Raw genomic sequence first — 55,639 nt, forward strand, 5'->3', positions numbered from 1 at the left:
CCGCTGGCCTTGTCCCGCCGGGTCTGGCGACGGCGGCCGACGCACCACCCACGTCGGTGGCGGCGGATCGGCAAGAGCAGCCGGTCGCGACGCGCGACGGAATCGCGATCTCCTACGTCAGTTTCCGGCTGCCATTGCCTGCCAACGCCCCCGCGCATCCGGAGGCGTGCGATCGCACCGGCTACCTGCGGTATCGGCCGGTCGGTGGTCCGGAGAACTCGCGTGATGCCGACGCGGTAGTCGTGCAGCAGCAGGGATTAGCCGGTGGCGCAGTCAATTCCGAGGGCGTCGCGGGCAACACCGTACGCTCGGCGAAGACCCTTGGTCGCACCATCGAGTTCTGGTCGCTGGCCCGCCGCGGTGCCTGCTTGGATGAGACAGCGGGCTTCGACTACGCCTTACAGACCGGGAACTACCTGGACGCGGTCGACTATTACTTCAACGGCAAGCCCATCGACGGGCGCACCTTCCCCGGCTTCAAGGCCTCGCAGGACCTGCCGATTCTCGATTCGATCGGCGTCGAGCGGGTGATCAGGGACCAGTACGAGATCATGTTGCACGAGATCCCGGATCAGGCCGAGCGGCAACGCAAATACGTCTGCACCGGTATTTCGATGGGCGGGATGGTCACCGGGTTCTTCTCGGACTGGGACTTCGACGGCAACCCGGCCACCCAGGCCGACGCGGGCTACAACCAGTGCGCCGCGTTCGCCGCGCAGGACTCGATGGTCTCGTCGGATCCGGCCGCTATTCAGAACACACCGTTCTTCCACGACCTCACCGACGCGCTGATGGGTCCGACGAACAACGTGCTGAAGGCCGGTTTCGACAGCGGCGTGCTGCCGATGCGCACGCTCGGTCCCGTTCCGGTGATCGGCACCAAGGCGATGATGCTCTACCGTCTCGCCGGGCTCGCCGCGCATCTCGCGCCGGATGCGGAGAGCCAGTTGCTCGCTCATCTGCACGATCCCGAGGTTGAGGCGACGCTCACCACCATGTTCGGCCAGAGTTGGGCGGCGGTGGCGACCGGCGGCGGGGACGGCGAAGGCACCATTCGCGACTACCGGTTCACCAACGCGGCACTGCTCGGCACGTTCATCGACAACAACTCCGGCAATTTCGCGCTGCTGCAGCAGGGTGTCGGTGCCCTCTCCGGTGGCCCGGTGGCGGAGAAGACGTTCCCGAATGGTGGTGGGGCTACCCAGATTCCGGTGTTGGGGAACTACCTGCGGATCAGTGCGGGCCCGCAGACGCGCGTCGCCCCGACCGACCGGAACGCGCTCTACACCTGGCGCAACTACAACGACGTCGTCGGCGTGCCGTGGACCGCGCCGAACCGGGAGACCTCCGACATCAACGAGGTGGCCCGGCAATTGGGCACCGGCGCGCCAACGGCCTACTGGGAGACCTACTTTCCGTTGCGCATGATCATCGATCTCGGTGCGGGAATGACCGGAGCGCGCAGCGGTGACATGGTGAACCTGCGCTACCGCAACATGAGTCGCACCAAGCCGAACTTCATCGCGTACGCGGGCGACAGCGTTGTGCAGTACGGTGTCGGTACCTGGGTGCCGACGGGAGCCACCGCACAGGTGGAAACTTTGCCGGGCTACACGCACATCGACACGATCGGCGCGGCCGCGGTGCAGAACAACGGTAAGCCCGACTACAGCGGTCAATACCTGGCCGAATTCATCAGAGGGCTCACCTGATTCGTCAGTGCCTGCGTGCCGGACCACGTGGGCGGTGACGCCGGGCGGCCTCGACCCTCATCAGGCCGCCCGGTGTACGTCCTGGACGGTGGGCGAGGGCAGCGCCGCCGTCCAGGACGTCACCATTGCGCGGCGCGCGGCGTGGGCATGACCGCGCGCCGACGGATCAACTGAGCACGTCACGCAGCCGGGTGACGAAAGTCGCTGGGTCCTCGACGAATCCGGTGTGACCACCCGGGAACAGGGTGGGTTCGATGCCGAGTTCGGCGGCCAGCGCGCGCGTCGTGTGGTCGCAGAACTGGTTCGTCGAGTCGGCACCGATGCCCGCCACCACCCGGATCGGTGTCGTGCGCAATACCGCGAGATCCGGCTGCCACCAACCGGTTCCCTCGATCTCGTGCAGGTACCAGAAGCGTTCGCTGGCCAGGTCTGCCGGAGCGGGATCGCCGCCGAACATCTGCTGGAATACCGGCTCGGGCATCTGGATGTTGGCGTTGGCCATGAACTTCCGCCAGGCGCCGATTCGGTCGCCGCCGGCGTAGGTGGCGACGAGATCGGTTGTCTGGATACGCAATTCGTCGACGTTGTCGAGCAGGAGGTTCAGCGGGGGTTCGTGCGCGATCGCGGTGCTGACGAGTTCTGGATAAGCCTGGACCAGGGCAAGTGTGGTGACCGCGCCGCCGCTGGAACCGAGGACTACCGCCGGGCCCACATCGAGGTGGGTGAGTATCCGGGCCAGGTCGTCGGCTCGCAGTTCCGGCGTGGAGTCCTGTTCGGGGTCGTCGAGCACGCTGCTCTGGTGCCCGCGCGGATCCATGGTGAGCACGGTGTGATCGGTGGCGAGCAGTTCGGCCGCAGGGGCGAAGGCGGCGGCGTTCATCGGGGCGCCGACCATCGCGATGAGCGGACCGCTGCCGCGCAGCTCGTAGTACAGGTGGGCGCCGGGGACATCGAGGGTGTGCGAGGTGACGGACGAGGTCTGGGTCATGAGTACTCCTCTGAGGATCGTGCTGGGTGCTCATGACTGTCGACGGTGCCTGCGTCGGAAACTCATCGGCTGACAGTGGAATTGCTTCCGCTGCGGCAGGGTATCCGCGCGGCGGGCGAGAAATAAACAAGGACAAGGAGGTGAACCCACTCCTTGTCCCCTTCAACATATATCGCACCGGGGGCCTTGCCGCAAGACCCCGGTCGTGTCGCACAATGGTCCGCCGAAGCCAGTACCTGCGGAAATCGTGAGGGACATGCGCTGCGAAAGTGTGCGGGTTCGACGAGAACCCTCGGTGGGATTCGTGGTTACCGGCAGCGGGCGCGGCAGTGCGGGCGTCGTCGGGCTGACCGGTGGTCGAAGGGTAACCCTGTTGAATGGAGAGCTTTCTTGATTGACGTGATCATTGTCGGCGGCGGACCGACCGGCTTGATGCTGGCCGGTGAGCTGCGGCTGCGCGGCGTGCAGGCTCTCGTGCTGGAGAAGGATGCGGAGCCGACCAAGATCGTCCGGGCGTTGGGCATGCACGCGCGCACCATCGAGATCATGGACCAGCGCGGCCTGCTGGACCGGTTCCTCGCGCTCGGCACGCAGCACCCGCTGAACGGTTTCTTCGCGGGCATCCGCAAGCCCATCCCCGAGCCGCTGGACACCTCGCATCCATACGTCCTCAGCATCCCGCAGCCCACTACCGATCGCCTGCTGGCCGAGCACGCCACCGAACTCGGTGTCGAGATCCGGCGCGGCAGCGAACTGGTCGGGCTGAGCCAGGACGAGCACGGGGTGACCGCTGAACTGGTCGACGGCTCGCGACTGCGCTCGCGCTATCTCGTCGGTTGCGATGGTGGGCGCAGTACGGTGCGCAAGCTGCTCGGCGTCGACTTCCCAGGCGAGCCGACCAGGGTCGATACGCTGCTCGGTGAGGTGGAGCTGACCGCGTCGATGGAGACGATCAACGCCGTGAACGCGGAGGTCCGCAAGACTCAGCTGCGGTTCGGTGCGATGCCGCTCGGCGGCGGGGTATTCCGGGTCGTCGCGCCTGCTGCTTCGGTCGCCGAAGATCGTTCTATCCCACCGACTTTGGACGAGCTGAAACAGCAGATGCTGGCGACCGCGGGCACTGACTTCGGCGCGCACTCGCCGCACTGGCTGTCCCGTTTCGGGGACGCCACCCGGCAGGCCGAGCGCTACCGGGTCGGCCGGGTGCTGCTGGCCGGCGACGCGGCGCACATCCATCCGCCGATGGGTGGGCAGGGACTCAACCTCGGCATCCAGGACTCGTTCAACCTCGGCTGGAAACTGGCCGCCGAGATCGACGGCTGGGCACCCGAAGGTCTGCTCGACAGCTACCAGGCCGAACGACATCCGGTGGCCGCCGACGTGCTGGACAACACCCGCGCGCAGATGGAGTTGACGTCACTCGAGCCGGGACCACAGGCAGCCCGCAGGCTCGTGGCGAAACTGATGGACTTCGGTGTCGTGAGCCAATATTTGACCGAGATGATCATCGGGGTCGGCGTCCGCTACGACTTCGGCGAAGGCCATGAACTGCTCGGTCGGCGGTTGCGGGATATCGGGTTGAAGCGGGGACGGCTGTTCGAGTTGATGCATGAAGGGCGCGGGCTACTGCTCGATCAAACCGGGCGGCTTTCAGTGGCGGGCTGGGCGGATCGAGTCGACCACATCGTCGATGTCAGTGAGGAACTGGACGCGCCCGCAGTGCTATTGCGGCCGGACGGTTACGTGGCGTGGGTCGGTGAAGATCAGCAGGAGCTGCTCGGTCAGCTGCCCAAGTGGTTCGGGGCTGCGGTCAGCTGAGCGGGCGACGAAGGCGTGGTTTGGCGGGAGGCGCTGCCGTGACTCCCGCCAACAACCGCATCGGCACAGACGACACTGTCGAATTCTGGTCTGGCTAACCGACGGGATACCAGCCGTCGAGCACGCCCGCGGCACCGGCGGCGAGCAGCTCAAATCTCGTCGGCCCGCCGTGTCGCCGACAGAGCCTCGTAGGCCCGATCGCTCGATGGCGCACACTCTCTCGGCTAACTGTCGGTGCTCGGGAGGCTGATCGGATCGGAGTCGGGCGGGATGTTCTGGGCCCCACGCAGATGCGGGCTCGGTGGCACGGGACGGCGAGGTTCGCGGACATCGGCCGAATCTCCGCCCGGTCCGTCGGGGGGTACTGCGGTCAATGCGATCGATCGCATCGACAGGGGTACGCCCCTCGGCGGCGCGCAGATAACTTCCCCCGGATGTATCTGCCAGGCCGCCTTTCCTGGTTCGCATTGCATCTGCTCTTCGCGACCATCGGGGTGCACACGCAGGTAGTGGGGGCTGAGACCATCGGGTTCGGGGGCGTAGTCGCCCGGTTCTTGATTGTGCGTCATGGCGGCATTGTGGCAGGGGTTGTCGTTCGGCTGAAGAACATTCGCTCCTGGCCGCGCTTGGCACGCGTTGGCCAGTGTTCCACAGCGACATCGGATCAGTTGGGCGACAAGGCATTTCCACTGCGGGTCATGCCGCAGCAGGCGCTCGGGTGCGGTGCCAACGGGGCTTGCCATCCATCAGCCCGCCAGAGACCGCGCCGTTCCATCGCCCCGGCTGGGCTGATCACGAAATGTGTGCCTGATCCCTCGGCTCGGCGGCGTTGCTGGCGAGGCAGTTCCTCGTGATCGGTGCACACGATCTGCTAGCTCGGGCGGTTTGCCCGGAAGCGTGATCGGTTGGCCGAGGGGAGAATTGGCTCGGCCAACCGATCACGGCTCAGCCCGAGGCCGACAGCGACATTGGTGCTCGAGGTACCCAATGATGGTGCGTGTCAGCGGGAGTGGCACGTGTCGTCCGCGCGGCCGCATACCGGAGCGCACGAGTCCCATTGCCGTCGACTAGCACCGGCACGTCCTCCTGTACGGGCAAACAGCCCAAGGTGATTCGCTCGGCGGCCAGAGACGCGAGCGGTGTCAGCGCAGGACGAGCAGAGGCTGGTCGCGGGTGGTGTGTAGCTGCCAGAGTTCCTCGGCCACCGCGTCCGGTTCGTGCCTTGCGCCGGGACCGATCGGGCCGACGACGGTGACCTGCGCGGCGTGCACGCCGTCGCCAGCGAGGGTGTCGTGCAGCATGCGGGTGTAGGCCGACTCGGCCGCGTAGGCGATGCCCGACACCGCGCGGTCGCGGTGCGGTTCGACGGCGGCGCCGCCGGTGGTGAACAGCAAGGTGCCGTGTCCCTGATGGCGCATGTCCGGCACCACCGCGCGGACAACCGTCGCTGCGGCAACGACGTTCAGTGCCAGCGCGCTTTGGATGTCCGACGGTGTGGTGTCGAGGACGGGCTTGATCCAGTCGAGGCTCGGCCGTGGGCTGAACAGCACCACTTCGATCGGGCCGAGCCGCTCGCATAGTGCGCCGAGTGCGTCGGTGAGTGCCTTCTCGTCGGTGACGTCCGCGGATTCGGTTGCCGTCGTGATGCTTTCGGAATTCAATCCGTCCGCGATCTCGGCCAGGTTTGCGGCGCTGCGTGCGATCAACCCAACCGGATGCCCTTCGCGGCCGAACCTTCGGGCGGCCGCGGCGCCCAGGCCGGGTCCGGCGCCGACCACGATGAACGCGCCGCTCATTTCGCCCCCAGATCCACGCTGACGGTCAGTGCCTCGTTCGCATCGATCTCGTCGCGCATCCGTTCCAGGCGGGCGCGCGTTCCGGCGAGTGCGTCGGAGCCGAGCAGCAGCCGTCGCGGTGGTACTGCGGAGTCCACTGCCGTGGCGATTGCCGCGGCGGCGCGAGCTGGGTCTCCGGGCTGGTGACCGGAGACGGCCAGCGTGGACTCGCGGCGTTTGCCTGCCGTCTGCTCGTAGTCGTCCAGGCGAATCGGCGACTGCCGCATCGATTCTCCCGCCCACTGGGTTCGCAGACCGCCCGGCTCAGCGATCGTCACCGCGATGCCCAGCGGTGCGAGTTCCGCGGCGAGGGACTCCGACAGGCCCTCCAGCGCGAACTTCGTAGCGTGGTAGTGACCCGTCGCGGGGAAAGCGGCCAGGCCGCCGAAGGAGGAGATGTTGACGATGCGCCCCGAGCGGCGGGCTCGCATGCCGGGCAGTGCGGCCTTGAGGACCGTCACCACGCCGTGCACGTTGGTGTCATACAGTGCGCGGACTGCGGTGTCCTCGCCTTCTTCGATGGCGGCGAGGTAGCCGTATCCGGCGTTGTTGACCAGGACGTCGATGCGTCCGAAGGCTTGTTCGCAGTCGCGGACCGCTGCGGTCACCGACGCGGGGTCGGTGACGTCGAGCTGCAGTGCCAGCGCGCGATCGCCGTACTCGGCGGCGAGATCGGTTACGGCAGTGCGGTTTCGGGCAGTGACAGCTACTCGGTCACCTCGTTCTAGTGCGTGTGTCGCCAGGGCGCGGCCAAGACCTTTGGAGCATCCGGAGACGAGCCATACCTTCGCTGTGTTCGTGTCGTTCGGCATGTCTCCATGAAAGTTGCGAGCCGCAGAAGGTGCCATTCCCGCTCGAGGGTGGCTCTCGCAGGGTCAGTTTCGTGGGTGGCGCGGCAGGTAACGTTCATTCGGATGGCACGTGACGACAATGAGCTCGGTTCCTTCCTGCGCAGCCGGAGGGAGAAGATCGACGCCACCTCCGCCGGGGTCGTCGATCACACGCGACGGCGGGTGAAGGGGCTGCGTCGTGAGGAGCTAGCGCTGCTCGCCGGACTCAGCCCTTCGTACTACATCCGGCTCGAGCAAGGCCGCGACCGGAATCCGTCGCGCGAGATCCTGCAAGCGCTGGCCCGTGCGCTGCGCTTGGACGATACCGAGCGGTCCTATCTGTGGTCGTTGGCGATACCGTCGCTGGATCCGGCGGAAAACGACGTGGTCCACACTGTGCGGCCCGGGGTGCTGCAGCTCCTGAAACGGTGGGCCGACCTGCCCGCGTTCATCGTCGGCCCGAGCCGTGACGTCCTGGCGGGCACCGCACTCGCCGCCCGGGTCAACCCCGCTTGGAGTCCGGGGCACAACCTGATCGAGTTCACGTTCCTCGATCCGCGTGCGCGCACGGTGTATCCCGAGTGGGATGAGATCGCGCTGCAGGCTGTCGCCGGTCTGCGCGCCACCGCCGTTGCGCGCCGCGGCGAACTCGACGGCTTCGTGGCGGACCTGCGCGAGCGCAGCGAAACGTTTCGGGCACTGTGGGATTCGCACGACGTATACGAGCGCACGATGGGCGCGAAACAACTGCGCGTCGACGGTGTCGGCATCCTTCGCCTCGCATTCGAGACCTTTGCGCTCACCGGTCCGGAGGGGCACGTCCTGTACGTGTACTTCCCCGAGCCCGGCAGTGCGGCGGACGAGGAACTGCGCGGTCTCGTCTGAGAAGATTCGACCACCTTGCCAAACCTAATACTCCTAGGTTATAAACTAGGCATCCTAGTTTGATGGAGGTGTGCACATGATGGCACGAGCCGGGTTGTCCGCCGAGCGGGTCACCCGCGCCGCGGCCGATCTCGCCGACGAGATCGGCTTCGACAACGTCACGATGTCGGCGTTGGCCAAGAAGTTCGGCGTCAAAGACGCCAGTCTCTACTCACACGTCAAGAACCTCCAGGAACTCCGGGCGCGAGTCGCCATGCTCGCCGCGACCGAGAAGACCGACCTGCTCGCGAGCGCCGTCGCCGGACGAGCGGGCCGCGACGCACTCGCCGCCTTCGCGAACACGTGGCGCGAGTACGCGCTGCAGTACCCGGGCCGCTACACCGCGACCCAAACCCCGGTGCCGCCCGGCGTGATCGAGCCGGACCCGGGCGCGATGCGCGGCATCGAACTCACCTACCGCATGCTGCGCGCCTACGGCCTGACCGAACCCGACCTCACCGACGCAGTCCGGTTGCTACGCAGCACCTTTCATGGCTATGCCGCCCTGGAGGCAACCGGCGGCTTCGCCCATTCCCGCGACACCAACGCCTCGTGGGAACGCATCATCGACGCACTGCACGTCACCCTCGAACAGTGGCCGTCCACTGACACCTAAGGAACACCAATGAGATCCGACACCCTGAAGGTCCCCGGCGCCACCCTCTACTACGAGGTCCGCGGCACCGGCCCCGTGCTACTGCTCCTCCCAGGCAGCGGCGGCGACGCAGCCGTCTTCGACCCGATCGCCGACACCCTGGCCGACCACTTCACCGTCGTCACCCTCGACCCTCGCGGCTACTCCCGCAGCACCCTCGACTCCGCCGAGCCCGTCGACCAGCAAGTAGCGGTGCAACGCGACGACGCCCACCGCCTCCTCGAAACCCTCACCCCCACAGGCGAAGACGCCTACGTCTTCGGCGGAAGCGGCGGCGCGGTAGTAGCCCTCGACCTACTCACCCACCACCCCGAACGCCTCCGCCTCGTCATCGCCCACGAAGCCCCTTGCTTCGCCGTGCTCCCCGACGCCGCCGAACAAAAGACCTTCATCGACGAGGTCTACACCCTCTTCCGCACCGAGGGCATAGCGGCCGCAGGCGCCCGCTTCCTAGAAGGCATCGGCGGCACCATGAAACCCATGCCCGCCCCCGCCGATTTACCGCCCCGCACAGCCGAAATGATCCACCGCCTACACGCCAACGCCGCCCTCATGATGGCCCACGAACTCCGCCCCATCACCTCCTACCTCCCCAACGAACCCACCCTCGCCTCCCTGACCGACCGCCTGATCCTCGCCGCAGGCCGAGAAACCCGAGGCCACCTCCCCCACCGCCCAGCCGCCACCCTCGCCACCCACCTCAACATCCCCCTCACCGAATTCCCCGGCGGCCACAGCGGTTTCACCGAATCCCCCACCGAATTCGCCAACCAACTACTCGACTTACTCCTGGCGGCGAAGGTGCCCTAGCGGCCCAACCTCCACCGCGCCAGTAGGATGCCCAAGAAGATCCGAACCTCTCCGGCTCCTGCTGCACGGCGCTATCTCGGCTCCTGCTCAGGGTCGGCGGATGGGTCCTTGCGGGTGCCGTCAGGGTTCCGCGGTACCTCGTCGTCGTGCCAATCGTCACCGAAACGGCCCGACAGGTGGATGCGCTGGTCCTCGGGAACCGCGTTCCGGCGAGCGTTCCACTCGTCAGCCATTGCCAGCGTTGCGGCTTTTTCTTCTTCGGTCAGCGGCGGTAGTCCGAGCTCCTCGCGTGTAGTAATCTTTCGCCCTTTATAGTATTCAGCCATTCGGCAATCCTTTCTCTAAGGTATTTCGCGCAGTACTATAATAGTTCGGCTGGGATCCGTAGGGTCAGGGCGGTTTCGCACGACATCGAATCTTGATTCCGGCCTGAACAGCACTTCAAGTTCTTCGGGTTTTCGAGCGAATTGTTCGACGGACTTTCCGTGTGCCGACTCGATCTGAAATTCGACCGAGCGATCGAATGCCGCTTCCGGAGTTCGCGAGCTAGAGGTGAAGCTGGGCTCGATCCATACGCCACCTTCTTTGTATTTTGCAATGTCATCAGCACTGAGGTTGACGCGGCGTGTGACGAGCCCTTGATAGTCGGGAAGTTTATCCAGCGCTTTGGTAATCTCTTCTATTCGGAGTTGCTGGGCTCTGCTGATATTGCCGGGCTCGTGCCGGAGCATGTAGTTGAGCGATTCAGCCTCGGGGCCGGTGTAGCCCCAGAGTGCGGCCCGGTCGGTGTCATCGAGCAGTTCGGCTGGCGTGGGGTCGCGTTTAGGTTTGAGTCGCCCGTTCGGGGCGAGGTCTTCTAGGCGTTCACATTCGCGTTTGGCTCGCACTAGATCCTGGTCGAACTTCACCCCAGCGCTGATTTTACGGTTGGTGCGCCACGTCTCGATGATGGCGCGCATCGGCCGGGCGTAGCGGGCGCAGATGGCGGCGGCCCCGGCCAGACCGATAGCGGCACCTGCACCGAAGGTGATGAACGAGGATGCGACCGAGATTGCGGCGGTGATCGCCAGTTCTTGGATGAGGGCGTCGCGCACCATCTCCAACTGCTGTTTGAGCAGGTCGCGTAGTTCGTCTAGCGCGATGCGGTGATCGCGGCAGGACTGCGCCAGATCCGCCATGGCCGTCAGCGTGGCTTCGGCCGATGCTTTCAGGGCGCGCAGATCCTCATCGATGAACGCAACCTCGGGGGCGATCACGTCTTGGAATGCGACAGCTCCGGCTTCGAGGATCGCGGGAAATGCTGCCGCACCTTGGGAATTGCGGGCGCCGTCCCAGGTCAGCGCGGCGTTGGAGATGGTGGTGGCGTTGCCGTCCGGGACCGTGAGGCCGATTTTCTCAACGAGGCCGAGCCCTTCGTCTACCAAGCCCTGCCCGGGGCCCCCCGCGCTTGGCAGCGGCACCCGACACACGAGTACCGGGTACATCGGGGTCGGTGGTTTGATCGGCGCGGGTCCGGCGTCGATGGTCGCGCCGTGTTCATCGAGGGCACGCTGGTAACCCATCTCGTTGAGCACGATGGCGTAGGTGTGTGCGGCCGTCGCGACCTTCTCGACCATTTTGAGAATGTCGGTGGCGCGCTGGTCGTAGGACTTGGCCCAGTCCAGGGCATCGGAGTAGCTGCCCGCCATGTGGTTGGCTTTTTCCAGCTCGGGCCAGCGTGCGTCGACGTCGGACCACCAGGCCGCCGCACCTGCGGCCAATTTGGTCGCGGTGTCGTAGTAGACGGTTGTGTCGACGTCCAAGATGGTGCCGGTCACTGTGCTCCCTGACCGCTGCGGCCGAGCATCGCGAGGTTGGCGGCGGTTCCGTTCTCATAAGACGCGTGCGCGGCTGCTGCGGCGGCGCGCATCTTCTCGAGTCCATCGGTCATCAACGCGGCGGCGGCGACCCATTCCGCGTGTGCGGTGGCGTGAGCGTCGGCGGCGGCACCGGTCCAGCTGGATTGCATCGTGGCGATCCGGGTGTCCAACTCGGTCAAGGCGTCGGCCACGAACGCATTGAGCGCGGCGACCTTGGCGGTGACGGTGTCCAGGTGCGCGAGGTCGACTCGGTATTGGTCGGTCATGGTGCGTTGTCCCCCAACGGGTCTCGGTTCGAAACGAGTATGGAGCCGGCGAGGTCAGGGCAAGTCGAGGGAGCTGACCGCTGCGGCGTTGCTGGTGTCGGTGGCGGCGCTGCGATCGACCACCACGCCCAGCAAGTCGGCCATATCTGCCAGAGCCTCGAAAACCCCCAGGGCACCGCGATGGACCTCGTCCCACGCGGTGGCGTACGCCGTCGCGGCGCTGCCGCGCCAGGTCGTCTCGAGCGCGTTGACGTCGGCCGATGCCGAACGCAGACCGCTGATGAGGTTCTGTGCGGTGGTCTGTACGTAACGTCCCGCCTCGCTGACGTGCTCTGGAACCAGGTTGAACGTAGTGGGTGCCGCGGTGGCGGCGTTGTCGGTCACGGGATGCTCCTCGGGGTTCGGGTGCGATCTTGCAATGTTGGACGCGCCCGGAGGGATTACGGTTCCATCTGAATCTATCGTTCTGAATCTATCGGTTCCCGATCGATGCCGACCTCGGGCCGCTCAGGAACAGCGGTTATCACGCCCTCTGGGTGACGGTCCGGAAGCGAGATGGACGATCATGTTTCAAAATCGTCGATCGCGAATTACACTGTCTCGCAACGGCCCCCACAACCCCGACCCTTTGTGGGTCTCCACGGCCGCAGGCTGCAATGATCCACGCGGTCGACGTGCGGATCATTGGAACCTGCGGATCTATACGGGAGCAGCCGGTGGGCTGTCGGAATAGTGCCCGACCTGGGACGATCGGCCTACTCGGGGCGATCTCGGCCCCATTGCCGTTGACTCATAAACCATTGGTCGCCGACCCGGCGCTCAGTAGTCATCGCGCGTGCGAGTTGTCGCGCTCACGCAGAGGTGGCGGCCCCTGCCGGACTGATGTCAATTAACCTGTGCCGGAACCTTTTCCGGCCGACGCTTCCACTCTGGGATCGACAGATAAGTCGCCGCTCGCAGTGCCCACTCCACCGGTCCGTATCGGTGATTGCGCAACCACCAGTTGCTCAGCGCCAGTTGGCCGGCATAGGTGAGTAGGGCGATGGCGATGACGCCGGCCGGTGGGATCTTGTCGGCCAGGGCGAATCCGTAGCCGGTGTAGATCACCATGAGCACGATGGATTGTCCGATGTAGTTGGATGCCGCCATTCGCCCGGCCGGGGCCAACCGGCCGATCAGGTGTGCGGTGCGCGGCGACTGGGTGAGGCAGATGATGCCTGCGATGTAGGCGAAGGTCATCAGTGGATTGACGAGTTGCTGGACGCCGGGCCAGATCGTTGGCGGCGTTATCCATTCCATGGTGCCCGCGAAGGTCACCGCCGACACCGGCAGGCCGATCGTCAGTCCGCCGACGAACACCCGAGGGGCCCAGCGCCGCAACGTTTCCCGGTCGGTGAGGAGTTCTCGTTTTCCGGCCGCCATGCCCATCAGGAACATGCCGAAGGCTGTCACGCCCTGGGTGAACCAGATCAGGGCGAGGAAGATGGGGGCCAGCCACATCTGGTTGGCGAACGTGTCACCGAAGGTGCCGGTGTATCCGTCGTGGACTCGCGGCACGTCGAAGAGGTCGGCCAGCGCAGAGATTCCGTCGCCGCCGTCGCTCGGCAGGAACGCCCAGCCGCACCACAACACGTAGAGCACCACACCGGTGATGACGGCGGTGCGCGGCTTCAGCTTCTTCAACGGGATCAGGATCAAGCACAGGAACGCGTAGAGGGTGAGGATGTCGCCGATCCACAGCAAGAACACGTGCGCGAGCCCGATCACCAGCAGCGCCAGGCAACGCCGCAACAGCCGCGTATTGGCCGACGCACCCGCGCGCTGCGCCGCCGCGATCTGCAACGTGAACGAGTAGCCGAACAGGAACGCGAACAGCAGATAGAACCGGCCTTCGAACAAGGCGTTGACCACCGCGCTCATCAAGTGGTCGACGGGGCCGTCGAAGCGCAGTTGCGGATGGTCACTTGTGCCGCTGTAGGACCACCATGTGGTCGCGAACATGACGTTGGTGACGAGAATGCCGAACAGCGCGAACCCGCGCAGAATGTCGACCTCTGCGATCCGTCGACCCGAAGTGGTGCCGGGGAGAACCGATTTGGTCATGGTGTCGAAAGTAGCCGCCGGCATCCGGGCTGCGCGTCCGTCGCCGGGCTGACCGACGCCCTGACCTTGGGCCACCGCGACTGCGACCTGAGGCGTATTGACATCGGCCGTTCGGCGGTCACGTCAGGTCGGCGACCTCGAGATAGATCTGCCGCTCGACCGCGATCTCGGCCAGAAATCCTTGTCCGCCACCGGCGGTCGCCGGGAACGCCGCGACCGCCAGTTCCCCCGCACGCAACCGCGCGCCGGTGAACTCGCGCTGTCCGAGGATGATCGGTTGCGCCTGCGCGAAACTCGACCCGGCGATCTCGTCGGCCAATGGCTCACCGAGCAGGTCTGTCACGGTTCCAGGAATCAGCCGGGCCGCGACGATCTGATCGAAACTGGGTTGGCGGTTGATGTGATGTGCCAGGTACATCCGATCGGGCCGCCCGAAGCACAGGTGGGTGAGCAGGCCGCGGCCGCGCACGCGATCCGGATCGAGTTCGGCGAAGTGCACAACGTCGCGCACGGTGGCGCGCACCTCGGTGGCAATCGCAATGCCACCACGCTCGCGCCTACCGCGAATCAGCGTGCCGTGAAACGACCTGCGTCGCCGCACCCGCCCCGGATCCAGTTCCGCGACAGGGAAATCCTCGGGATCGAAGGTGTGAATATCGGTGTAACCGATCCGCCGATCCGCGCCGAGAGCCCGCTTGCCCCGCTCATCGAACTCGACGGCAAGCAACACCTGGAAGTTGTAGGGCGCCTGGAACATCGGCCGATACGACAGATAGCAGTCGACGCCGGTCCCGAAAACCACCATGCCATGCAACCCTGCACCCCCTGCCAAACCGGGCTGATGATGGTGTCCAGGTGCACGAATATGAATCGCACTCATCGCGAGCTCCTTTTCTTGCCACCCATCACAGTGCCAAGAACCGACCTCCCTGCCACGAGTGCCGGACTACTCGAATCCCCAGGTACCGGCTACCCGGAGAGCGCAGCGACCTTCCTGAAAGCCCGCCGACGGCCCTGGCCGCAGCGGACTTCGCGGCCAGGGCCTGACGTTCGGCCTCCCCCAGATCTTCGGGTCCGGTGAGGTGGCGGGCGATCGTGCCGGAGATATCGGTCCGCACCGGTGGGCGCGATGTCAAAGGCGTCGTGCGCATCGGTGCGGACCGGCTACCCCCGGGCGACCTCAGCGGTGTGCGCAGGGACGTAACGCTCGCCCGTCACTTGCTCGCTCAGCGGGGCCAACACGGCCAGCGCCTCGGCGTCCAGGGTGAGCTCCAACGCGGCCGCGTTCTGCTCCAGCCGGGCCGGGCTGCGCGTGCCCGGAATGGTCGCCACCGCCACCCCGAGCCGCTCGGCCTGGGCGTACACCCAGGCCAGCGCCACCTGGGCCGGGGTGGCACCCAGCCGGTCGGCCACCGCGCGCACGGTCTGCGCGATCTTCTCGTTGGCCTCGCCCGCCGCGCCGGCGAAGCGCGGGTTGGTGCGCCGGAAGTCCTTCTCGCTCAACGTGGAACGGTCCAGGGCACCAGTCAGGAACCCACGCCCCAGCGGCGAGTACGGCACCAGCCCGACCCCCAGCTCGGCCATCACCGGGGTGACCGCCTCGACGTCGCGAGTCCACAGCGAGTATTCGCTCTGCACCGCGGTGATCGGGTGCACCGCGTGCGCCCGGCGCAGCAGCTCGCCGTCGACCTCGGACAGGCCCAGGTGGCGGACCTTGCCCGCCTCGACCAGTTCGGCCATCGCCCCGACGGTTTCCTCGATCTCCACGTCCTGGGGCGGGCGGTGGGCGTAGTACAGGTCGATCACCTCGACACCCAGTCGCAGCAGCGAGGCGTCGCAGGAGCGCAGCACGTAGTCCCGGGCACCGCGGATGCGGCGGGCCTGGTCGCCGGCGCTGCGGTCGATGCCGAACTTGGTGGCCAGCTGCACCTGGTCCCGGCGACCGTGGATGGCCCGGCCCACCAGCACCTCGTTGTGCCCGGTGCCGTAGGCGTCGGCGGTGTCGAGGAACGTGATGCCCAGCTCCAGGGCCCGGGCGATGGTGGCCAGGCCGCCGTCCCAGTCGGCGGCGCCGTAGCTCTCGCTCATCCCCATGCACCCCAGGCCCATCGCGCTGACAGTGAGACCGGGCGAGCCGAGCGTGGTTCGGGTGATCATGCGCGGATACTCCTCCTGCCCGGCGGCCCGGGCGGTACCTCGAAGAACTGACGAACGCCTCCGACACTAGGACTTGGAGTGCACTCCAAGTCAAGCCAACCGATTACTGTCACGGTGCCGCACCGTAGTGCCCGGGCCGAGCGCTCACGTCAGCATCCAACCGCCCCGACATGAGTGGATCCGCCACCCGTGTCCCGCCTGACGGACGTGTTGATGCCCAGGCACCGAATCCTGAACGCCGCCAACATCGAACGCGGCCGACCTGACCTCCGTCGCGCTGCTCAGCACAGCATGCTAGGCCTTCGACCTCACCCGGCTCGCCGCGCCGGTAAGCGACGCACCCACCGACCACCCACCGACCACCCGCCGACGCGGCCGGGACATGGCGGCGGGAAAGTGCGAGTAAGCCCGCCATCATGTCCCGCTCGAGCGGTAGATGTGGGGGGTGAGACGCGGGCCGGCGATGGTGTGCCACTCGATGTCGGGCCGCGCGATCAAGTCGAGAGCGATCGGATCAGGACGGCGTGCTCGCACTGCCTCGAATCGTCACCAAGCGAGTCCGGGAGCATCGGGTCACGTACGGCAGGTGGATATCCGCACGCTCCGTCAGAGCGGGGTGCGTGTTCAACAGGTCGCTCACGGCGTTCAGCACTTGCTGCCGGGCTGGTGGTTCCAGCGTCAGGATGTAGCTGCGTGACGCAACGAGATCCAGTAGCCCGGATCGGGTCATCGGGCATATCCATTCGAAATCTTGCCGCTCGATCGGCTCGAAAGGCGGTCCGACATAAGGGGTTTCACTGTTCATGTCCAGCTCGGTGCTCTGCCGCATGATTCGGCCCAGCTCAGCGACCCAGGGTTCGCGTTCGTCGCGGATGTTCCATACGAGCCCGAGCTGACCACCGTCTCGCAGCACGCGATTCAGTTCGGGAATGGCCGCGTCCACGTCCACCCAGTGCCAGGCCTGTGCGACGACGACGGCATCCACCGAGTCGTCATCGACAGGAATGCTCTCTGCCCGGCCCGGCAGGATCGGAACCTCCGGCAGTGCGCGCACGAATTCCGCACGCATACCGTCGGACGGTTCCACCGCCACCACATCGCAGTCGAGCTCGAGCAACCCGCGCGTCAGCTGGCCGCTGCCGGCCCCCAGGTCGAGCACCTTCCGCGCTGCGGACGGAACCAGCCACCGTATTGCTTCCCGCGGATAGGACGGTCGCGACTTCGCGTATACCGCCGCCCCCGCCCCGAACGAACTTGCCTGATCTCGACTCGACTGCCCACCCATTCTCCGGATCCTAGCCGGACGTCCCGACGCGCCGCGGTCCGGAAAGCAGTAAGGCTGTTCAGGATTGGTGACTCAGTGGGGTGCGGCCATCGCCTTCAAATCCGGTAGATTGCCGATCCGCTGACTCGCCGGTCGACCCGGCGCGCTCGTCTGCGGTGACCCGGTGGCCCGCAGACGAGCGCGTACCTCGGCGGGTGTCCTCCGCTGACCGGCCACAGTGCTAATCCCTTGATAACTGGCGACGGTGCCGGTGACGATCGGTGAGGCACTGGATGTCCCGCTGAACACGTCGGTGTACCAGAGGTCTTCGTCGGAACCACCTTGGAGGTCGCCATAGCCGGTGCTGGTGACTTCCCGCCCCCAGGCTTGCGCGTCGACACGAGAACCGAAGTTGGAGAAGTCGAGTCGGGACCGTCCGGGTCCGTAGTCGCGGCCGTGGAAGCCGGACGGTGGTGCGCCGGCGCCGACGATGATCGCCCCGGAGTCGGCCGCGCCACCGCGGAACGGATTGCGCCACGAGGTCGGGAAGTCCCCGGGACGGGTGTCATACAGGGCGGCGTCCAGGTCTTCGGCACCGTTCCCGCCCGCTTCGACCACGATCACACCGCGCCCGACTGCGTAGCGGATCGCGGCGAGGTCGTCGGGCCACCATTCGATGGCGATGTACCCTGCCTGGTCCGCGCGGCCCGCGTAGTTGAATCGTGGTCCGGGACGGTGCAGTTCGAGCAAGATGACATCGCCTGCAGTGAGTGCGTCGGCCGCAGTGCGGATGGCCGCGGCCGATCCGGGGCCGAAGATCGAGACGGCCCGCAGGAGCGCGTCGGGGGCGATGCCGGTGATGCCGAAGGTGTTCACGTCGCCGCTGATCTCCCCGGCGACCGCGGTGCCGTGGTCGCGCCAACCCAGATCAGGTGCGGGGTTGCCGCCGATCACTCCGCCCTGATTCGCGAGCAGGTCCTCGTGGGTGAACCGCCACGCGCCTTCGACATCGATGACGCGCACACCTTGGCCGCGTCCGCCGGGCACAGTCCAGGCCCAGCGGGCGTCGATGCCTTGCGGTGCCGCATCCAGATAACCTTGGCGCGCTTCGAAATTCGGGGTGACCGGTGGCGCGTCGGCCGCCACGGAATAGGCGATGCCGTCCGGGGCGATCGGCGGTTCGGCGGGCGGTTTGAGATAAGCACCGTCGACCGCGTCGTCTTCGCGCAGCCGTGCCGCGATGTCGGCGAGCCCCTCGGTGACCCCGCGGACGGAGAAGTACCGCAGATACTGCGCGGCCACAGCTTCGTGCGGTGTCCCCGCGACGCGACCGTGCAGACGGTTGACCGGTCCGAAGATCCGAGCGAGCCGACCACCAGCGGGAAGCAGCGCGGTCAACCGTGCCTCGGTGCTGAGACTGTCGTCGAGTGCGCTAGGGGTGAGCGTGGTGTCCGCGCCGTGAGTGACCACGATCAGCTCCGCCTGCGACTGGAACGCGGACTGCTGGGGTGCCATGGTTTCCAGTGAACCTGGTGCGCCGACCGTGCACTAGCGGAATGCGTTACGCAGCGGACGCATTCCGGCATCGCAGGCAGATCAGCGATCGAGCCGCACCGCACGCATCCGCGAAACCCCGGGCAACTCCACCACCCGGTGGCGCACCGCCGCGACGCTGAGCACCTCCATGGTCCCGATCAGGATGAGGAACAGGCCGACCACCAGGCCGAGCACGTCCACCGAGTCGAACGGCAGCACCCCGACCAGGATGCCGAGCATCATGGTCGCCAGGCCGAACACTTCCTGCGTGCCGCCGCTCGCGAGGTTGTCCGACCAGACCGCGACCGTGGCGTGACAGATCCCGCGCACCGCCCAGGCCAGCCCGATCCAGAACGAGAGCAGCAGTGCCGAATTGCCGCCGCTGAAACACAGCACGGCAAGCAGCATCGAGGTCAGGCCGCTGGCGAAGACGAGCACGCGCAGCGCGGGCGCGAACTTCGCGCCGAACGCGATGACCATCTGTAATCCGCCGTTGAGCAGCAGGTACAGACCGAACAGCAGCTCCGCGTTCGGCAGCGACTTGTGTGGCCACACCGCTAGGACCACACCCACGATCATCGAGCAGGCACCGGCCACCAGTATTGCCTGCCGGGCACCCCCGGCCAGTGGTTCCGTACGCCCTTCGAGCTCGGTTTCGGGCATAGCTACATGATATGGCGGGCTCGCGCGGATAGCCGCGTGTTTGCTTCACTCGGTGCGCCTAGTGGGACACCGGTACAGAACGCCAGATTGTGAGCGCACTACCGGGATCCGCCATGAGTCACGGCCGGTCTGGTCACCGAGAGTCGGTGAGTGTTGCCATGTCGTTGCCATAAGCGCCGTAGTCAGGTTTCCGGCGGTCAGCAGAAAATTTCTGAAACTCAGCACGGTTCCGATGTCGAGAACGTAGCGCCGGCTCCGTCCCAGGGATATCAGCGGCCACCGACCGCGACAAGGGACCACCGCCCAGCTGGGCGGACCACGAAACCGAGAGGCATTACCGTGCAACAGAACCAGATCGCCGAAGTCCTCAACCGCCCGCTCAGCCAGGAACTGCTGGCCCGCGACCTGACCCGCCTGGCCTACGTCGCCAAGGACGGCACGCCCCGCAGTATCCCGATCGGGTTCACCTGGAACGGTGCCGAGGTCGTCCTGTGCACCTCGAAGAACGCCCCGAAACTGCATGCCCTGCGCGAGAATCCGATGGTGGCCCTGACGATCGACACCGAGGTGCATCCGCCGAAGATCCTGCTCATCCGAGGCCGGGTCGAGCTGGACGTGGTCGACGGCATCCCGGCGGAATATCTCCAGATGAACGGCTCCTACGAGATGACCGCCGAGCAGCGGGTCGGGTGGGAGGCGGAGGTGCGTTCGCTCTACGACGGCATGGTCCGGATCGTCGTCACGCCGACCTGGGCGAAGCTGATCGACTTCGACACGACCCTGCCCAGCCCGGTCGAGGAGCTGATCCAGCAGCGAGCGGAACGCACCCGCGCCTGACAGCTGTGTGCTCGTGCATGTCGAGAACCCGTGCGCGACTTCGTCCCCGGAACAGAACACGGCCACAATGGGCCGAATCACATCAAGGAGAACATGATGGCCAAGTACTTGCTGCTCAAGCACTACCGTGGCGCGCCCGCCTCGGTCAACAACGCGCCGATGGAGCAGTGGACGCCCGAGGAGATCACGGCCCATATCCAGTACATGCGCGACTTCGCCACTCGACTCGAGGCCACCGGCGAATTCGTCGACGAACGCGCACTGTCCCCGGAGGGCACCTTCGTCCGTTACGACGGCGAGGGACGGCCACCGGTCACCGACGGCCCGTTCGCCGAGACCAAGGACCTGATCGCCGGCTGGATGGTGATCGACGTCGACACCTACGAGCGGGCGATCGAACTGGCCGGTGAGTTGTCCGCGGCACCGGGCGCGGGCGGCAAGCCGATCCACGAGTGGCTCGAACTGCGCCCGCTCTACGGCGAAACGCCCACGGTCACCGAGTGATGGACGAACTGCTGCTGCGGGAGCTGACTCCCGCGGTGATCGGCGTCCTCGTGCATCGCGGCGTCGACTTCGCGACCGCCGAGGACGCCGTGCAGGAAGCACTCATCCAGGCCGCGACGACCTGGCCGGACCAGCAGCCCGCCGACCCGAAGGGCTGGCTGGTCACGGTCGCCTGGCGCAAATTCCTCGACGCGCACCGCTCCGAGGCGGCGCGTCGCGACCGGGAACTGCGGATCGAAGCCGAGCCGCCGCCCGGACCGGCCGAAACATCAGACGACACACTGCAGCTGTATTTCCTGTGCTCGCACCCGTCGCTGACACCGGCGTCGGCCGTCGCGCTCACGTTGCGCGCGGTCGGCGGCCTGACCACACGTCAGATCGCGCAGGCCTATCTGGTGCCCGAGGCGACCATGGCGCAACGGATCAGCCGGGCCAAGCGGACCGTCTCGGACGTCCGGCTCAACCAACCCGGTGACGTCGCCACGGTGCTGCGCGTGCTCTACCTGGTGTTCAACGAGGGCTACTCCGGCGATATCGACCTCGCCGGTGAGGCGATCCGGCTCACCCGCCAACTCGCCGCCAAGACCATGCACGAGGAGGTCGCAGGTCTGCTCGCACTCATGTTGCTGCATCACGCGCGTCGCCCGGCCCGAACCGCCGCCGACGGCAGCCTCGTCCCACTCGCTGAACAGGACCGCAGCCTGTGGAACACCCGCCTGATCGCCGAGGGTGTCGACGTCCTCCAGGCGGCCCTCGCCCGTGACCGACTCGGCGAATTCCAGGCCCAGGCCGCCATCGCCGCCCTGCACGCCGACGCGCAGACCGCCGAGGAGACCGATTGGGTGCAGATCGTCGAGTGGTACGACGAACTGGTGCGCCTCACCAATAGTCCAGTGGCCCAACTCAATCGGGCCGTCGCGGTCGGTGAGGCCGACGGCCCGCGAGCAGGCTTGGCCGCACTCGCGGGACTCGATCCGGCTCTGCCCAGGTACTCTGCCGTCGCGGCATACCTACACGAACGCGACGGCGACCCGATCACCGCAGCACGGCTCTACAACGAAGCCGCCCGCTCGGCATCGAGCCTCCCCGAACGCGAGCACCTCACCCGACAGGCCGCCCGGCTCAACGCACAATTGCACCGTTGAAACCAACCGATCGCGCTCACCCATGATCAGAAAGGTCGGCGACCATGTTCTGGAAATACGTGGTGTGGATCTGCAAAATCATCGGCTACTGGATCGGCGCATTCATCGCCGGAGCCTCATCCGGTGTGGGCGATCTAGGTCCCGCGCCCAAGCGGCCCCGCCGACAACGCACCGACCCCAACGACAAGACGTCTCGCTCGCAAGGAAGGCGCGAATGACCATCGAGCGCCCGTTCGGGCTGGCCAACCCTGTTGGTCGCCTGGTTCGGGTTCGTCCTCCTGGTCGGCTTCGGCCGGGACTCAACATCCGAATCGCCTTCGTCGCCACTGCTGCGACGATCGGCACGTCATTGCTCATCGGCTTCCGCCGAATCCACTCGTACGGCATTTCAGCAGCGAGACTTGAAAAGCCGGGCCTGATCAGCCGCGGCTGATTTCCGGCGTATCAGGGTCCCGTTTCACGGGCGCCGAAATCTATGCGCCGAGAACCGGATTCCAGCCGGGCTGCGGTCGCTCGGGCGTTTGGTCCGCGGTGAATCGGCTTGCGCGGCATCGTGAGTGGAGCAGCATCAGTGCATGTCCGGACCGACAATCGGGTGGACTTCCAGCGTGCATGCGGTGATGGTGGCTGCGATGGGTTGCGGGGTGGGTGCGTTCGGTGGGGTGACGCGTAGGCGGGTGTAGGTCGGGCAGGAATCGCCGTTGGCGTCGACCGCCATTCCCTCGACGATGGCTGCGGCGGGCGCGGTGGTCATGATGACGACGGGTGGAGCGTCGCGGTCGGGTGGGAGTCCGCCGAGGTAGCCGCGGGGTGTGTGGTCGGCGCGGATGACGGGGCCGCCCTCGTCGGCCACGATCTCGGGGTAGCCCGAGATCTCGCACGCCGGGGTGCCGTTGGCCAGGCCGACGGTGATCTGCACGCCGCGGTGGGTCGAACCGGGTGATACCTCGGTGGCGCTGAGTACGAGTTGCCCAGCGGCACACGGCGAAACCTGCTTGCTGCCGACGCTCGGGGGTTCATCGGAGGTGGCCGGGTTGCTCCCGCAGCCGGCGGCTGCCAGTAGCGCGATACCGACGATGATCGGTGCGTATCGCGTGGTCCGTTTCGACAGCGGAATCACGTCCTTTCGTCGTCGGAGCAGACCATCCCCGCCGTTGCACCATCTGTGCGCCGTGCACTCCGACAAGGATATGGTCGCAGGCCGGGCGGCGCGTGTCTCGCCAAAGCGTGTGTCGTGTCGCTGAACAGCCTTGCGGCCGTTCATCTTTCAACTAACTCCCTGGGTGGCCGTGGAAGGTCAGAAACACTCCACGGACCGAGGAACCATCCGGCAGTCGCCATTTCGCGGTGACATGACCCGCCCCGGCCTCGTCGGAGGACTCATCACCGGGGCGCAGAATCCGATTGATCCGGACGATCGCCGTACTGCCCGGCACCCGCGCGCCGACCATGATGTCGGTGCCCGACGACCCGTCTTCCGCCGTCACCGGCTCCGATCCGAGTGCGGGAACCGCGATCTCCGGGGTCGTCACGGCTACCGACTCGTCCACCGTCGCGCTGTCATGCTGCGCCTGCGGCACTGCCGTGCCACCGAGCAACGCCAGCAGCTGCGCCACCACCACCGGATCGCGCGTCCCGTCATAAAGCCACCGCTGCCCGAGCACACCGTGCATCGACGTGCCGATCAGCGCGTCCTCAGCTCCGTCGAGCGGTGCCCCACGATACGCGAACGGCACCTGATAGGTGACCGGCTCCGCACCCGAACTATCCGTCACCGCAACGAACTCGATCCCGACCTCCCCATCCGGATCATCGAGCCGAAACCCACCGACCCGATCCAGCACAGGCCGAACACCTCCGCGATACCACGACCTGGTCGGCAACCACGAGGACAACAACTCGACCTTCGTGGGAACCATTGTGGTCTCATGGATTACCGCCATGCCCGAATTCTCCCTCTGTCACGCCAAGACGCCGCGCATCGCAGTCTATGGGATCCCGACCGTGACGTTGCCGGGGTCACTCGAAGCAGCGCGTGGTCACCTTCAGCGTGAAAATGTTGCCCGTGCCGTTGGTCTCGACCAGGTAGGTGCCTACTCCAAGAAACGGTGCGGTCATGCGCTCTCCCCTCAATGGCCGTCCAGCAAGACGGTGCGTTCCAGCCCTGTTCGGCGCACCAGTTCAGCCATTTGCCGACCGCGTCGCGTCGCGCGTTCCACGTATTGACCGCCGCTGCACCCCCAGAGAGATTCGAGAGCGGCGCTGATCTCGTCGTCGCTCACCGAATCCAGCGCGCGACTGGGGCCAGGCAGCCCGTCGCGTGTGCGGCCGTCGACCGCATCGACGGTCTTGACGATCGCGTTGCGCTGCAGCGGGATTGCCGCAGGACGGTTCGGATAAAACCCCGGATAATAGGGTGCTATCTGGGGTAAAGCGTTCAGGCGGTCAGGTCCTGACGAACGCTGATGCCGTCGAGGAAGATCGAGGTCATGATGGCGCTGGCCTGTTCGCCGCCGACCATTGCGGCCATGGCGATGCCCGCCTCCAAGAGTGGGCGGGACACCGCCAGCATCGTGTCGATTGTCAGGTCATTCCGCAACACACCGGATTCGATGCCGCGCCGCAGCACCTCGCGCATCGGGGTGGTCAATCGGCGTTCCACCTCGTCGGTCCGGCGGCACGCGGCGAGTTCATCGTGAACCAGGGTCGCGTACTTGCCATTGGCGATGAACGCGCGAGCGAGCCGGGCAATGGCTTCTCGAACGGAGACCTGGTCCAGCCCCGCTTCCTCCACACGGACGAACAGATCATCGAGCGCGGCGTCGAACATGGCCGCGTACAGCGCCTCGCGGTTCGGGAAGTACCGGTACAGCGTCGTTCGGCCGACATCGGCCGCCTCGGCGAACTCGGCCATGCTCGCCGCATCGCCCCGTGCAGCCCGCACCGCCGCAGCACGTTCCACGATCATGGTCGCCACCTGGTCACGTAACGCGGGCCGCCTGGTCATTACGTGAGTCTATCCAGAACCGTCACGGACTGTTAGTGTCTGTTTATGGAACAATAGTGTTCCATAAACAGACAGGGGGATGCCATGAGTGAAGCGGTGCTCGTCACGGGTTGTTCATCGGGTATCGGTCGAGCGACCGCACTCGCACTGGTCCGAGCGGGGCTGCCGACTTGGGCTTCGGCGCGGCGGATCGAGACTCTCGGCGAACTCGAGGCCGCGGGATGCCGGACCGTCCAACTCGATGTCACCGACGAGAAATCTCGGATCCGGGCCGTCCGGGCGGTCGAGGCCGAGCACGGCGCGGTCGGTGCGCTGGTGAACAACGCCGGATATGCGCAGATGGGCCCGGTGGAAGAGGTATCGCTGGATAGCCTCCGGCGACAGTTCGAGACCAATGTCTTCGGCCTGGTTCACCTGTGCCAGCTGGTATTGCCCGGGATGCGCGTGCAGCAACACGGGACGATCGTGAACATCGGTTCCTCGGCCGGATTGATCGCCTCGCCGTTGTCCGGCGCGTACTGCATGACGAAGTATGCACTGGAAGCGCTGTCGGACAGTCTTCGACTCGAGGTCGCCAGGTTCGGTGTGCGGGTCGTTCTGGTCGAGCCCGGACCGATCCGAAGCGAATTCGCCGCGACCGGTATGCGGACGATGCCCGAGACCGACGGCCCATACGACACCTACAAAGCCAACCTGGCAGCGTACATGGACCGCACCACGCACACCGGCACCCAGGGAATTCCGAAGGCGCGCACGGTGGCGGCCGTTGTGGCCCAGGCAATTACCGGTCGGCGCCCCAAGTCCCGCTACCCGATCGGATACCAAACCCGTCTGATGCCTCGCCTCCGTCACATCGTCGGTGACCGGGTCTGGGACGCCGCCACCACCAGAGCTATTCCACCGCAATAAGTCCCAAAGGACCAAGGCCTGGAGCCCGTCGGTGGCCCCTGATGGACAATGACCCAACATCGGTCAGAACACGGGACGCGGAGCGGCCGGTAGCCGGTCGGTCCGACCTGGGCGAGTTCGGCGTCGATGTCGACTTCTATCGCGCCGATGAAGTTGATGTTCTCGCTGTGCGCCGGGGAGATGTGGGCCAGGACATCGTCGTCGATGCGGCGGCCCTCACGGCGCATCTGGTCGACCGCGAGCCCGTAATACTTTGTGGTCCAGGCGATCACGGCGTTCGTGGCGATGGTCAGGCACCAGGCTTGCTCGCTCTGTCCCTCCAGTTTCCGGGCCCGGATGGTGCCTTCGTGGGCGTAGACCCGGTCTAGACACAGTGCGTGCAGGGATTCGCCCTTGTTGAGCTGGCGGGCGATGCGGCGGCGATAGTCAGGATCGGACAGGTAGCGGGCGGCGTAGATCGTGCGGCGCATCGCCCCGTGCTCCTTGAGCGCCGCGGCCAGCGCGTTCTGCTGGTCGGAGGCGGATAGCTTGCCGACGAGCAGGGAGGCGGTGGCGGGAACCGCTACGCCCCGGTGTGACTGTCCAGTTTGGTGACTCCGGCTGGCTTGCGGCGGGTTTCGGCGAGGAGTTCGTCGAGTTGGGCTTCGGCGCGTTCGGCTCGGGCGAGGGTTTGGGTGCGGGCTTGGTCCAGGGCCTCGATGCGGTGTGCGGCTTCGGTGCGGGCCTTGTCGATGGTGGCGGCGGCTTCGGCGCGGGCGGCGGCGATGTCGGTCGTGGCGGTGCGGCGGATTTCGGCGAGTTCGGTGCGGGTGGTGTCGAGTTCGGCGCGGACCCGGCGCCATTCCTCGCGGGCCTCGTTGGCGGCTTCGATGCGTTCCATCGCTGCCTGCTCGGCGCGTTCGGTGGCGCGTTCGGCGTCGGCGGCGCGTTGGACGGCGAGGTCGCGTTCGGACTGGGCGGCGGCGACCTGGGCGGCGGATTCGCGTTGTGCGTGCGCAATTTCGGTGGCGACGCGGCGTTCGGCACGTTCGATCTGTTCGGCGGCCTCCTTGCGGATCCGTTCGATTTCCTCGGCGGCTTCGCGGCGAGCCGTGCGCACGTCGGCCTCTGCCTCGCTGCGGGCGGCGAAGACATCGTCGGCGGCTTGGCGGGTGGCGCGTTCGACTTCGCGTAGCGCGTCATCGCGGGTGCTGTTCGCGTCGGCGACGGAGGCTTCCGCGCTTTCGGCCGCACTGGCGGCGTCATCGGCGGCGGCCTCGGCGAGCGCACGCTGTTCTTCGGCCTCGCGCCGGGCCTGTTCGGCGGCAACAGTGGCCATTTCGGCTTCGGCGATGCGCCGGGCGGCGTCGGCTTGAACGGCCTGGACCTGCGCCTCGGCGACGGACGGGTCGCCCAGGGTGGACAGTTCGGCGACGGCGGCGTTGAGGGTGTTGCCCAGTTGGTCTGCCAGTCCGCGGAATTGGGTGAGCAGCTCATCTGCCCGGAGGCGGGCGACGGTGACCGGACCTTGCTGCGTCACAGTGACGTTAGCGAGGGGTACCTCTGACTCCTGTTGTTGCCGTTGACGTTCCCGCCACGCGCGCCATCGCGTGTGGTCTGGGTGATCACAGTATTCAGAGGGGCGGCCAGGTCCCCCGCCGCGCGTGATCGGTCGGGAGCAGCCCGGGTAGTTGCAGACGTTGGACACCGGAGAATCGTAGCGTTGGTTTCGTCACTATTGACGTATTCATACGAAACGAAAAGCAGCGTGTCGCAAGCAGACTCGTTTCGGCATCTCGTTTTCTGACCGCCGATAAGTGAACATTATCGGCGGTCAGACCTGGTTGGCGTTCCAGGGAATCCCCCAATCTGGTTGGTTCTATTACGTTTACGTTTGGTCACCGCTAACGAAACGAAACGTCTACGAAACCCTCTGAAAACTGTGCACCCCTGGACGCCCGTACCATTCGCCAATTCCTGCGCCTCGTATGCCAAGCGGTACTGACTTTGAGGCCAGACGAGCCGGCAGCCGCGGTCGGTGAGGCTGTCGCCGACGAAGTGGACCAAGGCGCCGAGGCCGACGGAAGTGGGGCCTGCTCACGCCGGCCCGAAGCCGGCCCAACACCCTGAACCGGCGGCGCATATCGCCACCGCCGAGTTCGACCTGAATCGGTGCGACGATCATCCACGGAATTCTGATATCCGTTGAGGGTGACCAACTCCCCCAGGCGTTCCGACAGCGGACTGTTCGAAGGAACCGCATGGCACTATGCCCGCTATCGACCGGATTACCCGCAGTCGTTCTTCGGCGATCTCGTCGAGCGATTCCACCTCGACAGCACCGGCAGGCTCCTCGATCTGGGCTGCGGCACAGGTCAGTTGGCCATACCGTTGGCACTCCACGTCGCCGAGGTGGTCGGCATGGATCCCGAACCCGAGATGCTCGTCGAGGCTGCCCGATGCGCCCGAGCTGCGGAAGTCACCAATGTGGTCTGGGAACAAGGCGGTTCGACCGATCTGTCCGGTGCGCTCGGGCAATTCCGAATCGTCACCATGGGCCGCTCATTCCACTGGATGGATCGCGAACGTGTCCTCGATGCCCTCGACGCCATAGTCGAGCCGAACGGCGCCATCGTGCTAGCCAACGACAGTTGCCTGGTCCGACCGACCACCGCCTGGCAACAGTCCGTCGAGGACATCCAACGCCGCCATCTGTCGCCCGAACTGGTGCCGGCGGATCCCTTGCCGGGTCGCCTCAACCGCGCCGTTGATCACAACACGCACCAGGAGGTGCTCGCACGTTCGCTCTTCTCGCACGTGGATCGATCAGTCTATGAATTCGACCGCCCCTGGACAATTGAACAGGTGATCGGGTACCTCTACTCGACCTCCCTGCCCCTTCGCCGGCTACTCGGCGACCGCCGCGCCGAGTTCGAGCACGAGGTCACCGAAACCCTGCGGGCAATCGAGCCGGACCGACTCATCGAACCGGTGAAACTGGAAGTCCTCACCGCAACCAGGCAATAGCTTCGCGGCAACGCCGGGATAGCATTCGCGGATCATGGCGCCGCGAGTGCGTTCAGGCACCGCTTCCGTATCTTCGGAAGCCGTCGGATCAACTTCTCTGCCTCTTTCGCCCACTGGCGCAGCTCGTCATCGACCACCTCAGCAGCATTCAGCACATCCAGTACTTCGACGCAACGCTGCTGGATCGATGCCAGCTGGTCGGCGATAGTGTCTTCCGGACGCCAGAAGTTCTCCGTGACCTTGTATTTATGCAGTCCGAACCAGATGCGGCCGGTGGTCGTGCCGGTCGGCAGGGTCGAAAGGTTCTCGGGGAGGGCGTCGCGCTGCCTCGGCGGCGACGACAGCCAGTCGGGCGTTGGTAATCCCTTCGCTCTCATCTCTCTGTCCACTGCCTGCCGGACCTCGCGCACGGAGTGGACGAAGTACTGGATGTCTCCGGTTGGATCTGGGACAGGATTGACGTAGGGAACGGCCACGGCGATCGTGCCCGACATCAGCCGGCGGTTAGTGGCGTCGTAGACGATCACAACCTGTATGAGGTACAGATTCACCTCCGGCAGCTTGTGTTCCCGCACCAAGCTCCCGTGACCGAGCCGCACGATGAACCGGTCGACCTCGTTCGCGTCCAGCGCGTGTGACACGTCGACGCAGATCGGCGCGTCGTCCAGGTGGTCCGGTTCAGGTAGCGACAGGTCATACGTCGCCGACCACGGCAACGGCCGAAGTAGGCGGATGTGCGGCATCGGATCCATGTCCATGGAAGTTGCCCGGAGCACCGTGATCTCGAGCCTCTTGAGGATCGCTGCTCGGCCGCCCCGGTTGTGAACCTTGATATCCAGCGAAGGAAGTTTCATGTCGTCGCTCATGAGAATCGATGCATCGACGAGTTCGACCGATGACCGGAGCGGGCGGCGCAGGTAAATGGTTACGGCGGCACCTATCAGTGCCGTGGTGACCCCACCTGCAAGGGAAACGACAGCGGCCAGCATACGTCCACAGTGCCAGACGACCACCGGATCGGGATGTGCAACGAACGGATCGACGAAACTGTCTGCGGCGCAAGCGAACCCTCTGTATCAAGGGCGGCAAGCATGAGGAAGTTGGAGCAGAGCAGTCAGGGCACCGTCGTGGTCGTAGGTGTCCGATTGCCCTACCACATTAGGGCCGGTGATCGTCATCTCGAGGTGGTAATCCCCGGGCACCGCCGTCGCGTTGGTAGCAACAATGAATCCGGTGGTTAAAACTGCACCTGCGAGGGCCAACAGACCGCACGAACGAGCAAGGACCTACCTTTTCATACTTCGCACTCCTGCTTGGCAAATCCCCTCCCCAAGAGGGCTTTTCGCAAACTATCATGGGCCAAACATTGGCGACTAGCCCCAGTTGCCCCAGTTGCCCGGCAGTCCGGGAACATCCGCGAGAAAAATCACGGTAACTGCTGAGCCGAGACAACACACCGAAGCGCCCGCTCTCGCTCTGCCACGTCACCTGAGAACCACATCTCACGCGATCCGACGGATTCCCAAGAACTGTCCGAGGTGTGCGGGGTTCTGGCGATGGGGGCCGTCGCTGAAATTCTGTTGAGCACCAACGGGTCTGCGCCTATCGTGCAGACGCTGGGCCCGTTCGAGAAGTTGACCGAAGGGCGCCGACGTGGGATCGCTGCCGATCTCTCCGCTCGGATCGACCAGGCCAGGCAAAGTCCTTCACTCCCCGCAGTCGATGACTTACCGATGGAAAGCGAGCGTCCGCGAGTGAATGCCGAACCTGAAATCCGCACGGCCGCCGGAGTTGTGCGCGGCAGGTGGGAGAACGCCGTCGCGGTGTTCCGAGGTATCCCCTACGCCGAGCCGCCGTTCGGCGCGCGACGGTTCGCCGCTCCCGTTCCGGCGCAACCGTGGGACGGGGTCCGCGACGCACTGGTGTTCGGGCAGTCGGTTCCGCAAGCACGCGTGATTTCTGGCGACGGCGACTGCTTGACCCTCAACGTCTGGTCCCCTGCCCTCGGTGCCGCCGCGCTGCCGGTGATGGTGTGGATCCATGGGGGCCGGTACGTGGAAGGCACTTCCAATAGCCCGCATACCGACGGAACGATTCTCGCCGCATCCGGTGTGGTGGTGGTCAGCATGAACTATCGCGTCGGTGTCGAAGGCTTTGCCGCTATCGCCGGGGCACCGCACAACCGCGGCATTCTCGATCAGGTCGCCGCGCTGCGGTGGGTGCAGGACAATGTTGCCGCGTTCGGTGGCGATCCAGGCAATGTGACCGTGTTCGGCCAGTCCGCCGGCGGCGGTTGCACTGCCGCGCTGCTCACTATGCCGTTGGCCGCCGGACTGTTTCGGCGTGCGATAGCCCAGAGCTGTCCCGGCACTTTCTTCTCGCCGAGGCTTTCCGCCGCGATCTCGGCAATGATCGCCGCGGAGCTCGGTGCCCAAGCGACCGTTGCCGAGCTCGCCCGTTTCTCCCCGGACGCACTCATCAAGGCAGCCGATGCCGTCCTGCAGAAGATGCCGGACTTCGTCGAATCCTGGGGCCCCACCGCGCTGACCCCGACACCGTTCTCCCCCATCGTCGACGGCGATGTCCTCTCGCACGCGCCATGGCAGGCACTCGCCAACGGTGCCGCCCGAGATATCGACCTACTCGTGGGGCACACCCGTGACGAATACCGGCTGATCAATCCCCTGCTCGGCACCGAGATAACCGATGCGCAGGTGAACACCACGCTCGAACGTTTCGCACCCACCTCGGACACCACTTACCGCGACCTTTACCCCGAGGCCACCAACGGTGAACTGTTCGAAATCATCAACTGCGACTGGCTGTTTCGAATGCCGGACCTGCATCTCGCCAACGCCCAGCACACCGGCGGCGGCCGAGTCTGGAACTACGAACTCTGCTGGAGCTACAACCGGGACCAGGGCGCCTCACACAGCCTCGACATGCTGCTCGTATTCGGCACGCTCGACCTGGACGACGTCCGCAACCATCCGTCAGCATTCCCGAACGCCGCCGCCGAGGCCGTGCACGTCGCCCACCACATGCGGACCGACTGGCTGAAGTTCGCCACCACGGGCGACCCAGGCTGGGCCCCCTACGATCCCGACGCCCGATCAACCCGCGTCTACACCGCCGAGCCGACCACCCAGCCCTACCCCGAGGAACGCTCGCGCCGCATCTGGTCCACCCACCAGTTCGACACCCTGGACCTACCCGACTGATCCGCGCACCGGCTGCGGAGCACGCGGACCGACATATCGCGCGGACGGACGGATAACCTTCGCCGTGTCGGCCTGTTCGAGAATGTTGGCGGTCCACCCGACGACACGGCTCGTCGCGAAGGTCGGGGTGAACATCGAACGCGGTATCCCGCACAGTTCCATCACGACCCCGGCATAGAACTCGACATTCGCATAGAGATCCCGGCCGGGCTTGAGTTCGGCGAGCACCTCGGTGACCCGTCGTTCCACCGTGGTCGCGAACTCCACCAGCTCGCCGCCGAGTCCGATGCCGATGGCGCGCAACAGCACCGAGCGAGGATCCGCGGTCCGATACACGGCATGACCGAAGCCCATGACCCGGTGACCGTTGGCGACTTTGTCGCGGACCCAGCCGTCGATGCGATCCGCACTGCCGATCTCGTCCAGCCCGTCCAGCGCGCGGTCCGGCGCACCACCGTGCAGCGGTCCGGAGAACGCGCCGATCGCCGCGACGACCGCCGACGCGACATCGGCACCGGTGGAGGCCACGACCCGCGCGGTGAAGGTGGACGGATTGAACCCGTGATCGATCGTCGCGATCAGGTACTGCTCGATCGCCCGACTGGCCTGTGGTCCCGGCAGTTCTCCGGACAACATGTACAGCCAGTTCGCTGCCGTCGACAAATCCGCCTGCGGGACAACCGGTTCCAGCCCGCGGCGGAGCCGGTGCAGCGCGGCCAGGATCGTCGGCGTCACCGCGCAGATCAACAGCGCGTCGGCCTTACGTGACGCGGGGTCGCTGTCCCACACCGGCTGCAGATCGCGCACCGCGGCCAGCATCGACAGGGCTGTCCGCAAGCCGAACAACGGTTCCCCGCTGGCCGCGATCGTCGGCAACACCGGGAGCAGTTCCGGTGGCAGTTGGCGTGCTCGCGCCACCTCGCCGGTGAACTCGATCAACTCCGCTTGGTCGGGCAAACGGCCCTCGAACAGCAGAAACCACACCTCTTCGAAGGTGCAGGCGGATGCCAGGTCGATCGCCGAGTACTGGCGATAGTGATAGAAGCCTTCCTGCCCGCGGACATCACCCAGGCGGGTATCGGCTGCCACCACATTGCGTAGCCCGGCAGGGACATTGATCAGTTCGTCGAGTTCGGCACCGTTGACAGTCATCGTTCAGACCTCCTTGACTGAACTGTGCGATCACGGTCAACTAGAGTCAATATTGATCAAGTCAATATGAGTGCGGAGAGGCAGGTCATGGACGCGAAAGGTGACGCACGCCACCTCACCACCGCCGAGGTGGCGAGTCGTCTCGAGATCAAGCCCGAAACCGTTTACGCCTACGTCAGCCGGGGACTGTTGACCAAGATCCCGGCCGCGGGCCGCCGGGGCAGTCTGTTCCGGGAGGACGAGGTGGCTCGGCTGGCGCACGGGCGGCGGCACGGTGGCGAGCGCCGAGGGGCGATGGCGGACATCGTCACCGCGATCTCGCGTATCGAGGACGACCGGTTGTCCTATCGCGGCCACAACGTCGAGGACCTGACGCAGCCGATCGAATCCGTGGCCGGCCTGCTGTGGACCGGCGAGTTGGACTCGCCAGCACAGCAATTCACCGCTCCCGCCGAGATCCTCACCACCTGTCGTGCTGCGGTCGGCGCGCTCGCCGACAGTGTTCGACTGACCGATCGGATGCGCGTCGCGGTGACCGTTGCCAGCGCGAGCGATCAGCTGCGTTTCGACCTGTCCCCGCAGGGGGTGCTGCGAACGGCCCGCATCCTGCTCGCGGTCGAGGTCGACTGCCTCGGCACGACACAACTCGACTCCGGAACGCTGGCCCAACGGTTAGGGCCCAGCCTCACCGACCACCCCTTGCCCGCAGGCCTGCTCGACTCGACCTTGACCCTGCTGGCCGACCACGGCCTGGCGATCTCCACCATGGCCGCCCGGGTCGCGGCCAGCGCGCGAGTCCATCCCTACGGCGTCGTCTCCGCCGGCCTCGGCGCCCTCGACAGCCAATACCACGGCGCGGCAAGCACTGTCGCGTACCGTTTCCTCGACGATGCCATCGCCGACCCGCTCGGTGCCGCATCCGAACGGCTACGCCTCGGCGGCGGACTCCCCGGTTTCGGACACCTGATCTACCGCATCACCGACCCGCGCGCCGAACTGCTGCTCACCTTGCTCCGATCCGTCCCCGCCGCCGCACCGGCCCTGACCGCCATCGACACCATCACCGCCCAACTCGGCGCACCCCACACCGCAGTACCGAACATCGACCTCGCCCTGGCCGTACTCATGCACGCGTACCGCATGCGCCCCGATGCCGGGGAGGCGATCTTCGCCATCGCCCGCACCATCGGCTGGATCGCGCACACTCTCGAGGAGTACACCGAACCCCCGATGCGCTTCCGCCCCAACCGAACCCCGGTCCAATAGGTTTTCAGCGCGCGAATTCGGCCTTCAGCAACTCGGGTGAGGTCACGAAACCGCGCCGCATGTAGGCATTGATCGCCTTGGTGCTGGAGTTGACGGTCAGCGGCTTCAATCCCAGTTGATCAGCAAGGGTCACGACAGCGTCGATCAGCTGGCTGCCGAGCCCGCTGTCTCGGCGGTCGGGCACCACGTACATGCTCTGCACGTCACCCGAAAGGCGTTGCGGAGTACCGACGGTCGGTACGCGCTGGTAGATCGCCAACCACGCCATCCCGATAACCGTTCCGTCTTCGACCAACACCAGACAGCGGTGCGACGATCTGTTGGCCTGCGCCCAAGCGACGAACGACTGTATGAACTCCTCCTGCGTAGCCGCCGGAGTTCCGCGGACTTCTTGGAACCACTGCCAACGAAGTTGGGCGACGCCAACCAGGTCATCATCCTGCGCCGGATGGATCATGGTGGTACTCATTCGCGAATTCTGGCATAGGACAGCAGATTACAAACAGCGATAGCGACGTGGTAGTTACGAAGACCGGTAGAACTGGTGGGTATGAGTGACCGCGTCAAGGTGTGGTGTCTGCGGCACGCGGAATCGGAGAATGTCATCGCAGGTGTCGCGGGAGCTGTACCGGCGGCGGCGCTGACCACGCGCGGGCAGCGCGAAGCTATGGCTGCCGCCCGGGTACTGGACGGAGAACCGATCCGCCGGATCTACTGCAGTACCGCTGTGCGCGCACAGCAGACAGCTGCGGCACTTGCTGCAAGTAGGGGTCTCGATATCGTGACGTCGGCCGAACTGGCCGAGGTCGCCATCGGCCGACACGAAGGGACCACCGATCCCGCGGTGCGGCGACGAACAGCCGAAGTGTTGCGGGCATGGATCATTGAGCGTGATCTGGGCCAGCGAGTTGCCGACGGCGAGTCGGGACGGCAGGTGCTTACCCGCATGGACGCCACCTTCCGGCGGATCGCGGCCGCCGACTCCGGGGAAACCGTTGTCGTTGTCGGCCACGTCGCCAGCCTCACCCTGACCGTCGCATCGCTGTGTACGCTCGGCCCCCGTGTCTGGGGAACACCGCTGCCACACGCCGAGCCGTTTCTGGTGGAATGGGACGGAATTACCTGGCACTGCCCGAGATGGCCGACCTTGTCGTAGCGAGCTCGCCGATCGGCCGGGGATCACCGCAGGACTCGCTGACCAACTGGCAACTCGGGTGTTCGCGGACGAGGAGTTGGTGCGTCTGCGGGGGTTCCCGGCCGATCGGCCGCGAGGAGTTGTTCCGGTTCTTTACGTGAAACTTCGCTACACGCGTAAGCCAGGAGACGAGGCGGCCCCAAGTTCAATCCGGGACCGCCTCGCGCTCGTCGGGACCAGGCTTACCAGTTCAGCTACTCGTCGTCAGCAGCTTCACGTTCAGCCCTCAAATGGTCTTCCAGCTTCTCATCAAGAGCAGTGCGTCGCGCGGTCATGCCGGCAGCGACATCCGCACCGAAAGCATCAGCAATCTGCTGCTCGGTTATTTGCGGGATGAGAATATTGCCGTCGGTCTGAGTAACCGGCATCAACGTGTTAACGACACCGTTCCAGGTCAGGCGAAGGTCCGAAAGACTTAGCCGATCGCCTGCCATCTGCAGGGCGTTGATCAACGCGTCCATGGAGTCCACACCCGGCGCCCAGATAATGATCGGTTCTGGCCTCATTCCGGTGATCTGCACGCCACACATCCAAGCGGCAGGAACGTCGTCATGCATCTGAAGCGGCGCTCCAACCTCTACCGACACCGGCCCTCGTTCGCTACCCAGCTCGCGAGTCGCGATAGCCTGACCGATATCCCTGCTCATACCTAGATTCGTCAAATCGAGTTCCCCTCCTCACCGTGGACAAGAATTCTGTTGCGCCTCTGCCTCTTTTCCGGCTAGGGGCAAAGACGCAGACGCACCGCACGTTCTCCTTAAGCAATCCTTGTACCAGTCGTTCGCATTCCTGAAACACACCTGCCTTTCGTATTGCTGACCGGCCCCAGGATAGTTCCGATTGCACTCGTCGATAGTTTGTTGGTACATGTCATCGCAGTAATTTGCCAGTGCAGAACCGGCCCCAGCAGAAGTCACGGCCAACGCCATGAACACGCCGACAACTACCCTGCGAGTACGCTGCATCATAGTCCCTCCCGAGAATGTGCAAGAGTCCGTTCAACTCTTACGGTTGTGGCGACTCCCTCACGCCAGCACTGGTTTTCATGCGTCACCCCCGAGTTCGCGACGCCCCCGAACCGTCATGGACAGTCGATTACTTGGACGCGCTGGTCCCGCCATCGGTTCCGCCCCAATTCGATTTACATGTCATATATCCGTCGAGAGCCTGACTCGGGTCGGCCGGGGATCATCGCACATCGACCAAACCAATTCCGTGGACTCGCTGACCAACTGGGCAACGCGGTCGTCGTAGAGGTGTCTGTCCAGGATGACCCATGTCTGCGGGACACCTCGTCCGATAGCGAACCCCGCGCAACGCACTGTGGCTCTGAGATCATCAGCCAGTCGGGGGTGGTTTTCGTAGCGAGCCAGGTCGTCCGCGAACCGGGTAGCCGAGCCGAAGGATTCGCGGCGGCGCACTACCGGGGTGTTGGGTGGTATGCCGACGCGCGGGGAGATGGGTGATGCGGTGAATTGGACTGGGGCAGCGGGAGAATGGCATCGGTCTAGGGATAGGAGCTGATCAATGGAAGAGCGCGCCGCTGTCGTCGCGATGCCGGAGTCGGTGCGGACCGAGCTGCGGCGTGGGGTGCGGAGTGTTCTCGTTGACGCGGCTGCGTTGCGGTTGGTGCGGGAGCGGTTCGATGATAATCAGGCGGGGTCGCTGCGCCGGTATCTCGAGGCTTCGCAGTCGGCGAATACGTTGCGCGCCTATCGGACCGATTGGATCGCGTGGTCGGCGTGGTGTTCAGCGGAGACGCGGCAGGCGATGCCCGCTGATCCGCTCGATGTCGCGGTCTATCTGGCTGCGGCGGCGGACGCGCGTCGTGACACCGGTGAGTGGGCGTTCAGCGCGGCGACTCTGGAACGCAAGTCGGCGGCGATCGCCGCGGTGCATGCTGCGAACGGGTTGCCGTCGCCCACCCGCTCCGACGTGGTCCGGCTGACTCTGCGCGGTATCCGGCGCACTCGGCGCACACAGCCGAAACGTAAACGCCCCGTACTGTTGCACACCCTCGATCAACTGTTGGCCGGGCTTCCCGAACCCGGCTGGCCTACCGAACCGGCCCGGCGTCGCGATGCGCTCGTGTTGCTGATCGGGTTCGCCGGCGCATTGCGGCGCAGTGAGCTCGCCGGACTGCGTATCGCCGACGTCGATGTGCAACTCGATCACGCCACCGGAGAGCCGGTGCTGCTGGTGCGGTTGCCGTCGACGAAGACCGACCCCACCGGTGTCGCCGAACAACGCGTCGCACTGCCGCGCGGCCAACGTCCGCGCACCTGTCCCGTCTGCGCCTTCGCCGACTGGGTCCGCTTGCTCGAAATACACACTGCCGCAGGCAAATCGGGCCTGCGCGCCCACCTCACTGAGTCCACCACCGACCCGGACATTCACCGCTGCCATGGCTTCACCGGAACCGCTCTGGCCGAGCAACCCGACCTACCCTTGTGCCCCACCATAAATCGTCACGGTACGGTCGGCGCCACCCCGATGTCCGGTCGCGCCGTCGCCGAACTCGTCAAACGCTACGCCGCCCGCGCCGGTCTCGACCCCGACCTCTTCTCCGGCCACTCCCTGCGCGCAGGCTTCGCCACCCAGGCGGCCCTCGGCGGTGCCAGCGACCGCGAGATCATGCGCCAAGGTCGCTGGTCCAACCCGCGCACCGTACACGGCTACATCCGTACCGCAAACCCTTTGGAAGACAACGCGGTCACCAAACTCGGCCTCTGAGCTACCGTGTCTTCACGACTCGGCTGACTCCGTTGTCGAACTCCGCCACAATCCGCGCGATATCGCCGGGACGTTCCGGATCGAACCACACAACGACTTCGTCATCGATGTCGATCGGCTTGCCCGGCACCTGGAACGCGGTCGGCGTCAACCACCGTTGGGTGCCGACGTTATCGGTGAACACCACGGTCAGCCGTGCCACCTTCGGGTTCGGTGTCGCCGGAAAGTCTTCCAGCCCAGTAGAAGTCACCACACCACTCGTACGAACCGACCGTGATCGCAGTTTCGCCGCCGCCACCGAGACAGCTAACCGACCATCGGTCCACGAATCCCGCACGGACACAACGCCGCTACGCCACCGGGCCAAGATCGCGCAGGAACACGAACAGACCCGGAATCAGTGCGCAAATTCGTTGAGGGTTGGCGTGATGATCTCATCGGTTGCCCAGCGGGCGACCTTGGTCGGGTATGGCGCGGGTAGTACGAGCACGAGGTGGGTGAATCCGGCGTTGATCAGGTGGCGGAGGTGCTGTCGGGACTGGGCGGGATCGTCGTAGGAGACGACGATCTGGGCTGAGCGGGTGATCTCTCGAGGGTCACGGCCGATCGCGGCGCAGTGTTCGTCCAGGACGGCGCTGCGGTGTCGCAGGTAGTCGATGGTGTTGCGGGGTGGGCCGATGACGTTCCAGATGTTTGCGTGTTCGGCTATCACGCGCAATGTGGTGGTTCCGATGCCTGCGATCAGGATCGGGGGGTGCGGTTGCTGGATCGGCTTGGGGTTGCAGCGGGCTGCGGTGAGTTGGTGGTGTTCGCCCGCGAAGTCGAAGACCGTTTCGGTCCACATCCGCCGGATGATCGTGCACGCTTCGGCGAGGTCGGCGACCGCGGCACGCCAACTGCCCGCCGGAATGCCGTAGGCGTTGTACTCGGGCGCCACCAACGTCTCGAACTGCGGATCGCGCTTCGGCATGCCGCCGACGCCGATACCGAAGTCGAGACGCCCATCGGCGATCACATCGACAGTGGCGGCGATTTTCGCCAGCACCGCCGGCCGTCGGATGCGATTGTTCGTGACCAGCAACCCGAGTCGCAGGCGCCGGGTCTGAGCAGCGAGGGCAGTGAGCAACGTCCACCCTTCATGAACCGGTCCCGAAAGGCCCTCCTCCAGTGCAATACCCGGGCCACCCCTGGGGAGCAGGTGATCGTAAAGCCACGCGTGCTCGATTTCGACAATCTCGTCGGCCTCACGCCAGACCCGGAGGATATCCGGGTAGCTGACGTTCGCGGGATACGTCTTGATGCCGAAACTGATCGCCGCCGCCCCTGATTCGCTCATACAACAACGTTAAAACCCCGAACCCGATCGAGCACCGACCCGCCGCCGACCATCGCGATCGCTCGCCCGACCTGACGTACGAACCGTGCTCTTGACGCAAGCTGCAACCTGCGTCAAGAGCACGTTAGGTACGTCAAGTCGCGGCTTCGAGTGAGGTTGTGGGGCACGGACGTTGGGTGGGATGGGCCGTCAGAATCGAAGGGGTGACGGTTGGGATCCGTATGCCCGCTCTTCGTGGTTAGCTAAGTCCCGTCCGGCCGAGGCCCGGTATGCGCATGCCTTGATCCGGGTTGCTGGGATCGGCCGGCCATTGCCGGTTGCCGCAGCGAACGGCATTGGCAGTTGCTGCGGCGCCAGTGACGAGGTTCTAGGGTCCGGCGCATGCCGTGCCGAGGTCACGGATGCGTTGTAGGAGCGCTTCGCGACTGCCTGATCGAACGATGACCACCCGCAGCGCAGCCAACCGCAGCGTCGAGGCCCCCTGAAATCTCTATCGGATCGCTGTATCGGTACTATCTCAACAAAGACGCGATCGTCGAGCTGATGACCCGCCACGTCGATGCCGACACCGCCGCCAGCCAGAGCAGGCGAAATGGCGTGGCCGATTCGCTGGAAGGTGTCATGCGGACCATTGTGGGGACCGTCGTCAGGACCCTGAATTCCTCCGAATCCGCATGCCTCGCTCACGCCAGCTCATGGACAAGGGGCCGAAGACACCGCACGGCACTGGCAGACATACGCGAACTCCTCGCCCAACCCTGACGTGCACGTCAACGACAAAGGCACCTGCCCGACTCGTCGTCGCCACGATCAAGTTACTGGGTGCACCACCTGCTGGCCGCACCCTCGACACCGCCCTTTTCGAGAACGAATTGGTCGCGTCATGCCGACGCGCTACCTCATTGCGGGCCTGTCGGCCGGATAACTCCCATTCATCCCCGGGCAAACCGATAGCTGACAGTATGCTGATCTTGTGCAATCAGTGCCGCTGCCAATGCTGGCCGTCCCCGGGCGACCACCGGCAGAAATCGGTCTGTGGGCGATCGAGATGAAATGGGACGGCATTCGTGCCATCGGTCGAACGGCGAACGGGCAATGCCGCTTCTACAGTCGGAACAATCGCGATCTGAGTAGTTCTTTTCCGGAGCTGACCAGCATTTTCGCCGAATTTCTCGGCGGCAGGGAAGTGCTGGTCGATGGTGAGATCGTGGCCCCCGAGCCGAGCACCGGTGTGCCGTCCTTCCGTCGGCTGCAGCGCCGGATGCATGTCGTGAATCCCAGCCTCGAACTCCTGCAAGAAATACCGATCCAATACCTCATTTTCGATTTGCTTGCCGACAGCGGAGAGTCGCTCCTCGCTCGCCCTTATTTCGAAAGGCGCGCCCGGCTCGAGGAATTGGCGATCGACCTGCCGATCGCCCGCACCCCGCCCTACTACGCCAACGTCGACGCCACCACCATGCTCGGCGTCGCCCGCGACCACGGACTCGAAGGCATCATCGCCAAGCGCCTCGACTCCACCTATCAGCCTGGCCGCCGCTCCCCCGCATGGATCAAAACCCCACTCCGCCGAACCACCGAGGTCGTCGTCGCAGGCTGGCTCCCCGGCAACGGCCGCTACTCCGGCATCTTCGGCTCCATCGTGATGGGCGCCTACGACAACACCGGCCGCCTCGTCCACATCGGCAACGTCGGTACCGGCTGGACTATGCGCGACCGCAAGGCCCTACAGCTCCGGCTCAACGAAATCGCCCGCCCCGACAGCCCTTTCGACATCCCACCCCCGCGACCCGTGGCAGCCGTCGCCCACTGGGTCGAACCCGAACTCGTCGCCGACATCGAATTCCGCGAAGCCGGCGCCGACGGGTTACGCCACCCGAGCTGGCGCGGCCTGCGCCCCGACAAGTCCCCGCGCGAAGCCGGCGTACCGACTTCGTGACCGGTCAGCTCTGCAGGGTGACGGTGGCGTTGACGAGTTCGGCGTTGGTGGGGTCACCGTTGGCGTCGTAAATATCCCAGACGGTGGTGAATCCGGCCGGGCCGGGCTGGAATGGCAGATATCCGGGCACCGCGATGTCGATGGAGTAAGGGTGTGCGGTGCCGTCGCAGTTCACCGGCACGACCGTTTGGGGAGTGTTGGTCTCGGCATCGCCATCGCGCTGCCGCAACGTGGCTACCCGGTACGCCTTGCTCGGACCGCCTGCGCAGGTGTACGCGCCGGTGACCACCACGGTGCCGTCGGCGTTGAGGTGCTGGTTGGTGTCGACCGCGATGAGGGGCGCCGGGCCTGCGATGGCTGTGCCCGCGAGCATGGCGGCGCCCGCGAACGCCACAGCCGTGGCGACGGCCGATCCGATGATCCGATTCTTGGGCACGAAGGTTCGCCGTTCGGAAGCTCGGAGATACTTGCCCATCATGCGATTCCTTTGGTGGACAGGAGATTCAGAGGAGAATCCAGAGGAAGTGTAAGCAGCACGACACCGCTGCGGCGACCCCCGGAAAGTATGGTCAATGAGGCCGCGGCCTGCTCGTTCGCGCGGCCTCGATGCGGGCAGCCAGCTCGACCAAGTCGGCGGCGGGCCCGCTGGGTGGTGTTCGCCGGTGCCAGATGGCGCGGAACTTTCTGGTCAAGGCGAGGGAGTCGGACAGGCGTACCTCGTGGAGGGTGCCCGCGCTCAGTTCGTGCGCCACGATCAGGCGGCTGACCACGGCAGGTGCGGCGCCGCTGCGAGCGGTGGCGAGAATCGCTGCGGCCGAACCGAGTTCGGCTGCCGGCGGGGCCGGGGTGCCGTGGATCTCGAGCGCCTCCCAGACAGTGTCGCGGGTTCCGGAACCCTTCTCTCGCCACAGCAGTGGGGTGTCGGCGAGTTCGCGCGGAGTCACCGGACGGCGGCGAGTGGCCCACGGATGGGTTGGCGCGACAACCACGACGAGTTCGTCGGCGACGAGCACGCGACTGCCCAATCCTGTTGGCGGATGGGGTCCTTCGACGAAGCCGAGTTCGGTTTCGCGGTCGCGGACCGCTGCGGTGACCTGTCGGGAATTCGCGACGTCCAGTTCTATCGCCAGTTGCGGGCGGATCTTGCGCAGGGCGGTCAGCCAGTGCGGAATGCGGTGGTCGGCAATCGTTTTCGACGCCACGATATACAATCTCGGTCGCTCGGCGCGGTGCAGGGCCGCGATTCCCTCGGTCAATGCCAGTGCTGCCGCCAGCACCGGCCGGCCGAGTTCGACCACGGTGTGCCCGGCGTCGGTCAATGCCGAGCCGGTGGGGCCGCGATCCAGCAGTCGCAGGTGGAGTCGGCCCTCGAGCGCACTGATCCGCATACTGGCGGCGGGCTGGCTGATGCCGTGCCGTCGCGCGGCCGCGCCGAGGCTGCCCAGTTCCGCCACGGATGCGAGCAGATCGAGCGCCTCCAGATCGGGTGTTCCCGGCGGCAGGGCCATAAGGGCAGCTTATGGGGTGGTCGGCATTGGGCCACTACCCGGCCGAGTGGGCGGGCACCAGGATCGGAGATATCCCGAATCGCGGGTCAAGGACAGCGAGGAGAACACTGTGACGTTCGTGATCGGCGCGGCCTGCGTGGATGTCCTGGATCGGGCCTGCATCGAGGAGTGCCCACTCGACTGCATCTTCATCGGCAACCGGATGGCCTACATACAGCCCGACGAATGCATCGACTGCACGGTTGAACCGGCCTGCCCGGTCGACGCGATCTACTACGAGGACGACATTCCCGCGGGGCAGGAACAGTTCGTCATCGAAAACGCCCGCTTCTTCACCGAGCCGCTGCCCGGCCGGACAACACCACTCGGGCATCCGGGCGGCGGAACAGTGATCGGCCCCGTCGGAGTCGACACGGTCTACGTGCAGGAATACGACACCGGAAAGGGCTAGCGGGTGAGTGATTCGCACAGGTACCAGTTGTTGGCGGTGTGCGGCTTGGAGTACGGAGGGATCGTGCGGAGAAAGTTCGCCAGATTAAAGATACCGACGTAGTCGATGGCGGCGGCGAAAGCGTCGGGGTGCGGATGACGCCGGAGAGAGCGGCATATCCCGAAGATCCCGACTCGTACTCGATGGCTGTAGCCCTGGTCGGCGCTTTGCCGCATCCGGTCGAACCGCGGCAGTTGACCTGCCTCGCCGCAAAGCGGTTGACGAAGAGTTGTGCGATCGTCGTAGTCCCAGCTGTCGCGAAGCCATGGGCCGCCGTGGACCATCGGCAATCTGACGAGTTCGACGCCAACGGGCAGTGCCAGATACGACGGGAGGTTCAGTCCGTCTCGCACCGAGACCGTCACAGGCGTCATCGGGGCTGAGACTCCCCGTCAGCCCAGGTGCGCCCCGCGCAGATCTGGCTCGAGAGGGAACTGGTGCAGGCATCGCCCGAGAGGCGCGTGACACTAGTTCCCTCTCGGCGACCTGCGTTCACCACGGGCACCGAGGACGGGTGCTGATATCGAAACACCTTGCGGTTGTTGATATCTGGGGCCTCTTATTACGACACGCCGCCGCCGTGTCGAGGTCCATAGGCTCTCGTTCATGATCGACGGCACATGATGGCGTGGCTACCCGCGAAAGGGAGCCACGATCCAGGATGTCGCCGCGGCGCTCGATGTTGCGCATGTCTGCAGCAAGGTGTGTCCGGTGCGGGCGAGGGAGTCGTCCGTCGACGGCGGACAAAGAAAAAGGAAAGGAGCTACTGATTCCTTTCCGTATTCAATATATAACGCACCCGGGGGCTTGCGGCAAGGCCCCGGTCGTAGCGCATACTCGCTGGCCGAGGCCAGAACCTGCGGAAATGGGAGTCACGAGTTGCGTGTGTTGTTGTCGACGTTCGGGTCGCGCGGGGCCGTCGAGCCGATGGTGGGGCTCGTAGCGGTGTTGCGGTCAGTCGGTGCGCGGGAACTGCCGGGCTGCGTGGAGCTGGCCGGATACACGGCAACGGCGGATGCGCGAGCAGTCGTGCCGCGACTGGCTGACCAGCAGTACCGGAACAGCCGAGTGGCAGAGTTGCGGGTCGGCGCAGGACGGAACGACCACCGAAGCCGCGCTCACGACTGCCCTGACCTCCACACGAGCAAAGCCGTGGCCACGATCCGCACCGACTGTGCGACAACGGCCACGACACTGCTGCTCGACGCGATCAGCCGAGAACGAGCGAACGTGCCCGCGTGACCAACGCGACACCGTCGAGCCAGCGAAAAAGGAAGGGGCACATGCCTACTCAAGGGTATGAAGCGGAATTGAGGTCCGAGCGGACCTATGTGGCCGGGCTCTACACGCGTCTGGACGCCGAACGCGCGCGAGCGAAAGGCCAGTACAACGCCGCGTTGCGCGGCAGAGACGTGTCCGCCATGGAACGCGAGGACCAGGTACGCGCACTGGGTAAGTCGGTGCAGCGGCTGGACGTCGCCGACAACGGACTGTGCTTCGGTCGATTGGACACCCTCTCGGGCGAACATTCCTACATCGGCCGGATCGGCCTCTACGACGAGGCGAACGAGTTCGAACCGCTGCTGCTCGATTGGCGAGCACCCGCGGCACGCGCGTTCTACGTCGCCACTGCCGCGACGCCGGAGAACATGCGCAGGCGCCGCCAGTTCCACACCCGTGGACGTCAGGTGGTCGACTTCACCGACGAGGTGCTCGGCCGACCCGACGACGGCGAACGAGGCGACGCGGCCCTGCTCGCGGCGGTCAACGCGCCGCGCGGTGCGGGCATGCGCGACATCGTCGCGACGATCCAAGCCGAGCAGGACGAGATCATCCGACTCGACCATCCAGGCGTGCTGGTGATCGAGGGTGGTCCCGGTACCGGGAAGACCGTGGTGGCGCTGCACCGAGTCGCGTATCTGCTCTACACCCAGCGCGAGCGAATGGAACGTCAGGGCGTACTGGTGGTCGGGCCCAATCCGGCGTTCCTGAACCACATCGCCCACGTCCTACCCTCGCTGGGCGAGACCAACGTGGTGTTCACGACCGCGGGCGAGCTCGTGCCCGGTCTGCGCGTCACCGCCGAGGACGTCCCGCAGGCCGCGAAGCTCAAGGGTTCATTGAAGATCCTGGACGTGCTCGCCGCAGCGGTCGCCGATCGCCAGCGACTGCCCGAGCATCCGGTGACGATCGAACTGGCCGACGTCACCGTGCGCATCGACGCCGCGACCGCCGAATGGGCCAGGGAGGAGGCGCGCACGAGCGGACGGCCGCACAACGAGGCGCGAGCGGTGTTCCGCGACATCATCACGTATGTGCTCACCGAACGGGCGATCGCCCGGATCGGGCGGGACTGGTTGACCAGGGACGACCGCGAAGCATGGGAGCAACTGCGCGAGGACCTGATCGAAGAACTGGCGACGCACGACACGTTCGCCGCCACCCTCGATGAGCTCTGGCCGATCCTGACGCCGGAAACATTACTGGCACAGCTGTATTCGTCGCCCGAACGATTGCGTGCGGCAGGTGCCGACGAAGCGCTGTTGCGTGCGGACGGCGCGGCCTGGACAGTGTCGGACGTACCACTCCTCGACGAACTGCTCGACCTGCTCGGCCCCGACAAACCGGTCGACCAGACCGCCGAGCGGGAACGAAAAGCCGAGGCCGAGTACGCCGCCGGTGTACTGGACGTGATGGTCGGCCGCGAGGACATGATGGACGACGAGGACCATCTGTTCGCCCAGGATCTCCTCTACGCCGAAGACCTGGCCGACCGCTTCCTCGAACGCGACACCAGAGAACTCGCCGAACGTGCTGCGGCAGACCGCGATTGGACCTACCGTCACGTCGTGGTCGACGAGGCCCAAGAACTGTCCGAAATGGACTGGCGAGTGCTGATGCGCCGCTGCCCGAGCAAATCGTTCACGATCGTCGGTGACCTCGCCCAACGCCGATCGGTCGCCGGCGCCACCTCGTGGGACACGATGATGGCGCCCTACGTCCCCGGCCGCTGGGCCTACCGTTCCCTGACGGTCAACTACCGCACCCCCGCCGAGATCATGACCGTCGCCGCCGCGCTACTCGCCGAGTTCGCACCCGGCGTCCAGCCACCGGAATCGGTCCGCGCATGCGGTGTCCAGCCATGGTCGAGACAGGTAACCGAGGATGAATTACCCACTGCCATCGACGAATTCGTTCGAGCCGAAGCCGACCATGAGGGCACCAGCGTCGTGATCGGGCCAGCGGGCCTGCCTGGCACCGTGACGGCCTCAGCGACAAAGGGATTGGAGTTCGACGCCGTCCTGGTAGTTGACCCCGAACGAATCCTTGCCGAAGGTCCACGCGGTGCCGCCGAACTCTACGTCGCCCTCACCCGCGCAACCCAACGCCTCGGCGTCCTGCACGAAGGCCCACTCCCACCAGCCCTGACCGGCCTCACCGAGATCGGCACCCCCGCACAGGCAGGAAATCGCCGGTAAGCGAAGCGAAGGCCGCCACGTCCCCCACCCGTGCGCGGCCTTCGCCACCGAACCGATGGGCCCGTTCACAACCTGGATCGCTGTGCCCCGCCGCCGACCTTGATGCGCAACTCACTGAAGTCCGGGGCCAAGTACGCGAATCCCTTTGCTGGAGAAGTCGATACAGTATATCGCGCCTGACCGAATCCCCAGTCCACGCCGATCACCAACACGCGCAAGCGGTTCGACAGTTCGAACGGCGCGCAGGTAGGGGCTGGACGCAATCCCGCACGGCGGCAACGCGATCAACTCGTCAACGAGCCGTTCTGGCTGAGCTACACCCTGATCGGTCAACGGACGCTCGTAGTCGTCGGGCCCACCTTGTTGCGGAATGAACGGTTGAGCATGCCGCACAAGGACCAGCGTGGATCTCATCGGCCAAGGACTCGGCAACCGGACCAGCTGGACGCCATGACCGACGCAGAGCGTCGACTACTAGCTACAGCCAGCGCTCCGACACCGGCCGACGCTCGGCCACGTTTCACCAATCACTCTGTCTCACAGTGTATTACGACTACCACCGGGTCAGTGGCAGGCGTCGGAGATCCCGTCCAGCCAGTCGCGGATCGCGGCTTGCTGGGCGGGGGTGAACGAAGCCTCCAGTTCGGCTTCGCGGCGGCCGACGGCGATTCGGGCTTCGGCCAGGCGGGTTCGGCCGGATTCGGTGACGGTGATCTGGTGGGTGCGGCGGTCGGAGGGGTGGGGGCGGCGTTCGATGAGGCCCTCCTGTTCGAGGCCGGTGAGCATTTCGTTGGCGGCCTGCCGGGTGCTGGCGACCTCGCGGGCGATGTCGGCGACCGACATGCCGGGGTGTGTGGCGGTCATCATCAGGGTGGCGTACTGGGAGGTGGACAGCCCGAAGGTCTTGAGCTCCTCCCCGATTGCCGCCCGCATGTTCAGCCACACCTTGCGGACCATGAACGTCAGCGACCCGACCTCGCCCCGATAAGAACCCAACGAAAAGACCTCCTCGATATTGACAGGTTCCTGACGACTATGCGAAGTTAATCGTCAGGTTCTTGCCAATCTTAGCGAAGGTTCTCATGCTCACGTCTCCCACGGTGCCGAAGTCCAGGCAGCGGCTGATCCTCGCCGTCCTCGTGCTGTCCTCGTTCCTGATCTGGATGGACAACACCATCCTCAGCCTGACCTTCCAAACCCTCGCCGACCCGGTCCGCGGGCTCGGCGCGACTCCCGCCCAGCTGCAATGGGCGACCGGCTCCTACACCCTGGTCTTTGCCGCATTGATGTTCACCGCGGGCGCACTCGGCGACCGGTTCGGTCACCGGACCGTGCTCGCCACGGGCCTGGCGACCTTCGCCGCCGCGTCGATATGGGCGGCCTACGCCGGTGACGCAGACCAGCTGATCGCCGCGCGTGCCGCGATGGGCGTGGGCAGCGCGCTGATCATGCCGGCCACCATGGCCATCCTCACCTGGACCTTCACCGGACCCGCCCGGGCAACCGCGATCGGCATTTCCTCTGCCTCCGCGGGTGTCGGGATAGCGGCCGGTCCACTGCTCGCCGGGGTGCTGCTCGACCATTTCTGGTGGGGCTCAGTGTTTCTCATCAATGTCCCGGCGGTGCTGGTCGGCTTGGTGGGGATCGCCGTGCTGATCCCGGAATTCCGCAGCCCGACCCCGCGCCCGCTCGACCTGACCGGCCTGCTGCTGTCGATCACCGGGCTCGCAGCGTTGGCCTACGGGCTGATTCGCGCGGGGCAGGTGGCGTCCTGGACGCCGGCGGATGTCTGGGCACCGATCACCGCGGGCGTGATCCTGTTGGGCGCGTTCGTGATTGTCGAACTACGCCTCCGTCAGCCGAGCTTCGATCCCCGACTACTCGCGCAACGGACGTTCGGCGGCGGCAACGCGGCCCTCGGCCTCCTGCTTTTCGCGATGACCGCCGCCGGCTTCTACAGCGCGTTCTATCTGCAAGGCGCACGAGGCTTCTCGCCCCTGCAGGCCGGATTCGCCACATTCCCCGCCGCGCTCGGTGCGATCGTCGGCGGCCCACTCGGCATCCGACTGGTGCGCCGCTGGTCACTACGCCCGGTCACCGCGACCGCACTGACCGTGGCGGCACTGGCGATGGGCAGTTTCGCGTTCTTCGGACTGCACACCCCGCTCGTCTGGAACGAGATCGTCCTACTGATCCAAGGCCTGTCGATCGGCATCGTGATGGGCAGCACGACCGCGGCACTCATGAACACCCTGCCGTTGACACAGGCCGGCGCCGGATCCGCAGTCACCAACACTGTGCGCCAAACCGGCAGCGTGCTCGGCATCGCGGTAGGCGGCACCATCATGTCGATCGCCTACCGGCGCGGCATCGCATCCGCACTGCATGACCTGCCCGCCGACGTCCAGGAACGGGCACAGGTCTCTGCCGAACAAACCAGACATGCCGCGTCAGTGATCCACAGCCCCGACCTGGCCCGGGCCGCCGACGCCGCATTCATCCACGCCATGCACGTAGGCGCGGTATGGACCATGTTCATCGCCCTCACCGGCGCGGCGGTGCTGGCGATTGCTTTGCGACCCAACCGGATTCCGGCCGACGCGATACCCGAGCAGTCCGACGTCCTGGAGCCGGCCGCACTGTAACCTTTGATTCGCCGAGAAGGTCGGCCCCGGGCATTCCGTCGCGACCGGTGTCATGCCCGCTATGGCTCGATGCCCGACTAGTAGTGGACGGCTCCGCGAGCGTGCCTGCTCGCGGAGCCAGTTCGCTGGGTTCGGTCTGTACCGTACCGAATTCGGCCTGTGCAGCGTGGCCGCGCTGCCGAGCGTCGGCGATCGAGGTGGTCAGCGTGCTGTGTCACCGAAGCGTTCGAAGGCGATGTCGAGCCGCGACGGACCGACCTGCGTCGCCATTTCCTCAGCCAATGTTTCTCCTCTCGGGATTCAGCACATTGGACATCCGCACCTGCCCGAAAATAGAGTCGGGCGACCACCATTCAGCGGCTGAACCGACTCGGGCTTGCGAGTATGCGGCACCGACTGGGCCTTGCCGCAAGCCCACCCATGCGATATATGTTGAAAGGGAAGAGTTCTGGGCGGCCGAATAGTCTCGTTCGGCACAACATGCGTGTTCGCATCGACTGCAAGCCGGTCATTCAACAGGCGAAACTTTCGCAAAGCCCGCCGTATAAGCCTGCCGACCGCCATTGGTGGCATCAAATGCCCATATGCACGCGATGCAACGACGTGCATTGCGCCACAACAAAAGTCGACTACACCGTTGCTCCGGCAAGAACGCGCGCATCCCCGAGCCTGTCGGCAAGCGCGACAAGAGCACCCGAGCATCCAGCATCAACAGTCAACGACGCCAACTCATCCCCACGGGTATTGCCACGATTGACGATCACTACCGGCCGGCCCCGTTTCGCCGCATGCCGCACGAACCGCAGCCCGGACATCACCGTCAACGACGACCCTGCGACCAGCAACGCGTCCGCCTCGTCAACGAGTTCGTACGCCGCCGCCACCCGCTCCTTCGGCGCATTCTCCCCGAAATACACGATGTCGGGCTTGAGCATTCCCCCGCAGCCTGCACAATCGACCATCCGAAAACTGTCGGTATCGGCGACAATCGCGTCGGCATCCGGCGCGACCTCTACCCCATTGGTCGTCGCCCCCTCGGCAAACCCTGGATTCGCCGCCTCCAACTGCTCCGCCAACGCCATCCGCGAAATCAACGCAGCACAACCCAAGCACCGCACCCGCGCATAGGTGCCGTGCAGATCGATCACCCGACGATGCCCCGCCTTCGTATGCAGCAGATCCACATTCTGGGTGATCAGACCACTCACCACACCCAGTCGCTCCAGCCGCGCCAGCGCGCGATGCCCCGGATTCGGCCGCGACGCATCCATCCGCCGCCAGCCGATGTGATTACGCGCCCAATACCGCTGCCGAAACACCGCGTCACCGACGAACTGCTGATAGGTCATCGGATTGCGGGGCGGCGAGGACGGACCGCGATAGTCGGGGATACCGCTGTCGGTCGACACACCGGCACCGGTCAGCACCACCACCCGTCGGCCGGCCAATAGCTCGACCAGCCGCTCGAAGTCCGGTTCGGAGATGTCCGACATCATTTCAGCGTACGACGACCCGCCACCGGCCGATCAGACGCGGCGCATCACCGACACCACCTTGCCCAGCACAGCGGCCTTATCTCCGTCGATAACCTCGTACGCGGGATTGCGCGGCTCGAGATACACATGCCCGTTGCGCCGCCGATACACCTTCACCGTCGCCTCCCCGTCGATCATCGCGGCCACGATCTCCCCCGAGTGCGCCTCGTTCTGCTGCCGCACCACCACGATGTCACCATCGCAGATCGCCGCATCGATCATCGAATCGCCGCGCACCCGCAACCCGAACACCGTCCCGCGCCCGACCAGCTGACGTGACATCGTCACCATGTCGTCGGTGTGCTCCTCGGCCAGAATCGGCGTGCCCGCCGCGATGTCACCGACCACCGGCACCGCCACCGAGTCCTCGTTCGACTCCCGTGTCACCGAGCCTTGCAGGAACATCCGCACATCGATCGGCCGCGACATCGTCTCGCTGCGCCGCAGGAAACCCTTCTCCTCCAGGCTGTTCAGATGCTTGGACACCGACGACGACGACTTCAACCCCACCGCGTCCCCGATCTGCCGGGAGTTCGGCGCATAGCCCTGGCGCACCACCCAATCGCGAATCGTGGCCAGGATCTGCTGCTGGCGCTCCGGCAGGCGGGAGGTGTCGAGATGCTCGAGGTCGTCGTAGGTCACCGGGGCATCGTAGAGGTCAGCGCCGATCACACGGTCGCACAGGCCATTACGGAGTGTCGCCGCGCGCCGGTCAGGCTCGGCCGAGGTGGTCGAGGAACAGCTCGTGCGGCCACTGCTCGTGCAGAACACGGTCGAGCAGTGGATCACTGGAGTGGTCGCAGTAGGGAGTCTGGTCGGGATCTCGGACCGTCGCGATGACCGGGGACGCCAGCAGACCCCACGGTTCGATCGCGTTCGCCAGCCGACCATCGATCCGCAGCTCGGCGTATTCAGGCGCGTACCAGATATCGAAGATCGGACGTAGCTCACGGGGATCGATGGCCAGCCACATGCCGTAGGTAAGCGTGTATCCCGCGGTGAGTTCGATGGGCAGCAACGCGCGGACGAACGCACCCAGCCCCGACACCTGCATCATCATCGACTCGTTGGGCGTCGAACCGTTCATCCACGTGCCCGGTGTCCGTTCCCGGTCGGGCAAGGCAAGCACCGGATCCGGCATCCGGAACCGGATGTGCCTGTTGTGCCGATCGAGAGAGTCCCCGCAGGTCGGGCAGCAACCGAACTCCCCTGCGTGCGCATGCTCGTGCGCTGAGCCTTGTTCAGCCGTCGATCCCTCGTTCGGATTCGCTTCGCTCGACACAGAATTCGTTCCCTTCGGGATCGAGGAGGGTGACCCAGCCGCGCCCCTCGGGGGTGCGGTGATCCTCATACAGTGTCGCGCCCAACGCGATCAGCCGCTCGACTTCCTCGTCGCGGGTCCGTTCGGTGGGCATCCAATCGAAGTGGATCCGGTTCTTCACCGTCTTGCCCTCCGGAACCCGGATGAACAGGAAACCGGGCACGGGTGCGGGCGCGGTGAGCAGCGCCTCGTCGTCGTCGACTTCGTCCTCATCGGAGAGCGGCCAGCCGGTGACGGCACTCCAGAACGACGCGAGCTTGTACGGGTCGGCGCAGTCGATGGTGACGTGGCGGAGAATCATGCCGGCGAGCCTATCGGGGACGCGAGTGCCGATGCAGCGCAATAAAATCACCGCCACGTAGCAGGATTGGCCCGTGCACACCTTCGTTCTCGATCGAGTCGGCGTGGTCGCCGGTTCGGCACCGCTGCTCGTCGGCCTCGATGTCGCCATGCCCGGAGGTCGGTGCACCGCGGTGGTCGGGCCGAGCGGGACCGGCAAGACCACACTGCTCCGGCTGCTCAACCGCCTCGCCGAACCGAGCAGCGGTCGAATCCTGCTCGATGACGCCCCGATCACCGGGCTCGATGTGCTGGAGTTGCGGCGCCGGGTCGGGCTGGTACCGCAGCGGCCGATACTGCTGGCCGACGTGGTGGTCGATGAGGTGCGGGTCGGGCGCGGCGACCTGCCGATCCCTCGGGTGCACGCTTTGCTGACCCGGGTCGGGTTGCCGGAGTCGTTCGCCGACCGTCGCTGCGCGGAGCTGTCCGGCGGTGAGGCACAACGGGTCTGCCTGGCCCGTGCGCTGGCCGTCGAACCCGACGTGCTGCTGCTCGACGAACCGACCTCCGCGTTGGACACGGCCGCGGCCGCTGTTATCGCCGACCTCGTTCGCGAGCACGTCGACGCGGGCGGCGGCGTGATCCTGGTCAGCCACGATCCCAGCTTCGTGCGAGCAGTCGCCGACGACGTCCTGCTACTCGACGGCAAACGCCTGATACCCGAACCCCGAACCGATCGGAAACCCTGATGGTGCAAGGTCTTTCGGTACCCGACTGGTCCGGCGTCTCGGCCTCGCTGCTGCTGGTGGCGCTGGCCGCGTTCATCGCCTACCGCCAGCACCTCGGCCTGACCCGCGAACTCGTGATCGCCGCGATCCGTGCTGGAGTTCAACTGATCGCGGTCGGCGCGATCCTGCTGATCGTGTTCCGCCACACCGCACTACCCGGCGCGTTCGCCTGGGTGATCCTGATGGTGATCATCGCCGGACAGGTCGCGGGCCGTCGCGGTGCAGGCCTCCCGCAGGCGCGTCGGACCGCGACGATCGGTGTCGCCGTCGGCGCCAGTATCACTCTCGGCGCCCTCGTGCTGCTCGGTGTCATCTCCACCGAGCCCCGCGTCGTGGTCCCGGTCGGCGGGATGGTTGTCTCCGGCGCCATGCAGGCCACCGGCCTCGCATTACGCCGAATCCGCGAAGATGCCCGGCAAGCGAGACCCGCCATCGAAGCCCGACTCTGCCTGGGATTATCTGCCCGCCAAGCTTTCCTGCCGCACCGCCAATCCGCGCTGCGCACCGCGCTGGCCCCCACGATCGACGCCACCAAGGTCGTCGGCCTGATCAGCCTCCCCGGCGCGATGACCGGCCTCATCCTCGCGGGCGTCGATCCGCTCACGGCGATCCGCTATCAAATCGTGGTCATGTACATGCTCCTGGCCGCGACCGCCCTGGCCGCTCTCACCGCCGCTCGTGTCGCCGAACGCGCACTGTTCGACGACGCGCAACGACTTGTGCCGCTGCCCGACTGACGCGCCGGTCTAACGGGGGTCGCCGGTAGATCCGGCGAGGACTGGGGCGACCAAGCGATGAAGTGCGTCCGCAAGACCGGCATCGTGCTCGGGAGTGGTGCTGAGCCAGGCGGTATGGCCGTCCGGGCGCAGCAGCAGTGCGCGGATATCCGGATGCGCAGGGCAGTTGGCGGCAACCACGGTGATCGAGGCCGACCACATCGAGAATGCCTGTTCGGGAGTCAGATCCAGCAGCACCGGGCGGCCGGAATGCAGTAGCGCGGCCAGGGTTGTTCCGCCATCGGCGGTGAACAAGGACAGGTTGGGGGCGAGGCGGCCGAGCCACGGGTGCTGCCCGCCGGGCAGGTAGCAGGTGTCCAGGCCGGTCAGGATCTCGGTCAGTGCGCGGTTGCCCGCCGGATGTGCCGCGACCCGCTGGACCAGGTCGGCCAGCGGCGACTCGGGGTCGTTGAGCATGACCTGCGCGCGCTGATTCGACAGCAGCGCCGTACCGGTCGCGTGCCGTTCGTCGTGATAGGTGTCGAGCAGGCTTTCCGGTGCGGTGCCGCGGACCGTCGCCGCGAGCTTCCAGCCCAGGTTGAACGCGTCGTCGAGGGCGACGTTCACGCCGATGGCCCCGGCGGGCGGGTGGATGTGCGCCGCGTCGCCGGCCAGCAGGACACGTCCGTCGCGGAAGCGCTCGGCCAGGCGCGCGGCGTCCCCGAACCGGGAAAGCCAGCGTGGTGCGCGCAGTTCGGCGCGCACGCCGAGCGCATCGGACACTTGGGACCGCAGCAACTCCAACGTCACCGGGGAGTCCTTGTCCGCAGGCGGATCCTGTTCGCGCACAATGACTCTGACGTACCCCGGCCGCGGAATGACGAACACGGTTCCCCCATCCGGTCCGGTCGAAAGACCGTACGGCAGATCGCATTCGACATCGCCGAGCAAGCAGAAGAGGGTGGCGTCGGTGCCGGGGAACGCGATGCCCGCGCTCTTGCGGACCACACTGCGGCCACCGTCGCAGCCGACGAGATACCGCGCGGTCAGCTGAGTGCGGGACCGTCCGTTGTCGACCGTCGCGGTAACCGACTCGGTGTCCTGCTCGACTGCGCGAACCGCGTGACCGCGCAAGACGGTGGCGCCCAGTTCGCAGGCCCGCGCGGCCAGCACCTCTTCGACGCGGGTCTGCGGGATCCCCAGTGAGA

54 protein-coding genes and 2 pseudogenes (1 of these 56 cut by a window edge) are annotated in these 55,639 nt (G+C 65.8%); 22 read left to right on the plus strand and 34 right to left on the minus strand.

Annotated elements, in window-relative coordinates:
- A partial coding sequence (locus ACFWF1_RS36015) for a hypothetical protein (protein WP_379322257.1) occupies positions 1-1,712 on the plus strand: 1,712 nt, incomplete at its 5' end.
- A 166-nt stretch (positions 1,713-1,878) separates the two neighbouring features.
- On the opposite strand, the gene ACFWF1_RS36020 is transcribed toward ACFWF1_RS36015, so the two are convergent.
- Positions 1,879-2,700 (minus strand): alpha/beta fold hydrolase, encoded by an 822-nt coding sequence (locus ACFWF1_RS36020; RefSeq protein WP_379288707.1) that lies wholly within the window; start codon positions 2,698-2,700, stop codon positions 1,879-1,881.
- A gap of 390 nt (positions 2,701-3,090) precedes the next feature.
- Between ACFWF1_RS36020 and rox the strand changes: the two genes are divergently transcribed.
- Complete coding sequence (rox, locus tag ACFWF1_RS36025) at positions 3,091-4,518, plus strand: rifampin monooxygenase (protein WP_379288705.1); 1,428 nt, start codon at positions 3,091-3,093, stop codon at positions 4,516-4,518.
- 1,142 nt (positions 4,519-5,660) lie between these two features.
- Here the strand turns inward: rox and ACFWF1_RS36030 are convergent.
- Both ACFWF1_RS36030 and ACFWF1_RS36035 read right to left on the minus strand, forming a co-directional pair.
- Positions 5,661-6,314 (minus strand): SDR family NAD(P)-dependent oxidoreductase, encoded by a 654-nt coding sequence (locus tag ACFWF1_RS36030; RefSeq protein ID WP_379288703.1) that lies wholly within the window; start codon positions 6,312-6,314, stop codon positions 5,661-5,663.
- On the minus strand, positions 6,311-7,165 hold the full coding sequence (locus ACFWF1_RS36035) for an oxidoreductase (protein ID WP_379288701.1): 855 nt from the start codon (positions 7,163-7,165) through the stop codon (positions 6,311-6,313). The genes ACFWF1_RS36030 and ACFWF1_RS36035 overlap by 4 nt, the downstream gene beginning before the upstream one ends.
- Before the next feature lie 102 nt (positions 7,166-7,267).
- Between ACFWF1_RS36035 and ACFWF1_RS36040 the strand changes: the two genes are divergently transcribed.
- The 3 genes from ACFWF1_RS36040 to ACFWF1_RS36050 all read left to right on the plus strand — a co-directional run bounded on the left by ACFWF1_RS36040 (position 7,268) and on the right by ACFWF1_RS36050 (position 9,572).
- A complete protein-coding gene (locus ACFWF1_RS36040; protein ID WP_379288699.1) occupies positions 7,268-8,068 on the plus strand; it encodes a helix-turn-helix domain-containing protein in 801 nt (266 codons plus the stop codon).
- Between the two features lie 76 nt (positions 8,069-8,144).
- Positions 8,145-8,723 carry a TetR/AcrR family transcriptional regulator gene (locus ACFWF1_RS36045; protein WP_379288697.1) on the plus strand — a complete coding sequence of 193 codons (579 nt, stop codon included), beginning with the start codon at positions 8,145-8,147 and terminating at the stop codon, positions 8,721-8,723.
- 9 nt (positions 8,724-8,732) lie between these two features.
- A complete protein-coding gene (locus ACFWF1_RS36050; RefSeq protein ID WP_379288695.1) occupies positions 8,733-9,572 on the plus strand; it encodes an alpha/beta fold hydrolase in 840 nt (279 codons plus the stop codon).
- A gap of 71 nt (positions 9,573-9,643) precedes the next feature.
- On the opposite strand, the gene ACFWF1_RS36055 is transcribed toward ACFWF1_RS36050, so the two are convergent.
- From ACFWF1_RS36055 to ACFWF1_RS36100, 10 genes are all read right to left on the minus strand, one after another.
- Positions 9,644-9,898: a hypothetical protein gene (locus tag ACFWF1_RS36055; RefSeq protein ID WP_379288693.1), complete on the minus strand. Its 255-nt coding sequence runs from the start codon at positions 9,896-9,898 to the stop codon at positions 9,644-9,646.
- A gap of 15 nt (positions 9,899-9,913) precedes the next feature.
- Entirely contained in the window at positions 9,914-11,389 is a 1,476-nt protein-coding gene (locus ACFWF1_RS36060; protein ID WP_379288691.1) for an ADP-ribosyltransferase, read from the minus strand.
- Positions 11,386-11,697 (minus strand): WXG100 family type VII secretion target, encoded by a 312-nt coding sequence (locus ACFWF1_RS36065; protein WP_379288690.1) that lies wholly within the window; start codon positions 11,695-11,697, stop codon positions 11,386-11,388. The genes ACFWF1_RS36060 and ACFWF1_RS36065 overlap by 4 nt, the downstream gene beginning before the upstream one ends.
- A gap of 54 nt (positions 11,698-11,751) precedes the next feature.
- Positions 11,752-12,081, minus strand: coding sequence for a WXG100 family type VII secretion target (locus ACFWF1_RS36070; RefSeq protein WP_379288688.1), 330 nt, complete (start codon positions 12,079-12,081; stop codon positions 11,752-11,754).
- A gap of 501 nt (positions 12,082-12,582) precedes the next feature.
- Positions 12,583-13,800, minus strand: a complete 1,218-nt coding sequence (locus ACFWF1_RS36075; RefSeq protein ID WP_379288686.1) for a DUF418 domain-containing protein — start codon at positions 13,798-13,800, stop codon at positions 12,583-12,585.
- Between the two features lie 118 nt (positions 13,801-13,918).
- Positions 13,919-14,605, minus strand: a complete 687-nt coding sequence (locus tag ACFWF1_RS36080; protein ID WP_379288684.1) for a hypothetical protein — start codon at positions 14,603-14,605, stop codon at positions 13,919-13,921.
- A gap of 359 nt (positions 14,606-14,964) precedes the next feature.
- The gene (locus ACFWF1_RS36085; RefSeq protein WP_379288683.1) at positions 14,965-15,957 is read right to left on the minus strand and encodes an aldo/keto reductase; all 993 of its coding nucleotides are present in this window, start codon (positions 15,955-15,957) and stop codon (positions 14,965-14,967) included.
- 514 nt (positions 15,958-16,471) lie between these two features.
- Positions 16,472-17,242, minus strand: a complete 771-nt coding sequence (locus ACFWF1_RS36090) for a class I SAM-dependent methyltransferase (protein ID WP_379288681.1) — start codon at positions 17,240-17,242, stop codon at positions 16,472-16,474.
- A 72-nt stretch (positions 17,243-17,314) separates the two neighbouring features.
- Positions 17,315-18,736 carry a S8 family serine peptidase gene (locus tag ACFWF1_RS36095; protein ID WP_379288679.1) on the minus strand — a complete coding sequence of 474 codons (1,422 nt, stop codon included), beginning with the start codon at positions 18,734-18,736 and terminating at the stop codon, positions 17,315-17,317.
- An 81-nt stretch (positions 18,737-18,817) separates the two neighbouring features.
- On the minus strand, positions 18,818-19,420 hold the full coding sequence (locus tag ACFWF1_RS36100) for a DUF308 domain-containing protein (RefSeq protein ID WP_379288678.1): 603 nt from the start codon (positions 19,418-19,420) through the stop codon (positions 18,818-18,820).
- Between the two features lie 339 nt (positions 19,421-19,759).
- On the opposite strand from ACFWF1_RS36100, the gene ACFWF1_RS36105 reads away from it, so the two are divergent.
- The 5 genes from ACFWF1_RS36105 to ACFWF1_RS36125 all read left to right on the plus strand — a co-directional run bounded on the left by ACFWF1_RS36105 (position 19,760) and on the right by ACFWF1_RS36125 (position 22,339).
- Positions 19,760-20,257: a pyridoxamine 5'-phosphate oxidase family protein gene (locus tag ACFWF1_RS36105; RefSeq protein WP_379288677.1), complete on the plus strand. Its 498-nt coding sequence runs from the start codon at positions 19,760-19,762 to the stop codon at positions 20,255-20,257.
- 96 nt (positions 20,258-20,353) lie between these two features.
- Positions 20,354-20,761 carry a YciI family protein gene (locus ACFWF1_RS36110; protein WP_379288675.1) on the plus strand — a complete coding sequence of 136 codons (408 nt, stop codon included), beginning with the start codon at positions 20,354-20,356 and terminating at the stop codon, positions 20,759-20,761.
- Entirely contained in the window at positions 20,761-21,906 is a 1,146-nt protein-coding gene (locus tag ACFWF1_RS36115; RefSeq protein WP_379288782.1) for an RNA polymerase sigma factor, read from the plus strand. The genes ACFWF1_RS36110 and ACFWF1_RS36115 overlap by 1 nt, the downstream gene beginning before the upstream one ends.
- A gap of 44 nt (positions 21,907-21,950) precedes the next feature.
- Entirely contained in the window at positions 21,951-22,124 is a 174-nt protein-coding gene (locus ACFWF1_RS36120; protein ID WP_379322258.1) for a hypothetical protein, read from the plus strand.
- Entirely contained in the window at positions 22,121-22,339 is a 219-nt protein-coding gene (locus ACFWF1_RS36125; protein WP_379288674.1) for a hypothetical protein, read from the plus strand. Before ACFWF1_RS36120 ends, ACFWF1_RS36125 begins: the two co-directional genes overlap by 4 nt.
- Positions 22,340-22,474: 135 nt before the next feature.
- On the opposite strand, the gene ACFWF1_RS36130 is transcribed toward ACFWF1_RS36125, so the two are convergent.
- The 3 genes from ACFWF1_RS36130 to ACFWF1_RS36140 all read right to left on the minus strand — a co-directional run bounded on the left by ACFWF1_RS36130 (position 22,475) and on the right by ACFWF1_RS36140 (position 24,913).
- Positions 22,475-23,026 (minus strand): DUF4232 domain-containing protein, encoded by a 552-nt coding sequence (locus ACFWF1_RS36130; protein ID WP_379288672.1) that lies wholly within the window; start codon positions 23,024-23,026, stop codon positions 22,475-22,477.
- A gap of 151 nt (positions 23,027-23,177) precedes the next feature.
- Positions 23,178-23,849 (minus strand): 1,4-alpha-glucan branching protein, encoded by a 672-nt coding sequence (locus tag ACFWF1_RS36135; protein ID WP_379322259.1) that lies wholly within the window; start codon positions 23,847-23,849, stop codon positions 23,178-23,180.
- A gap of 494 nt (positions 23,850-24,343) precedes the next feature.
- A complete protein-coding gene (locus ACFWF1_RS36140) occupies positions 24,344-24,913 on the minus strand; it encodes a TetR/AcrR family transcriptional regulator (protein ID WP_379288670.1) in 570 nt (189 codons plus the stop codon).
- Positions 24,914-24,997: 84 nt separating this feature from the next.
- Here ACFWF1_RS36140 and ACFWF1_RS36145 point away from each other — a divergent pair, with 84 nt between their 5' ends.
- Positions 24,998-25,822, plus strand: a complete 825-nt coding sequence (locus ACFWF1_RS36145; protein ID WP_379288669.1) for an SDR family NAD(P)-dependent oxidoreductase — start codon at positions 24,998-25,000, stop codon at positions 25,820-25,822.
- A 74-nt stretch (positions 25,823-25,896) separates the two neighbouring features.
- On the opposite strand, the pseudogene ACFWF1_RS36150 reads toward ACFWF1_RS36145, so the two are convergent.
- Positions 25,897-26,376: pseudogene (locus tag ACFWF1_RS36150) on the minus strand (Tn3 family transposase); the annotation flags it as partial.
- Between the two features lie 8 nt (positions 26,377-26,384).
- Positions 26,385-27,341: a hypothetical protein gene (locus tag ACFWF1_RS36155; protein ID WP_379288668.1), complete on the minus strand. Its 957-nt coding sequence runs from the start codon at positions 27,339-27,341 to the stop codon at positions 26,385-26,387.
- Positions 27,342-28,012: 671 nt separating this feature from the next.
- Here ACFWF1_RS36155 and ACFWF1_RS36160 point away from each other — a divergent pair.
- Positions 28,013-28,828, plus strand: a complete 816-nt coding sequence (locus ACFWF1_RS36160) for a class I SAM-dependent methyltransferase (protein ID WP_379288666.1) — start codon at positions 28,013-28,015, stop codon at positions 28,826-28,828.
- A gap of 32 nt (positions 28,829-28,860) precedes the next feature.
- Here ACFWF1_RS36160 and ACFWF1_RS36165 read toward each other — a convergent pair whose 3' ends face one another.
- Entirely contained in the window at positions 28,861-29,817 is a 957-nt protein-coding gene (locus tag ACFWF1_RS36165) for a hypothetical protein (RefSeq protein ID WP_379288665.1), read from the minus strand.
- A gap of 765 nt (positions 29,818-30,582) precedes the next feature.
- Between ACFWF1_RS36165 and ACFWF1_RS36170 the strand changes: the two genes are divergently transcribed.
- A complete protein-coding gene (locus ACFWF1_RS36170) occupies positions 30,583-32,049 on the plus strand; it encodes a carboxylesterase/lipase family protein (protein ID WP_379288663.1) in 1,467 nt (488 codons plus the stop codon).
- Here ACFWF1_RS36170 and ACFWF1_RS36175 read toward each other — a convergent pair.
- Positions 32,038-33,201, minus strand: a complete 1,164-nt coding sequence (locus tag ACFWF1_RS36175) for a citrate/2-methylcitrate synthase (protein WP_379288661.1) — start codon at positions 33,199-33,201, stop codon at positions 32,038-32,040. The two genes, ACFWF1_RS36170 and ACFWF1_RS36175, sit on opposite strands and share 12 nt — an antisense overlap.
- Positions 33,202-33,267: 66 nt before the next feature.
- On the opposite strand from ACFWF1_RS36175, the gene ACFWF1_RS36180 reads away from it, so the two are divergent.
- Positions 33,268-34,467, plus strand: coding sequence for a citrate synthase (locus ACFWF1_RS36180; RefSeq protein ID WP_379288660.1), 1,200 nt, complete (start codon positions 33,268-33,270; stop codon positions 34,465-34,467).
- Positions 34,468-34,471: 4 nt separating this feature from the next.
- Here ACFWF1_RS36180 and ACFWF1_RS36185 read toward each other — a convergent pair whose 3' ends face one another.
- Entirely contained in the window at positions 34,472-34,936 is a 465-nt protein-coding gene (locus ACFWF1_RS36185; RefSeq protein ID WP_379288659.1) for a GNAT family N-acetyltransferase, read from the minus strand.
- 81 nt (positions 34,937-35,017) lie between these two features.
- Between ACFWF1_RS36185 and ACFWF1_RS36190 the strand changes: the two genes are divergently transcribed.
- Positions 35,018-35,623, plus strand: a complete 606-nt coding sequence (locus ACFWF1_RS36190) for a histidine phosphatase family protein (protein WP_379288657.1) — start codon at positions 35,018-35,020, stop codon at positions 35,621-35,623.
- Positions 35,624-35,856: 233 nt separating this feature from the next.
- Here ACFWF1_RS36190 and ACFWF1_RS36195 read toward each other — a convergent pair whose 3' ends face one another.
- Complete coding sequence (locus tag ACFWF1_RS36195; protein ID WP_379288656.1) at positions 35,857-36,309, minus strand: DUF6968 family protein; 453 nt, start codon at positions 36,307-36,309, stop codon at positions 35,857-35,859.
- Positions 36,310-37,189: 880 nt separating this feature from the next.
- On the opposite strand from ACFWF1_RS36195, the gene ACFWF1_RS36200 reads away from it, so the two are divergent.
- Positions 37,190-38,395 (plus strand): site-specific integrase, encoded by a 1,206-nt coding sequence (locus ACFWF1_RS36200; protein WP_379288654.1) that lies wholly within the window; start codon positions 37,190-37,192, stop codon positions 38,393-38,395.
- 1 nt (position 38,396) lies between these two features.
- On the opposite strand, the gene ACFWF1_RS36205 is transcribed toward ACFWF1_RS36200, so the two are convergent.
- Both ACFWF1_RS36205 and ACFWF1_RS36210 read right to left on the minus strand, forming a co-directional pair.
- On the minus strand, positions 38,397-38,645 hold the full coding sequence (locus ACFWF1_RS36205) for a hypothetical protein (RefSeq protein ID WP_379288653.1): 249 nt from the start codon (positions 38,643-38,645) through the stop codon (positions 38,397-38,399).
- Positions 38,646-38,792: 147 nt separating this feature from the next.
- Positions 38,793-39,731, minus strand: a complete 939-nt coding sequence (locus tag ACFWF1_RS36210; RefSeq protein WP_379288651.1) for an LLM class flavin-dependent oxidoreductase — start codon at positions 39,729-39,731, stop codon at positions 38,793-38,795.
- 994 nt (positions 39,732-40,725) lie between these two features.
- On the opposite strand from ACFWF1_RS36210, the gene ligD reads away from it, so the two are divergent.
- The gene (ligD, locus tag ACFWF1_RS36215; RefSeq protein WP_379288779.1) at positions 40,726-41,670 is read left to right on the plus strand and encodes a non-homologous end-joining DNA ligase; all 945 of its coding nucleotides are present in this window, start codon (positions 40,726-40,728) and stop codon (positions 41,668-41,670) included.
- Positions 41,671-41,674: 4 nt separating this feature from the next.
- Here the strand turns inward: ligD and ACFWF1_RS36220 are convergent, their stop codons facing one another.
- Complete coding sequence (locus ACFWF1_RS36220; RefSeq protein WP_379288649.1) at positions 41,675-42,145, minus strand: DUF6299 family protein; 471 nt, start codon at positions 42,143-42,145, stop codon at positions 41,675-41,677.
- A 94-nt stretch (positions 42,146-42,239) separates the two neighbouring features.
- Entirely contained in the window at positions 42,240-43,178 is a 939-nt protein-coding gene (locus ACFWF1_RS36225) for a LysR family transcriptional regulator (protein WP_379288647.1), read from the minus strand.
- A 109-nt stretch (positions 43,179-43,287) separates the two neighbouring features.
- Here ACFWF1_RS36225 and fdxA point away from each other — a divergent pair, with 109 nt between their 5' ends.
- A complete protein-coding gene (fdxA, locus tag ACFWF1_RS36230) occupies positions 43,288-43,629 on the plus strand; it encodes a ferredoxin (RefSeq protein ID WP_379288646.1) in 342 nt (113 codons plus the stop codon).
- A 20-nt stretch (positions 43,630-43,649) separates the two neighbouring features.
- Here fdxA and ACFWF1_RS36235 read toward each other — a convergent pair.
- Positions 43,650-44,048: pseudogene (locus ACFWF1_RS36235) on the minus strand (alpha/beta hydrolase family protein); the annotation flags it as partial.
- 903 nt (positions 44,049-44,951) lie between these two features.
- On the opposite strand from ACFWF1_RS36235, the gene helR reads away from it, so the two are divergent.
- Entirely contained in the window at positions 44,952-47,147 is a 2,196-nt protein-coding gene (gene helR, locus ACFWF1_RS36240) for an RNA polymerase recycling motor ATPase HelR (protein ID WP_379288644.1), read from the plus strand.
- Positions 47,148-47,258: 111 nt separating this feature from the next.
- Here the strand turns inward: helR and ACFWF1_RS36245 are convergent, their stop codons facing one another.
- Positions 47,259-47,561 (minus strand): histidine phosphatase family protein, encoded by a 303-nt coding sequence (locus tag ACFWF1_RS36245; RefSeq protein WP_379288642.1) that lies wholly within the window; start codon positions 47,559-47,561, stop codon positions 47,259-47,261.
- Between the two features lie 150 nt (positions 47,562-47,711).
- On the minus strand, positions 47,712-48,143 hold the full coding sequence (locus tag ACFWF1_RS36250; protein WP_379288640.1) for a MarR family winged helix-turn-helix transcriptional regulator: 432 nt from the start codon (positions 48,141-48,143) through the stop codon (positions 47,712-47,714).
- Between the two features lie 86 nt (positions 48,144-48,229).
- Between ACFWF1_RS36250 and ACFWF1_RS36255 the strand changes: the two genes are divergently transcribed.
- Positions 48,230-49,792, plus strand: coding sequence for an MFS transporter (locus ACFWF1_RS36255; protein ID WP_379288638.1), 1,563 nt, complete (start codon positions 48,230-48,232; stop codon positions 49,790-49,792).
- A 629-nt stretch (positions 49,793-50,421) separates the two neighbouring features.
- Here the strand turns inward: ACFWF1_RS36255 and ACFWF1_RS36260 are convergent.
- The 4 genes from ACFWF1_RS36260 to ACFWF1_RS36275 all read right to left on the minus strand — a co-directional run bounded on the left by ACFWF1_RS36260 (position 50,422) and on the right by ACFWF1_RS36275 (position 52,949).
- Positions 50,422-51,285 (minus strand): NAD-dependent protein deacetylase, encoded by an 864-nt coding sequence (locus ACFWF1_RS36260; RefSeq protein WP_379288637.1) that lies wholly within the window; start codon positions 51,283-51,285, stop codon positions 50,422-50,424.
- Between the two features lie 33 nt (positions 51,286-51,318).
- Positions 51,319-51,969, minus strand: a complete 651-nt coding sequence (gene lexA, locus ACFWF1_RS36265; RefSeq protein WP_379288635.1) for a transcriptional repressor LexA — start codon at positions 51,967-51,969, stop codon at positions 51,319-51,321.
- Positions 51,970-52,039: 70 nt separating this feature from the next.
- A complete protein-coding gene (locus tag ACFWF1_RS36270) occupies positions 52,040-52,678 on the minus strand; it encodes a DUF2199 domain-containing protein (RefSeq protein ID WP_379288633.1) in 639 nt (212 codons plus the stop codon).
- Positions 52,569-52,949 (minus strand): VOC family protein, encoded by a 381-nt coding sequence (locus ACFWF1_RS36275; protein ID WP_379288632.1) that lies wholly within the window; start codon positions 52,947-52,949, stop codon positions 52,569-52,571. The genes ACFWF1_RS36270 and ACFWF1_RS36275 overlap by 110 nt, the downstream gene beginning before the upstream one ends.
- Before the next feature lie 73 nt (positions 52,950-53,022).
- Here ACFWF1_RS36275 and ACFWF1_RS36280 point away from each other — a divergent pair, with 73 nt between their 5' ends.
- Together ACFWF1_RS36280 and ACFWF1_RS36285 are read left to right on the plus strand one after the other, a co-directional pair.
- Entirely contained in the window at positions 53,023-53,676 is a 654-nt protein-coding gene (locus tag ACFWF1_RS36280) for an ATP-binding cassette domain-containing protein (RefSeq protein ID WP_379288630.1), read from the plus strand.
- Complete coding sequence (locus ACFWF1_RS36285; RefSeq protein WP_379288628.1) at positions 53,676-54,452, plus strand: ABC transporter permease; 777 nt, start codon at positions 53,676-53,678, stop codon at positions 54,450-54,452. The genes ACFWF1_RS36280 and ACFWF1_RS36285 overlap by 1 nt, the downstream gene beginning before the upstream one ends.
- A gap of 9 nt (positions 54,453-54,461) precedes the next feature.
- Here ACFWF1_RS36285 and ACFWF1_RS36290 read toward each other — a convergent pair whose 3' ends face one another.
- Positions 54,462-55,639: the 3' portion of an FAD-dependent monooxygenase gene (locus ACFWF1_RS36290; RefSeq protein WP_379288627.1), read on the minus strand. The gene runs 289 nt beyond the window's last position; the window shows 1,178 of its 1,467 coding nt (coding positions 290-1,467); the start codon falls outside the window, past its right edge — the gene reads right to left on this strand; the stop codon is at positions 54,462-54,464.

It is taken from the genome of Nocardia sp. NPDC060255 (assembly GCF_042727395.1).
Taxonomy (GTDB): domain Bacteria; phylum Actinomycetota; class Actinomycetes; order Mycobacteriales; family Mycobacteriaceae; genus Nocardia.

What these genes read in the sequence shown, in the direction of transcription:
- ACFWF1_RS36020 (WP_379288707.1), bottom strand. Translation starts at nt 2,700, where the DNA reads ATGACCCAGACCTCGTCCGTCACCTCGCACACCCTCGATGTCCCCGGC.
- ACFWF1_RS36030 (WP_379288703.1), bottom strand. Translation starts at nt 6,314, where the DNA reads ATGAGCGGCGCGTTCATCGTGGTCGGCGCCGGACCCGGCCTGGGCGCC.
- ACFWF1_RS36035 (WP_379288701.1), bottom strand. Translation starts at nt 7,165, where the DNA reads ATGCCGAACGACACGAACACAGCGAAGGTATGGCTCGTCTCCGGATGC.
- ACFWF1_RS36040 (WP_379288699.1), top strand. Translation starts at nt 7,268, where the DNA reads ATGGCACGTGACGACAATGAGCTCGGTTCCTTCCTGCGCAGCCGGAGG.
- ACFWF1_RS36045 (WP_379288697.1), top strand. Translation starts at nt 8,145, where the DNA reads ATGATGGCACGAGCCGGGTTGTCCGCCGAGCGGGTCACCCGCGCCGCG.
- ACFWF1_RS36050 (WP_379288695.1), top strand. Translation starts at nt 8,733, where the DNA reads ATGAGATCCGACACCCTGAAGGTCCCCGGCGCCACCCTCTACTACGAG.
- ACFWF1_RS36055 (WP_379288693.1), bottom strand. Translation starts at nt 9,898, where the DNA reads ATGGCTGAATACTATAAAGGGCGAAAGATTACTACACGCGAGGAGCTC.
- ACFWF1_RS36065 (WP_379288690.1), bottom strand. Translation starts at nt 11,697, where the DNA reads ATGACCGACCAATACCGAGTCGACCTCGCGCACCTGGACACCGTCACC.
- ACFWF1_RS36075 (WP_379288686.1), bottom strand. Translation starts at nt 13,800, where the DNA reads ATGACCAAATCGGTTCTCCCCGGCACCACTTCGGGTCGACGGATCGCA.
- ACFWF1_RS36080 (WP_379288684.1), bottom strand. Translation starts at nt 14,605, where the DNA reads ATGGTGGTTTTCGGGACCGGCGTCGACTGCTATCTGTCGTATCGGCCG.
- ACFWF1_RS36085 (WP_379288683.1), bottom strand. Translation starts at nt 15,957, where the DNA reads ATGATCACCCGAACCACGCTCGGCTCGCCCGGTCTCACTGTCAGCGCG.
- ACFWF1_RS36090 (WP_379288681.1), bottom strand. Translation starts at nt 17,242, where the DNA reads ATGGGTGGGCAGTCGAGTCGAGATCAGGCAAGTTCGTTCGGGGCGGGG.
- ACFWF1_RS36095 (WP_379288679.1), bottom strand. Translation starts at nt 18,736, where the DNA reads ATGGCACCCCAGCAGTCCGCGTTCCAGTCGCAGGCGGAGCTGATCGTG.
- ACFWF1_RS36100 (WP_379288678.1), bottom strand. Translation starts at nt 19,420, where the DNA reads ATGCCCGAAACCGAGCTCGAAGGGCGTACGGAACCACTGGCCGGGGGT.
- ACFWF1_RS36110 (WP_379288675.1), top strand. Translation starts at nt 20,354, where the DNA reads ATGGCCAAGTACTTGCTGCTCAAGCACTACCGTGGCGCGCCCGCCTCG.
- ACFWF1_RS36115 (WP_379288782.1), top strand. Translation starts at nt 20,761, where the DNA reads ATGGACGAACTGCTGCTGCGGGAGCTGACTCCCGCGGTGATCGGCGTC.
- ACFWF1_RS36120 (WP_379322258.1), top strand. Translation starts at nt 21,951, where the DNA reads ATGTTCTGGAAATACGTGGTGTGGATCTGCAAAATCATCGGCTACTGG.
- ACFWF1_RS36125 (WP_379288674.1), top strand. Translation starts at nt 22,121, where the DNA reads ATGACCATCGAGCGCCCGTTCGGGCTGGCCAACCCTGTTGGTCGCCTG.
- ACFWF1_RS36135 (WP_379322259.1), bottom strand. Translation starts at nt 23,849, where the DNA reads ATGGCGGTAATCCATGAGACCACAATGGTTCCCACGAAGGTCGAGTTG.
- ACFWF1_RS36140 (WP_379288670.1), bottom strand. Translation starts at nt 24,913, where the DNA reads ATGACCAGGCGGCCCGCGTTACGTGACCAGGTGGCGACCATGATCGTG.
- ACFWF1_RS36145 (WP_379288669.1), top strand. Translation starts at nt 24,998, where the DNA reads ATGAGTGAAGCGGTGCTCGTCACGGGTTGTTCATCGGGTATCGGTCGA.
- ACFWF1_RS36165 (WP_379288665.1), bottom strand. Translation starts at nt 29,817, where the DNA reads ATGCTGGCCGCTGTCGTTTCCCTTGCAGGTGGGGTCACCACGGCACTG.
- ACFWF1_RS36175 (WP_379288661.1), bottom strand. Translation starts at nt 33,201, where the DNA reads ATGACTGTCAACGGTGCCGAACTCGACGAACTGATCAATGTCCCTGCC.
- ACFWF1_RS36180 (WP_379288660.1), top strand. Translation starts at nt 33,268, where the DNA reads ATGAGTGCGGAGAGGCAGGTCATGGACGCGAAAGGTGACGCACGCCAC.
- ACFWF1_RS36185 (WP_379288659.1), bottom strand. Translation starts at nt 34,936, where the DNA reads ATGAGTACCACCATGATCCATCCGGCGCAGGATGATGACCTGGTTGGC.
- ACFWF1_RS36190 (WP_379288657.1), top strand. Translation starts at nt 35,018, where the DNA reads ATGAGTGACCGCGTCAAGGTGTGGTGTCTGCGGCACGCGGAATCGGAG.
- ACFWF1_RS36195 (WP_379288656.1), bottom strand. Translation starts at nt 36,309, where the DNA reads ATGAGCAGGGATATCGGTCAGGCTATCGCGACTCGCGAGCTGGGTAGC.
- ACFWF1_RS36200 (WP_379288654.1), top strand. Translation starts at nt 37,190, where the DNA reads ATGGAAGAGCGCGCCGCTGTCGTCGCGATGCCGGAGTCGGTGCGGACC.
- ACFWF1_RS36210 (WP_379288651.1), bottom strand. Translation starts at nt 39,731, where the DNA reads ATGAGCGAATCAGGGGCGGCGGCGATCAGTTTCGGCATCAAGACGTAT.
- ligD (WP_379288779.1), top strand. Translation starts at nt 40,726, where the DNA reads ATGCTGGCCGTCCCCGGGCGACCACCGGCAGAAATCGGTCTGTGGGCG.
- ACFWF1_RS36220 (WP_379288649.1), bottom strand. Translation starts at nt 42,145, where the DNA reads ATGGGCAAGTATCTCCGAGCTTCCGAACGGCGAACCTTCGTGCCCAAG.
- ACFWF1_RS36225 (WP_379288647.1), bottom strand. Translation starts at nt 43,178, where the DNA reads ATGGCCCTGCCGCCGGGAACACCCGATCTGGAGGCGCTCGATCTGCTC.
- helR (WP_379288644.1), top strand. Translation starts at nt 44,952, where the DNA reads ATGCCTACTCAAGGGTATGAAGCGGAATTGAGGTCCGAGCGGACCTAT.
- ACFWF1_RS36245 (WP_379288642.1), bottom strand. Translation starts at nt 47,561, where the DNA reads ATGAGATCCACGCTGGTCCTTGTGCGGCATGCTCAACCGTTCATTCCG.
- ACFWF1_RS36255 (WP_379288638.1), top strand. Translation starts at nt 48,230, where the DNA reads ATGCTCACGTCTCCCACGGTGCCGAAGTCCAGGCAGCGGCTGATCCTC.
- ACFWF1_RS36260 (WP_379288637.1), bottom strand. Translation starts at nt 51,285, where the DNA reads ATGTCGGACATCTCCGAACCGGACTTCGAGCGGCTGGTCGAGCTATTG.
- ACFWF1_RS36270 (WP_379288633.1), bottom strand. Translation starts at nt 52,678, where the DNA reads ATGAGGATCACCGCACCCCCGAGGGGCGCGGCTGGGTCACCCTCCTCG.
- ACFWF1_RS36275 (WP_379288632.1), bottom strand. Translation starts at nt 52,949, where the DNA reads ATGATTCTCCGCCACGTCACCATCGACTGCGCCGACCCGTACAAGCTC.
- ACFWF1_RS36285 (WP_379288628.1), top strand. Translation starts at nt 53,676, where the DNA reads ATGGTGCAAGGTCTTTCGGTACCCGACTGGTCCGGCGTCTCGGCCTCG.